The organism is Kitasatospora sp. NPDC001159 (assembly GCF_053598235.1).
Window position 1 is genome coordinate 1 of record NZ_JBSFJV010000004.1, and the last position, 57,671, is coordinate 57,671.

General features: G+C 72.1%; 42 protein-coding genes, 1 pseudogene and 1 riboswitch (1 of these 44 running past the window's edge). Of the genes and pseudogenes, 10 read left to right on the forward strand and 33 right to left on the reverse strand.

The genetic code is table 11. The annotated features are described in order from the left end of the window. Positions 1–75 precede the first annotated feature (75 nt). From cimA to ACWC9T_RS03405, 4 genes are all read right to left on the reverse strand, one after another. Positions 76–1,680 carry a citramalate synthase gene (cimA, locus tag ACWC9T_RS03390; RefSeq protein ID WP_449819352.1) on the reverse strand — a complete coding sequence of 535 codons (1,605 nt, stop codon included), beginning with the start codon at positions 1,678–1,680 and terminating at the stop codon, positions 76–78. Between the two features lie 408 nt (positions 1,681–2,088). Continuing rightward, entirely contained in the window at positions 2,089–3,201 is a 1,113-nt protein-coding gene (locus ACWC9T_RS03395; protein WP_449819353.1) for a branched-chain amino acid aminotransferase, read from the reverse strand. A 211-nt stretch (positions 3,202–3,412) separates the two neighbouring features. Beyond that, a complete protein-coding gene (locus tag ACWC9T_RS03400) occupies positions 3,413–4,450 on the reverse strand; it encodes a 3-isopropylmalate dehydrogenase (protein WP_449819354.1) in 1,038 nt (345 codons plus the stop codon). A gap of 59 nt (positions 4,451–4,509) precedes the next feature. Continuing rightward, positions 4,510–5,076, reverse strand: a complete 567-nt coding sequence (locus tag ACWC9T_RS03405) for a Uma2 family endonuclease (RefSeq protein WP_449819355.1) — start codon at positions 5,074–5,076, stop codon at positions 4,510–4,512. 158 nt (positions 5,077–5,234) lie between these two features. On the opposite strand from ACWC9T_RS03405, the gene ACWC9T_RS03410 reads away from it, so the two are divergent. Beyond that, complete coding sequence (locus ACWC9T_RS03410) at positions 5,235–7,721, forward strand: YfhO family protein (protein ID WP_449819356.1); 2,487 nt, start codon at positions 5,235–5,237, stop codon at positions 7,719–7,721. 61 nt (positions 7,722–7,782) lie between these two features. On the opposite strand, the gene ACWC9T_RS03415 is transcribed toward ACWC9T_RS03410, so the two are convergent. From ACWC9T_RS03415 to ACWC9T_RS03500, 18 genes and pseudogenes are all read right to left on the reverse strand, one after another. After that, positions 7,783–11,139 (reverse strand): S8 family serine peptidase, encoded by a 3,357-nt coding sequence (locus tag ACWC9T_RS03415; protein ID WP_449819357.1) that lies wholly within the window; start codon positions 11,137–11,139, stop codon positions 7,783–7,785. Between the two features lie 217 nt (positions 11,140–11,356). Further along, on the reverse strand, positions 11,357–11,518 hold the full coding sequence (locus ACWC9T_RS03420) for a hypothetical protein (protein ID WP_449819358.1): 162 nt from the start codon (positions 11,516–11,518) through the stop codon (positions 11,357–11,359). A gap of 287 nt (positions 11,519–11,805) precedes the next feature. Next, positions 11,806–13,386 carry a phosphoglycerate dehydrogenase gene (gene serA / locus ACWC9T_RS03425; RefSeq protein ID WP_449819482.1) on the reverse strand — a complete coding sequence of 527 codons (1,581 nt, stop codon included), beginning with the start codon at positions 13,384–13,386 and terminating at the stop codon, positions 11,806–11,808. 247 nt (positions 13,387–13,633) lie between these two features. Further along, positions 13,634–14,632, reverse strand: coding sequence for a ketol-acid reductoisomerase (gene ilvC, locus ACWC9T_RS03430; RefSeq protein ID WP_396247119.1), 999 nt, complete (start codon positions 14,630–14,632; stop codon positions 13,634–13,636). Positions 14,633–14,730: 98 nt separating this feature from the next. Next, entirely contained in the window at positions 14,731–15,255 is a 525-nt protein-coding gene (gene ilvN, locus ACWC9T_RS03435; protein WP_350744929.1) for an acetolactate synthase small subunit, read from the reverse strand. Positions 15,256–15,286: 31 nt separating this feature from the next. Then, positions 15,287–17,140, reverse strand: coding sequence for an acetolactate synthase large subunit (locus tag ACWC9T_RS03440; protein WP_449819359.1), 1,854 nt, complete (start codon positions 17,138–17,140; stop codon positions 15,287–15,289). A 331-nt stretch (positions 17,141–17,471) separates the two neighbouring features. Next, the gene (locus tag ACWC9T_RS03445; RefSeq protein WP_449819483.1) at positions 17,472–20,426 is read right to left on the reverse strand and encodes a putative bifunctional diguanylate cyclase/phosphodiesterase; all 2,955 of its coding nucleotides are present in this window, start codon (positions 20,424–20,426) and stop codon (positions 17,472–17,474) included. A gap of 533 nt (positions 20,427–20,959) precedes the next feature. After that, a complete protein-coding gene (locus ACWC9T_RS03450) occupies positions 20,960–24,007 on the reverse strand; it encodes a helix-turn-helix transcriptional regulator (RefSeq protein WP_449819360.1) in 3,048 nt (1,015 codons plus the stop codon). Positions 24,008–24,153: 146 nt separating this feature from the next. Then, positions 24,154–24,312 carry a hypothetical protein gene (locus ACWC9T_RS03455; RefSeq protein ID WP_449819361.1) on the reverse strand — a complete coding sequence of 53 codons (159 nt, stop codon included), beginning with the start codon at positions 24,310–24,312 and terminating at the stop codon, positions 24,154–24,156. A gap of 289 nt (positions 24,313–24,601) precedes the next feature. Next, complete coding sequence (gatB, locus tag ACWC9T_RS03460) at positions 24,602–26,113, reverse strand: Asp-tRNA(Asn)/Glu-tRNA(Gln) amidotransferase subunit GatB (protein WP_449819362.1); 1,512 nt, start codon at positions 26,111–26,113, stop codon at positions 24,602–24,604. 131 nt (positions 26,114–26,244) lie between these two features. Further along, entirely contained in the window at positions 26,245–26,484 is a 240-nt protein-coding gene (locus ACWC9T_RS03465) for a hypothetical protein (RefSeq protein ID WP_449819363.1), read from the reverse strand. Further along, positions 26,481–27,989, reverse strand: a complete 1,509-nt coding sequence (gene gatA / locus ACWC9T_RS03470; RefSeq protein WP_449819364.1) for an Asp-tRNA(Asn)/Glu-tRNA(Gln) amidotransferase subunit GatA — start codon at positions 27,987–27,989, stop codon at positions 26,481–26,483. The genes ACWC9T_RS03465 and gatA overlap by 4 nt, the downstream gene beginning before the upstream one ends. A 5-nt stretch (positions 27,990–27,994) precedes the next feature. Further along, complete coding sequence (gene gatC / locus ACWC9T_RS03475; protein WP_030057414.1) at positions 27,995–28,291, reverse strand: Asp-tRNA(Asn)/Glu-tRNA(Gln) amidotransferase subunit GatC; 297 nt, start codon at positions 28,289–28,291, stop codon at positions 27,995–27,997. A 197-nt stretch (positions 28,292–28,488) separates the two neighbouring features. Continuing rightward, a pseudogene (locus tag ACWC9T_RS03480) lies at positions 28,489–30,240 on the reverse strand (putative bifunctional diguanylate cyclase/phosphodiesterase); the annotation flags it as partial. A 387-nt stretch (positions 30,241–30,627) separates the two neighbouring features. After that, positions 30,628–32,913, reverse strand: coding sequence for an NAD-dependent DNA ligase LigA (gene ligA, locus ACWC9T_RS03485; RefSeq protein ID WP_449819365.1), 2,286 nt, complete (start codon positions 32,911–32,913; stop codon positions 30,628–30,630). Positions 32,914–32,932: 19 nt separating this feature from the next. Then, the gene (locus ACWC9T_RS03490; RefSeq protein ID WP_449819366.1) at positions 32,933–33,943 is read right to left on the reverse strand and encodes a methionine synthase; all 1,011 of its coding nucleotides are present in this window, start codon (positions 33,941–33,943) and stop codon (positions 32,933–32,935) included. Between the two features lie 261 nt (positions 33,944–34,204). Then, the gene (locus tag ACWC9T_RS03495) at positions 34,205–34,894 is read right to left on the reverse strand and encodes an SDR family oxidoreductase (RefSeq protein ID WP_449819367.1); all 690 of its coding nucleotides are present in this window, start codon (positions 34,892–34,894) and stop codon (positions 34,205–34,207) included. A 13-nt stretch (positions 34,895–34,907) separates the two neighbouring features. After that, positions 34,908–35,432 carry an LOG family protein gene (locus tag ACWC9T_RS03500; RefSeq protein WP_449819368.1) on the reverse strand — a complete coding sequence of 175 codons (525 nt, stop codon included), beginning with the start codon at positions 35,430–35,432 and terminating at the stop codon, positions 34,908–34,910. A 293-nt stretch (positions 35,433–35,725) separates the two neighbouring features. Here ACWC9T_RS03500 and ACWC9T_RS03505 point away from each other — a divergent pair, with 293 nt between their 5' ends. Then, positions 35,726–36,376 (forward strand): hypothetical protein, encoded by a 651-nt coding sequence (locus tag ACWC9T_RS03505; protein WP_449819369.1) that lies wholly within the window; start codon positions 35,726–35,728, stop codon positions 36,374–36,376. A 137-nt stretch (positions 36,377–36,513) separates the two neighbouring features. On the opposite strand, the gene mnmA is transcribed toward ACWC9T_RS03505, so the two are convergent. Together mnmA and ACWC9T_RS03515 are read right to left on the reverse strand one after the other, a co-directional pair. After that, positions 36,514–37,650, reverse strand: coding sequence for a tRNA 2-thiouridine(34) synthase MnmA (mnmA, locus tag ACWC9T_RS03510; protein WP_449819370.1), 1,137 nt, complete (start codon positions 37,648–37,650; stop codon positions 36,514–36,516). A 50-nt stretch (positions 37,651–37,700) separates the two neighbouring features. Next, the gene (locus tag ACWC9T_RS03515) at positions 37,701–38,882 is read right to left on the reverse strand and encodes a cysteine desulfurase family protein (protein WP_449819371.1); all 1,182 of its coding nucleotides are present in this window, start codon (positions 38,880–38,882) and stop codon (positions 37,701–37,703) included. A 169-nt stretch (positions 38,883–39,051) separates the two neighbouring features. On the opposite strand from ACWC9T_RS03515, the gene ACWC9T_RS03520 reads away from it, so the two are divergent. Continuing rightward, the gene (locus tag ACWC9T_RS03520; RefSeq protein WP_449819372.1) at positions 39,052–39,828 is read left to right on the forward strand and encodes an IclR family transcriptional regulator; all 777 of its coding nucleotides are present in this window, start codon (positions 39,052–39,054) and stop codon (positions 39,826–39,828) included. Here ACWC9T_RS03520 and ACWC9T_RS03525 read toward each other — a convergent pair. Continuing rightward, positions 39,734–40,393 (reverse strand): trimeric intracellular cation channel family protein, encoded by a 660-nt coding sequence (locus ACWC9T_RS03525; protein WP_449819373.1) that lies wholly within the window; start codon positions 40,391–40,393, stop codon positions 39,734–39,736. The two genes, ACWC9T_RS03520 and ACWC9T_RS03525, sit on opposite strands and share 95 nt — an antisense overlap. A gap of 210 nt (positions 40,394–40,603) precedes the next feature. On the opposite strand from ACWC9T_RS03525, the gene ACWC9T_RS03530 reads away from it, so the two are divergent. After that, positions 40,604–41,968 carry an acyltransferase family protein gene (locus tag ACWC9T_RS03530; RefSeq protein ID WP_449819374.1) on the forward strand — a complete coding sequence of 455 codons (1,365 nt, stop codon included), beginning with the start codon at positions 40,604–40,606 and terminating at the stop codon, positions 41,966–41,968. 104 nt (positions 41,969–42,072) lie between these two features. Here the strand turns inward: ACWC9T_RS03530 and ACWC9T_RS03535 are convergent, their stop codons facing one another. The 7 genes from ACWC9T_RS03535 to ACWC9T_RS03565 all read right to left on the reverse strand — a co-directional run bounded on the left by ACWC9T_RS03535 (position 42,073) and on the right by ACWC9T_RS03565 (position 50,477). Continuing rightward, positions 42,073–43,146 (reverse strand): ABC transporter ATP-binding protein, encoded by a 1,074-nt coding sequence (locus ACWC9T_RS03535; RefSeq protein ID WP_449819375.1) that lies wholly within the window; start codon positions 43,144–43,146, stop codon positions 42,073–42,075. A 34-nt stretch (positions 43,147–43,180) separates the two neighbouring features. Beyond that, positions 43,181–44,272, reverse strand: a complete 1,092-nt coding sequence (locus ACWC9T_RS03540; RefSeq protein WP_449819376.1) for an ABC transporter ATP-binding protein — start codon at positions 44,270–44,272, stop codon at positions 43,181–43,183. Next, positions 44,269–45,279, reverse strand: a complete 1,011-nt coding sequence (locus tag ACWC9T_RS03545) for an ABC transporter permease (RefSeq protein ID WP_449819377.1) — start codon at positions 45,277–45,279, stop codon at positions 44,269–44,271. The genes ACWC9T_RS03540 and ACWC9T_RS03545 overlap by 4 nt, the downstream gene beginning before the upstream one ends. Before the next feature lie 98 nt (positions 45,280–45,377). After that, positions 45,378–47,159: an ABC transporter substrate-binding protein gene (locus ACWC9T_RS03550; RefSeq protein WP_449819378.1), complete on the reverse strand. Its 1,782-nt coding sequence runs from the start codon at positions 47,157–47,159 to the stop codon at positions 45,378–45,380. 52 nt (positions 47,160–47,211) lie between these two features. Beyond that, positions 47,212–48,201 carry an ABC transporter permease gene (locus ACWC9T_RS03555; protein ID WP_449819379.1) on the reverse strand — a complete coding sequence of 330 codons (990 nt, stop codon included), beginning with the start codon at positions 48,199–48,201 and terminating at the stop codon, positions 47,212–47,214. A gap of 441 nt (positions 48,202–48,642) precedes the next feature. Then, entirely contained in the window at positions 48,643–49,575 is a 933-nt protein-coding gene (locus tag ACWC9T_RS03560) for an enhanced serine sensitivity protein SseB C-terminal domain-containing protein (protein WP_449819380.1), read from the reverse strand. Positions 49,576–49,691: 116 nt separating this feature from the next. Continuing rightward, positions 49,692–50,477, reverse strand: coding sequence for an enhanced serine sensitivity protein SseB C-terminal domain-containing protein (locus tag ACWC9T_RS03565; protein ID WP_449819381.1), 786 nt, complete (start codon positions 50,475–50,477; stop codon positions 49,692–49,694). Between the two features lie 212 nt (positions 50,478–50,689). Beyond that, positions 50,690–50,794, forward strand: a riboswitch (glycine riboswitch). Positions 50,795–51,026: 232 nt separating this feature from the next. Here ACWC9T_RS03565 and gcvT point away from each other — a divergent pair. From gcvT to ACWC9T_RS03595, 6 genes are all read left to right on the forward strand, one after another. Continuing rightward, positions 51,027–52,163 carry a glycine cleavage system aminomethyltransferase GcvT gene (gene gcvT / locus ACWC9T_RS03570; RefSeq protein ID WP_449819382.1) on the forward strand — a complete coding sequence of 379 codons (1,137 nt, stop codon included), beginning with the start codon at positions 51,027–51,029 and terminating at the stop codon, positions 52,161–52,163. Between the two features lie 89 nt (positions 52,164–52,252). Next, positions 52,253–52,630 carry a glycine cleavage system protein GcvH gene (gene gcvH / locus ACWC9T_RS03575; RefSeq protein WP_449819383.1) on the forward strand — a complete coding sequence of 126 codons (378 nt, stop codon included), beginning with the start codon at positions 52,253–52,255 and terminating at the stop codon, positions 52,628–52,630. 132 nt (positions 52,631–52,762) lie between these two features. Next, the gene (gene glyA, locus ACWC9T_RS03580) at positions 52,763–54,043 is read left to right on the forward strand and encodes a serine hydroxymethyltransferase (RefSeq protein WP_449819384.1); all 1,281 of its coding nucleotides are present in this window, start codon (positions 52,763–52,765) and stop codon (positions 54,041–54,043) included. Positions 54,044–54,246: 203 nt separating this feature from the next. Further along, entirely contained in the window at positions 54,247–55,614 is a 1,368-nt protein-coding gene (locus tag ACWC9T_RS03585) for an L-serine ammonia-lyase (protein ID WP_449819385.1), read from the forward strand. Between the two features lie 82 nt (positions 55,615–55,696). Then, positions 55,697–55,834, forward strand: coding sequence for a hypothetical protein (locus tag ACWC9T_RS03590; protein ID WP_449819386.1), 138 nt, complete (start codon positions 55,697–55,699; stop codon positions 55,832–55,834). A gap of 28 nt (positions 55,835–55,862) precedes the next feature. Continuing rightward, a complete protein-coding gene (locus tag ACWC9T_RS03595; protein ID WP_449819387.1) occupies positions 55,863–56,690 on the forward strand; it encodes a hypothetical protein in 828 nt (275 codons plus the stop codon). 26 nt (positions 56,691–56,716) lie between these two features. Here the strand turns inward: ACWC9T_RS03595 and ACWC9T_RS03600 are convergent, their stop codons facing one another. Next, positions 56,717–57,671, reverse strand: the 3' portion of a protein-coding gene (locus tag ACWC9T_RS03600) for an epoxide hydrolase family protein (protein ID WP_449819388.1). Its footprint extends 245 nt past the window's final position; 955 of the gene's 1,200 nt are visible here — the last part of the coding sequence; its start codon lies off the right edge, out of view; the stop codon is at positions 56,717–56,719.

Consider the following 57,671-nt stretch of genomic DNA (forward strand, 5'->3'; position numbering starts at 1 on the left):
GGCGGGCCGACCCCGGTCGCGGGGCGCCCTCGGCCTTTCGCGAAGTCCCGTGGGCCGTCGGCAGGTTCGGGGCGGCTACTCGGCCGGCTCCACCCCGGCGCGGATCAGGCCGTAGGTGTACGCGTCCTCAAGTGCCAGCCAGGAGGCGGCGACCACGTTGTCGGCGACCCCGACGGTGGACCAGGTGGCAGTACCGTCGGTGGACTCGATCAGCACCCGGGTCTTCGAGCCGGTGCCGTGCTGGCCCTCCAGGATGCGGACCTTGTAGTCCACCAACTCGAAGGCGGCCAGCGGCGGGTAGATGCCCTCCAGGGCCGTCCGCAGCGCCTGGTCCAGTGCGTTGACCGGGCCGTTGCCCTCACCGGTCGCGATCCTGCGCTCGCCCTTGGCCCACAGCTTGACGGTCGCCTCGTTGCCCGAAACCCCGTTCGGGCCCTGCTCGCTGATGGTCCGCCAGGACTCCAGGGTGTAGAAGCGCTCCCGGCTGCCGCGCACCTCGTCGCGCAGCAGCAGCTCGAAGGAGGCGTCGGCGGACTCGTAGGTGTAGCCGAGGTTCTCCTGCTCCTTGACCCTGGCCACCACCCGCCCGGCCAGGTCGCGGTCGGTGGAGAGGTCGTAGCCGAGTTCCTTGCCCTTGAGCTCGACCGAGGCCCGGCCGGCCATGTCGGAGACCAGCATCCGCATGGTGTTGCCGACCAGCTCGGGGTCGATGTGCTGGTACAGGTCCGGGTCGACCTTGATCGCGGAGGCGTGCAGGCCCGCCTTGTGGGCGAAGGCCGAGAAGCCGACGTACGGCTGGTGGGTGGACGGGGCCAGGTTGACCAGCTCGGCGATCGCGTGCGAGATCCGGGTCATCTCGCTCAGCCGGCCCTCGGGCAGCACCCGCCGGCCGTACTTGAGCTCCAGCGCACCGACCACCGGGAACAGGTTGGCGTTGCCGACCCGCTCGCCGTAGCCGTTGGCGGTGCACTGCACGTGGGTCGCGCCGGCGTCCACCGCGGCCAGGGTGTTGGCCACCGCGCAGCCGGTGTCGTCCTGGGCGTGCACGCCGATCCGGGCCCCGGTCGCGGCGATCACGTCGGCGACGGTCTCCCGAACGCCGGCCGGCAGCATCCCGCCGTTGGTGTCGCACAGCACCACCACGTCCGCCCCGGCCTGGTGCGCGGCGCGGACCACCGCGAGGGCGTACTCGCGGTTGGCCCGGTAGCCGTCGAAGAAGTGCTCGCAGTCGATGAAGACCCGTCGGCCTTGGGCGCGCAGGAACTCGACGCTGTCCCGGACCATCTCCAGGTTCTCGTCCAGCGTGGTGCGCAGCGCCAGCTCCACGTGCCGGTCGTGCGCCTTGGCGACCAGGGTCACCACGGGTGCTCCGGAGGCGACCAGCGCGGCCAGCTGCGGGTCGTCGGCCGCCTTGCCACCGGCCCGGCGGGTGGCGCCGAAGGCCACCAGCCGGGCGTTGCGCAGTTCCAGCTCGGCGGCGGCGCGGGCGAAGAACTCGGTGTCGCGCGGGTTGGCGCCGGGCCAGCCGCCCTCAATGAAGCCGACCCCGAACTCGTCCAGGTGCCGGGCGATGGCCAGCTTGTCCGCCACCGTCAGGTTGATGCCCTCGCGCTGCGCGCCGTCACGCAGCGTGGTGTCGAACACGTGGAAGCTGTCGTCGGTACGGGTGACCTCGGTCATGACCCTGGTTCTCCGTTCGGGGAGGTTCGTACTGCTCTGCCGGATTCTCGTCCCGGCTCCACTGTCCAGGATCCCGCGCGCGGCCCGGGTGTCCCCGAGCCCTTCGTGGGGGCTCTCGGCCGGTCCGGGTGCTGTGCTTGACGGGGCCGCGCCCACTGTGTTCGTGGGGCTGCGTCCGAAAAGCAAAAGACCCCTCGCGGGTGCGAGAGGTCTGCGCGCGGGTCTGGACGCTCGTGGTCGCTCCGCATCGGGTCCTGCGGAAGCGGTCACTGCGGACCGGCGCGCCTGCTGCTAATAATCAGCGAAAGCGAGGACACGCTCGCAGTCTGACACAGCTTCCGGGATCCGGCCCGCCCGTCTCGCGATGCGAAACGTGGCGGGCCGAAGGCGGTGCGAGCGCTCCTCGGATCAGACGATCTTGTGCAGCCAGCCGTGGGTGTCGGGAGCCTGGCCGCCCTGGATGGCGAGCAGGGCCCGGCGCAGCTCCATGGTGATCGGGCCGGGCTCGCCGGTGCCGACGGTCCAGTCCGCGACGGCGGACTTGACCGAGCCGACCGGGGTGATGACGGCGGCGGTGCCGCAGGCGAAGACCTCGGTGAGGGTGCCGTCGGCGTTGGCCTGCTGCCACTCCTCGGTGGAGATCTTCCGCTCCTCGACCGCGTAGCCGAGGTCGGAGGCCAGGCGCAGCAGCGAGTCACGGGTGATGCCGGGCAGCAGCGCGCCGGACAGCTCCGGGGTGACGATCCTGGCGTCCTTGCCCTCGCCGAAGACGAAGTACAGGTTCATGCCGCCCATCTCCTCGACCCACCGGTGCTCGGCGGCGTCGAGCCAGACCACCTGGTCGCAGCCCTTCTCGGCGGCCTGGGCCTGGGCGACCAGCGAGGCCGCGTAGTTGCCCGCGCACTTGGCCGCGCCGGTGCCGCCGGGCGCGGCCCGGACGTACTCCTTGGACAGCCAGACCGAGACCGGCTTGATGCCGCCCTGGAAGTAGGCGCCGGCCGGGGAGGCGATGATCATGAACAGGTAGGAGTTCGCCGGGCGGACACCCAGGCCAACCTCGGTGGCGAACATGAACGGACGCAGGTACAGGCTCTGCTCCGGCTCGTTCGGGACCCACTCCCGCTCCTGCTGGACCAGCAGCTCGACGGCCTCGACGAAGGCCTCGACCGGCAGCTCCGGCATCGCCAGGCGGCGCGCGGAGGCCTGGAAGCGCAGGGCGTTGGCCTCCGGGCGGAAGGTCGCGATCGAACCGTCGGCCTGGCGGTAGGCCTTCAGGCCCTCGAAGATCGCCTGGCCGTAGTGCAGCGTCATGTTCGCCGGGTCCATCTCCACCGGCGCGTACGGGACCAGCTGGGCGTCGTGCCAGCCGCGGCCCTCGGTCCAGCGGATGGTGACCATGTGGTCGGTGAAGACGCGGCCGAAGCCGGGGTTGGTCAGCCGGGCCTCGCGCTCCGCTGCGGACAGCGGGTGGGCGGAGGGCTTGAGGTCGAACGTGATGGGCGCCTGGGTGGGCGTGCTCATGGCTGTTTCCTTCACCGTGGGGTTGGTTCGGACCGCCCCGCCGAAGGAACGTCACGGCGATCCAACGCCGGAACGAACGCACAACGGCACGGCCCACTGTCGATACTCGCATCCAGAAGGCCGTGCCGAACAGCTGCCAGCTCCTTGGGGAGCTGCAAGCTGCGGTTATGCGGTCCGGCCCACCTGGCCGAACCTCTTTGGGTCCGGCCCGTCAGCCGGATACTCGGGCGGCGAGCGCGCCGCCGACCTCGGACGTGGAACGGGTGCCGGCGCGCTCGGCGAGGTCCGCCGCGACGGCGGCCTCCACCTTGGAGGCCTCGGCCGCGTAGCCGAGGTGCTCCAGCAGCATGGCGACCGACAGCACGGTGGCGGTCGGGTCGGCCTTGCCCTGGCCGGCGATGTCCGGCGCCGAGCCGTGCACCGGCTCAAACATGGCCGGGTACTCGCCGCTCGGGTTGATGTTGCCGCTCGCGGCGAGGCCGATACCACCGGTCACGGCGGCGGCCAGGTCGGTCAGGATGTCGCCGAACAGGTTGTCGGTGACGATGACGTCGAAGCGCTCCGGCTGGGTGACCAGGTGGATGGTGGCCGCGTCGACGTGCAGGTACTCGGTGGTGACCTCCGGGAACTCCGCGCCGACCTCGGCGAAGATCCGCGACCACAGGTGCCCGGCGTGCACCAGCACGTTGTTCTTGTGCACCAGGGTGAGCTTCTTGCGCGGCCGCGCCTGGGCCCGACGGTAGGCGTCGCGCACCACGCGCTCGATGCCGAACGCGGTGTTCAGGCTGACCTCGGTGGCCACCTCGTGCGGGGTACCGGTGCGCAGCGAGCCGCCGTTGCCGACGTACGGGCCCTCGGTCCCCTCGCGGACGACCACGAAGTCGATCCGGGGGTCGCCCGCCAGCGCGGACTTCACGCCGGGGAACAGTCGGCCCGGCCGCAGGTTGATGTGGTGGTCGAAGGCGAACCGCAGCTTGAGCAGCAGACCCCGCTCCAGCACCCCGGACGGCACGCTCGGGTCGCCGATGGCGCCCAGCAGGATCGCGTCGAAGGCCTTCAGCTCGGCCAGCACACTGTCCGGCAGCGTTTCCCCGGTCCGGTGGTAGCGCCGGGCGCCGAGGTCGTACTCGGTGGTCTCCAGCTTCACATCGGCGGGAAGCACGGCCTCCAGGACCTTCAGGCCTTCGGCCACCACCTCCTGGCCGATGCCGTCACCCGGGACAACTGCGAGACGAATGGTGCGAGACATGCTCGGACCCTACTCCGCCGTCCCAGGTGTTGACACCTCGCGTCCATCATTCGGACTCGTCAGGTCAGGTCGATCTCCACCGGGAACGGCTGATCGACCTTCAACTGCTTGTGGTAGATCCCAGTGACCACGTATGCCCGGGTCGCCGGTTCCAGCTCGTACACATAGACGATCGGCTTCCCGTCGTCATCGCTCTCTACTCGCCAGAAATGCTTGATGCCTGCTGCCGCGTACTTGCGGGGTTTGGTCTCCCGGTCGCGTTCCTCGGACTCCTCGGACACAACCTCAACGGCAAGCAGTACATCCCCTGCCTCGCAGAAGGTCTGCTTGGGGCCGTTCACCCCCTGTTCGTCGACGACGAGCAGATCCGGTTCAGGTCGGTTGCGCCGGTCCAACCGAACCGTCATCTCACGCCAGACGTCCCATCCCGCCGGTACGGCAGCCTCCAAGGCCCGCTCCAGCCTGCGAAGCGTGCGCATGTGGAACGTGGTCTGCGGACTCACGAAGATCAGGCTCCCGTCGATCAGCTCTGTGTGCGGCGGGAGATCAGGCAGCCGGTCAAGATCCTCTGCGGTGTAGCCACCAGCAGGAGGCCGAATCCAGTCGGGGTACGGCGCGATGCTCATGGTTCCTCCCATACGGGCATCCTGGCGGCCCTCCCAGGCTACTCGGCAAAGCCTCCTCAGGCGCCACCCCTTTGAGCGAGCGCATGTGGCCGAGGGTGCGCTGGGGGCGCGCTTAGGGTGGCGTGATCCGGGGTTCCTGGCAGAAACGGGGCGCGTGCGTGAGGACCGAGCGGCGGCGGGAGGTGCTGGTCTGCGGGGGCGCGGCCGGGCTGGCGATGAGCGGGTACGCGCTCGCTGCCGGGCTGCGCGGGCGGTGGCCGACCGGGGCGGGCGAGGTCGCCGTGCCGTACCACGCGCACCTGTGGGACCTGCTGCACGGACGGGCCGCCGGGGACGTGCTGTTCAACTGGAACAGCGGCTACGGCGTCCCCTTCCTGGCGGACTTCTTCGCCTACCTGATGAACCCCTTCTCCTGGCTGACCGCCCTGCTCCCCCGCGACCAGGGGCGGCTCGCCGTCTTCCTGGTCGCGCTGGCCACCATCGGCCTCGGCACCGCCCTGATGGCCCATCTGCTCGGTCGGCTGCACCGCGGCCCCCGCTGGCTGCGGGCGCTCGCCGCCGTCGGGTACGGGCTCTGCGCCTGGGTGCTGGACGTGGGCGGGGCAGCGCCCATGTGGCTCTGGGGGTTGGTCTCGCTGCCGCTGCTCGGCCTGGTCGGGGACTGGTGCCTGCGCGAGCGGCGCTGGGTGGCCGGCTCGCTGTGCGTGGCCCTCGCCTGGGCGGGCAACCTGTACACCGCCGCGCTGGCCACCCTGGTGGCCGGACTCCTGTTCGCCGTCCGCCTGTTCGCCACCCCGCGGCCGTTCCGGCACCGGGTCCGGACCACCGGCCGGGCCGTCACCGTGACCAGCACCGGGGTGCTGCTCGCCTCCCCCGTGCTGTTCGTCGCGATCCGCGCCGCGCGCGGCGCCCAGCCCGAGTCCCCGGTGCAGCCGCTCGGCCCGTCCGGGCTCGGCAACCACCTCGCCCGGCTGCTGCCCACCACCCAGGGCGGGCGGCCGCTGCCGGACCTGGCGATCGGGGTGCTCGGGCTACTGCTGGTGTGCGGGCTGCCGTTCAACCGGCGGGTGCGGATCCGCGAACGGGCGGTCTGGTGCGCGGCCCTGGTGCTGGTCGTCCTCAGCTTCGTCTGGACCCCGACCGTGCTGGTCTGGCACGGCCTGGCGATCCCGGCCGGCGGGCCGTACCGGGTCGCCTTCGTGCTCAGCGGTCTGCTGGTGCTGGCCGGCTGGGTGTCGCTGGCGCACCGGCCGGACGGACTCACCCTGCTGGGCGGCGCCGCCGTGGTCGCGGTGATCGCCGGGCTGGCGGCGAGCCGGAACTCGGTCCGCACCGCCACCTGGATGCTGCTGGGCGTCGGCGGCGTCGTCCTGCTGGCCGCGCTCTGGGTGCTGGACCGCCGGCACGCCGACCGCCGGGCGAACACCGTCGCCACCTGGGTGCTCGGCGGCGCGGTGCTCGGCAACGCCGTCTGGTCCGGGTACGCGGCGTTCGGCGCGGCCACCGCCGACACCGCCTCCCCGGCCGCCGTCCGCGCCGGGTACGCGGCCGTCCGCGGGACCGCCGACTGGCCCGCCGGACGCAGCGACCCCGGCCCGCACGCCTTCGGCACCAACGACCCGCTGCTGCTGGACGGCCAGGGCGGCAGCTACTTCAGCAGCTCCCTGCCGACCGTCGCGGCCCTGCTGCTGCACGACCTCGGTGCCGGCTGGACGGCTGGCGGACGGCAGACCACCAGCGTCACCGACCCGGTCGGGCAGGCGCTGTTCGCGGTCCGCGCCCACCTGGACGACGGCCCGCCCCCGCACGGCTTCACCCCCGGACGGGCCGCCGCGCCGCCGCTGGTCACCGTGCTGCCGCCGGGCGCCCGGCCGGACACCTCCTCGGTCTGGTCCCGGCAGGAGTCGCTGCTCGGCAGCCAGGTGTACGACGCCCCGCTGCCCGCCCCGGCCGGCGGCCCGGTACCCACCCTGCACGGCACCAGCGGCTGGTCAGTACCACCCGGTGCCGAGGGCACGGTGTTCACCGCGAACTGCACCCCGGGCGGAACGGCCTACTTCCACGGGGTCTGGTACCGGGGCACGGTCAGCGGCCTGGGCACCGGCTACCGCAGCGACGGCGAGCAGCCCACCACGGCGGTGGCGATCCACCGACTGGGGACCGTCCCGGCGGACGGGACGGTCCGGGTGACCCTGCGGTCGGACGTGGTCAGCCAGGTCCCGGCCCGCCCTATCGGCTGCCTGCGGGCCGGTGCCCTGGAGGCCGCCGTCGCCCGCCTCACCGCCACCGGCGCCACCCGGGTCTCGGCCGGCGGCCACACCCTCACCGCGACCCTCCCGGCCGGCTCGACCGGCACCGCCCTGCTCTCCGTTCCCGCCACCGAGGGCTGGAGCTGCGCCGTCGACGGCGGCCGTGCCGGCGCCCCCACCCCCGTCCTCGGCATGATCGGCGTCCCCCTCGGCGCCGGCGCCTCCCGGCTCACCTGCGCTTTCCGCCCACCCGGCCTCACCGCGGGCCTCACCCTCACCTCCGCCACCACCGCGGTGCTGGCCCTGGCCGCCGTCTTCTCCCGCCTCACCCGCCGCCCCACCCGCACCCCCCGGCGCGCCCGCCGCCTGGCCGCCCAGGCCTCCGACGGGACGTGACAAGGGGCGGCCCGCCGCGTTCGGCGGGCCGCCCCCTACCGACGGATCACGTCCTCACGGATCACGGCAGGGTGACCACCTGGGCCCTGCGGTCCGCGGGGCCCAGGTGGTACAGCAGCAGGAGCCGGGAGGCGCCGCCCTTCGTCCGGTGCACGTCGAGGACGGTGCCCGGGCCAGCCGGGGCCACCACGGCGGTGGGGCCGGTGAGACCGGCCTGGACGGCTAGGGCCGGGTGCAGGACGTCCATCGGGACGGTGGGGCGGGTGCCACGCAGGCCGATGGCGGAGTAGGAGTCGGCCGGGTCGGGCTTGCCCGGGGCGGCGACGCTGGTCCAGACCCCGTAGTGGACGGTGCTGTGGCCGGGCTTGACGCCCGGGAGGGCGCTCAGCCGGACCGGGAGGACCAGGACGTCGCTGTCCAGCAGCTCGGTGTCGGTGTCGCCCCAGTGGGCGTTGAGCGGCTGGACATCCAGCTCGTCGCCGGTGCGGGCGTCCAGGGCGCGGGAGACCAGGACGTCGCTGCCGTGCAGCCGGTCGGCCTTGAGGATCACGTCGGTGACGCCGTCCCCGTCGGTGTCCAGCGACACCCGCACCCCGTACAGCCCGACCGGCGTCGCCGCCGGGGCCCAGAGCCGCACGCCCACGTACAGCTGGTCGGCGTCGACGGCCGCCCCCGCCGCCCGCAGGTTGGCGGCCCGGTCGCCGGGGTGCTCGACACAGACGTCCTGCGGCTGCTCGGCCGACTCCGCAGCGCCCTCGGGCCGGATGCCCGAGCCGGGGCCGACCGCGTTGCCGCCGCCGGAGGGGCAGTCGGGCCAGCGGGCGGCCTCGCCGCCGAGCGCGACGGCGGTGACCAGTCCGGGCCGCCCGCCCGGCGCCGCGGTGCCGCCGAGCATGACCAGGGTGCCGTCCCGGGCGGTCCGGGCGGAGGCCGTCACCGTGAGGTCGCTCTCCGGACGCGGGGCGGCGAACACCGGGACCCGCAACTGCGGCAGCGCCGCATCGCCGACCGGGCTGAACAGCACCCGTCCGGAGAGTTCGCCGCGGTAGCTGCGCGCCTTGCCGCCCTGCAGGGTGTCGATGGTCGGGTCGGGCGCACGGCCCAACTCCCCCGGTACGGACAGCGTGACCTTCACCCGCGCGGTACCGCCCGCCGGTACGTCCACCCGGGCGGGCGTCACCTGGTAGGAAGCGCCCGGGAGTTCGGTCGCGGCCGCGTAGCCGGTACGGTAACTGAGCTTCGAGGCCGAGTAGTTGCGCAGTTCGATCTCCCGGCCGAGCGCGGTCGGCCCGCCGATCCCGACCGGCCCGAAGGAGACCCCGACGCTGCCCGCCTCGGCGCCCTCCCCCGCCGCGTAGGCGACCACCGGCGTCCGAACCGCCCGGTCGACCTGGGCCCGGCCGGCTCCGGTGCGCTCGGGTCCGTAGACCGGCCCGGTGCGGTCGTCGCCGAGCCAGGTGTCGGTGCTGGTGTTCATCAGTGCGGCCTTGACCTGCTCGACCGGCCAGTCCCGGTGCGCGGCGCGGACCAGCGCCGCCAGTCCGGCGACGTGCGGGGTGGCCATCGAGGTGCCGTTCTCGCGCTGGCCGCCGCTGCCGCTGCCGACCAGGGCGGACCAGATGGTCTCGCCGGGAGCGGCGAGGTCGGGCTTGACCACCCCGGGCACGCCGATGCCCCGGGAGCTGAAGTCGGTGAGGGTGTCGGCCCGGGACGGCTGGTTCTGGGAGACCGAGCCGTGCAGCCGGTTGCCGGGCGCGGCGAGCCGGACCTGGACGTCCCCGGCAGCCGCGGCCTTCAGCAGCCTGTCGCCGTCGGCGTGGGCGAGCAGCACGGCCGGGATCCGGTCGTCGCCCGAGATCTCGGCCAGGTGGTCGCTGTCGGCGGCGTAGAGCGCGCCGATCGCCCCTGCGTCGGCGGCGTGGTCGGCGCGCGGGCCGGAGTTGCAGGCCCGGTCGGCCTCGCCGGTGCGCCAGGTGAGCAGCGCGATCCTGCCCTTCAGCCGCTGCTTGTCCGCCTCGCTGAAGGCGGTGCAGCCGTCCGCCTGGTCGACGGGCAGGGCGAGCGCGCCGCTCACGTCGGCGGTGGACCAGCCCTGGTAGCGCTCGCTCCAGTGGCCGGGGACCACCCCGGCGAGCGCGGCGGGGGCGAGCACGGTGATGCCGTCCACGTCGGCGTGACCGTGCACGGAGGCGGCGACGGTGATGGCCCGGGCGGCGGTGCCGGGGCTGCCGCCGATGCCGTAGACGTCGCCCTCGTTGCCCGCGGCCGCGACCACCGCGGTGCCGAGCGCGGCGAGCCTGTCGACGGCCAGCGCGTCGGCGTCGTCGGGGCTGCCGAAGCGGCTGCCGAGCGAGAGGTTGACCACGTCGAGCCGGTCGCCGAGGTCGCCGTCGCCGTTGGGGTCGGCGGCCAGGTCGAGCGCCTGGGCGAGCCGGTCGGTGGCGCCGTCGCAGCCGAACACCCGGATGCCGTACAGCTGCGCGGCGGGTGCGGCGCCGGGGCCGATCTTGAAGGAGGCCGGGTCGAGCCCGGGCCGGTACGGGCCGTTGTACGGACGGCCGTCGGCGGTGACGCCGTACCCGGCCGCCGTCCCGGCGACGTGGGTGCCGTGTCCGTTGCGCACGCAGTCGATCGGGTTGTCGCTGGGGTGCGGGACCGGCTGGTACTGCGGGGAGGACGGGTCGGGGTTGTAGTCGTCGCCGACCAGGTCCTTGCCGCCGACCACCTTGGCGTTGGGGAACAGCGCTGCGGGTGCGGGCTTGCCGCGCTCGACCGAGCGGAACGCCTCCTCGGTGCCGGGGCCCCCGAAGTCGGCGTGGGTGTAGTCGATGCCGCTGTCGATGATCCCGATCCGGACGCCCTGACCGGTGTTCCCGGCAAGGGCCTGGTCGCCCTCCCAGACCTTCGGGGCGCCGGTCAGCGGCACGGAGTAGGCGTTGTCACGCTGCTTGTTCACGATCGGGTGGACGGCCTGGACGCCGGGCAGCGCCCGCAGCGCGGGCAGCCGCTCGGCGGGCGCGCTGACCGCGAGGCCGGTGAGCAGGGTGCGGGTGCGGTAGAGCTCACGGGCGGCGGGCGCGGCCCGGTGGACGGCGTCGGCGATCCGGTCGAGCGCGTCCCCGGCCCGGGCCCGCTGGGCGGCTCCGGCCCGGGCGGCCTCCTGGCGGACGGCCTCCGGCGAGCGCTGGGCCCGCCGGGCCGTCTCGGCGGCGCGCCGCCAGACGGGGCCGGCCGCCTCGGTGGTGAGTTCGAGCAGGACGGAGGCGGTACGGCCCTCGCCCGGCGGTCCGGCGGCGGACGGGCCGCCGACCGCCGGGGTGGCGGCGAGCGCGGCGCTGCTTGGAATGAACACAGCTGCCAGCAGGACCAGGGTGAGGCCGATCCGGGCGATCGGTCGGCGGACGGGTGGCAGACGCACTGGGCCCTCTCCCCCGGCAGGGGGACTGATCCGCACACCGTGCCGCTGACGCCCGCCCGCGCGGACGTCGATCACCCTTCCGGGGGCCCCAAATTAGGATGATCGCGCTGCGGGGGCGAGCAACTTCCCCCGGACGGACCTGAGTCGCACCCGACCGAGTGACTTGGCGTCAGCCCGACCGGCCTAGTAGGCCGATGAACGCCACCGGCGCCGACAGTCAGCTGTGGCCGGTCACGCCGCCGTTGTCGCGGCGGTCGAGCGAGCGCTGCAGGGCGGCAGCCGCGAAGGGGTTCCGCTCGGCGGCCCGGCGACGGCGCGGGGCGCGGACGGGGGTGGCGGCGGGGGCGGAGGTGGCGTGGCGGTCGGCGGTGGAGGGCATACCGGGCTCCTTGGAAGCGGCGCCGTGAAAGCAGGCGCGGAGGGGGAGATGGGTACACGCGGGAGCAGGGATCGCCTGCCCGTGATGGCGCACGCGCACACGGGCCGAACGCCCTGGCTACAGGGGCGGCACGCCGTGTGGCTCTTCCAAGGTAAGGCCCCGCCCCGGCCGTGTCTGCACGAATACTTGGATTTCCTAGCATCTGAGACGGGAACCGTCCGGGAGAACGCAGCAGGGCCCGGACCACCGTGCGAACGGCGGTCCGGGCCCTGCTCGGGCCGGGGGGATCAGCCCAGGTCGACCGAGCGCGCGAAGCGGGCGCCGATGTCGGCGGCGATCGCCGTCAGCACGTCCTGGGGGATCTCGCTGTCCACGGTGATGGAGGCGAGGGCGCTGCCACCGTCCCGGGCGACCTGCATGCCCGCGATGTTGACGCCCGCGTCGCCCAGGTGGCGGCCGAGCACGCCGACCACGCCGGGGCGGTCCTCGTACTTGAAGAAGGCCATGTGGTCGGTGAGCGCCACGTCCACGTCGAAGGCGTCCACGCCGACGATCTTCTGGGTCTGCTTCGGGCCGGACAGCGTGCCGGAGATCGCGATCTCCTCACCGTTCGCGAGGGTGCCGCGCACGGTGATCACGTTGCGGTGCTCGGGGCTCTCGCTGGAGGTGGTCAGGCGGACCTCGACGCCGCGCTCCTGGGCGAACAGCGGGGCGTTGACGTAGGACACCGTCTCCGCCACCACGTCCTCGAACACGCCCTTCAGCGCGGACAGTTCGAGCACCTTCACGTCGTGCTGGGTGATCTCGCCGCGGACCTCGACGTCCAGGCGGACGGCCACCTCGCCGGCCAGTGCCGTGAAGATCCGGCCGAGCTTCTCGGCCAGCGGCAGACCCGGGCGCACGTCCTCGGCGATCACACCGCCCTGGACGTTGACGGCGTCCGGTACCAGCTCGCCGGCCAGCGCGAGGCGCACCGACCGGGCGACCGCGATGCCGGCCTTCTCCTGCGCCTCGTCGGTGGAGGCGCCCAGGTGCGGGGTGGCGACCACGTTGTCGAAGGCGAACAGCGGGGAGTCGGTGCACGGCTCCTTGGCGTACACGTCCAGGCCCGCGCCGGCCACCCGGCCCTCGCTCAGGGCGCTGGCGAGCGCCTCCTCGTCCACGATGCCGCCGCGGGCGGCGTTGACGATGCGCACGGTCGGCTTGACCTTGTGCAGCGCCTCGTCACCGATCAGGCCGATGGTCTCGGGGGTCTTGGGGAGGTGGACGGTGATGAAGTCCGAGACCTCCAGCAGTTCCTCCAGCGAGACCAGCTTGACGCCCATCTGCGCGGCGCGGGCGGCCTGGATGTAGGGGTCGTACGCGACGATCTTCATCCCGAACGCGGACATCCGCTGGGCGACCAGGACGCCGATCCGGCCGAGGCCGACCACGCCGAGGATCTTCTCGCTCAGCTCGACGCCGGTGTACTTGTTGCGCTTCCACTCACCCTGCTTGAGCGCGGCGTTGGCCGGCGCGATGTTGCGGGCGACGGAGATCAGCAGGCCGCAGGCCAGCTCGGCGGCGGTGACGATGTTCGAGGTCGGCGCGTTGACGACCATCACGCCGGCCTTGGTGGCGGCGGCGACGTCCACGTTGTCCAGGCCGACGCCGGCCCGGGCGACCACCTTGAGCTTGCGGGCGGCGGCCAGCGCCTCGGCGTCGACCTTGGTGGCGGAGCGGATCAGGATCGCGTCCACGTCGGCGATCGCGGTGAGCAGCTCGGTGCGGTCGGCGCCGTTGCAGTGGCGGATCTCGAAGTCGGGGCCGAGGGCGTCGACGGTGGCGGGCGAAAGCTCTTCGGCGATCAGGACGACGCCAGTTTTCACAGTGGTCGCAGTGCTCACGACAGTGTGTCCTTAACTGTCCGGTTCCCCGGGCGCACGTAGGTGGCGTGGAGGGCGGGGAAGGTGGCATGCCGCGTAGGTAGACGCACGACGCTGTGGGCCTGACGCGCACTCGGAAGTGTATCGACGGGCTTGGTACCAGGCTGCTCCCGTCCGGCGAAATCACCCGGACGGGAGCAGCCTACTTGTACAAGGGCCCTGCGGAATCAGGGCTACGGGGCGAAGAGGCTCAGGCCTTCTCGTTGACCCAGCTCATCAGCGAGCGCAGCTTCTTGCCGGTGGTCTCCAGCAGGTGGTCCTCGTCGGCCTTCTTGTACTCGTTGTACTTGGGCAGGCCCGCCTTGTACTCGGCGATCCAGGTGTTGGCGAAGGTGCCGTCCTGGATCTCGGCGAGGACCTGCTTCATCGCGGCCTTGGTGTCGGCCGTGATGATGCGCGGACCGGTGACGTAGTCGCCCCACTCGGCGGTCTCGGAGACCGACCAGCGCATCTTCTCCAGGCCGCCCTCGTACATCAGGTCGACGATGAGCTTCAGCTCGTGCAGGCACTCGAAGTAGGCGATCTCCGGCTGGTAGCCGGCCTCGACCAGGGTCTCGAACCCGGCCTTCACCAGGGCCGCGGTGCCACCGCAGAGGACGGCCTGCTCGCCGAACAGGTCGGTCTCGGTCTCCTCGGTGAAGGTGGTCTTGATGACGCCGGCCTTGGTGGCGCCCAGGCCCTTGGCGTACGACAGCGCCAGGGCGAACGCGTTGCCCGAGGCGTCCTGCTCGACGGCGACGATCGCCGGGACGCCGCGGCCCTCCTCGTACTGGCGGCGGACCAGGTGGCCCGGGCCCTTCGGGGCGACCATGCAGACGTCGACGTCCGCCGGGGGCTTGATGAAGCCGAAGCGGATGTTCAGGCCGTGGCCGAAGAACAGGGCGTCGCCGGCCTTCAGGTGCGGGGCGATGTCGGCCTCGTAGACGTCGGCCTGGATCGGGTCCGGCACCAGGATCATGATGACGTCCGCCTCGGCCGCCGCCTCGGCCGGGGTGACCACGCGCAGGCCGGCCTCCTCGGCCTTGGCACGGGACTTGGACTCGGGCTTCAGGCCGACCCGGACGTCGGCGCCGGAGTCACGCAGGGACAGCGCGTGGGCGTGACCCTGACTGCCGTAGCCGATGACCGCGACCTTGCGGCCCTGGATGATGGACAGGTCGGCGTCGTCTTCGTAGAACAGCTCGGCCACGGGGGCACATCTCCTTGCGTGATGGGTGCCGGGAGTTCCTACCGTAGGTGCACCCGGCGGGGGGTGGGTCGTTGCTTCGAAAGGTGAGACGGCGCTGTTTACGCGCTGCGGTCGAGGGCGCGCAGCGACCGGTCCGTGATGGAACGGGCGCCGCGGCCGATGGCGACCAGGCCGGACTGGACCAACTCCTTGATGCCGTAAGGCTCCAGCATCCGGAGCATGGCCTCCAGCTTGTCCGAGCTGCCAGTGGCCTCGATCGTCACCGCTTCGGGTGACACATCGACGGTCTTGGCCCGGAACAGCTGGACGATCTCGACGATCTGCGACCGGGTCTCGTTGTCGGCGCGGACCTTCACCAGGACCAGTTCCCGCTGGATCGCAGCGGACTGGTCGAGTTCGACGATCTTTATCACGTTCACGAGCTTGTTGAGCTGCTTGGTGACCTGTTCCAGCGGGAGGTCCTCGACGTTGACCACGATCGTCATCCGGGACACGTCCGGGTGCTCGGTCGGGCCGACGGCGAGGGAGTCGATGTTGAAGCCCCGACGGGAGAACAGCGAGGCGATGCGGGCGAGCACGCCGGGCTTGTTCTCGACCAGGACGGAGAGGGTGTGCTTGGACATGGGATTCCTCAGTCGTTCTGGATGGGGGCCGTCAGTCGAGATCGTCGCCGAAGTCAGGGCGGACGCCCTTGGCGAACTGGATCTCGTCGTTGCTGGTACCGGCCGCGACCATCGGCCAGACCATGGCGTCCTGGTGGACGATGAAGTCGATGACGACCGGGCGGTCGTTGATCTCCATCGCCTGCCTGATGACCGCGTCCAGGTCCTCGGGGCGCTCGCAGCGCAGGCCGACGCAGCCCATCGCCTCGGACAGCAGGACGAAGTCGGGGATGCGGGTGCCCTGGGCCGGCGGCTCGATGCCGTCGTGGTCGGGGCCGGAGTGCAGCACGGTGTTGGAGTAGCGCTGGTTGTAGAACAGCGTCTGCCACTGCCGGACCATGCCCAGCGAGCCGTTGTTGATGACCGCGACCTTGATCGGGATGCCGTTCAGGGCGCAGGTGACCAGCTCCTGGTTGGTCATCTGGAAGCAGCCGTCACCGTCGATGGCCCAGACCGCGCTCTCCGGGCGGCCGGCCTTGGCGCCCATGGCCGCCGGGACGGCGTAGCCCATGGTGCCGGCGCCGCCGGAGTTGAGCCAGGTGCCGGGCTTCTCGAAGCGGATGTACTGCGAGCTCCACATCTGGTGCTGGCCCACGCCCGCGGCGTAGATGGCGTCCGGGCCGACGAGTTGGCCGATCCGCTCGATGACCTGCTGCGGGGAGAGCTGGCCGGCCGGGGCCGGCTCGTAGCCCAGCGGGTAGGTCTTCTTCCACTCGTTGAGCTTCTCCCACCACTCCGAGTAGTCGCCCTTGTGACCGGCGTCGAACTCGGCCTGGACAGCGACGATCAGGTCTGCCAGCACCTCGCGCGCGTCGCCGACGATCGGCACGTCCGCCGGGCGGTTCTTGCCGATCTCGGCCGGGTCGATGTCGGCGTGCACGACCTTGGCGTACGGGGCGAAGCTGTCCAGCTTGCCGGTGACCCGGTCGTCGAAGCGGGCGCCGAGGGTGAACAGCAGGTCCGACTTCTGCAGCGCGGTGACCGCCGGGACGGAGCCGTGCATGCCGGGCATGCCCAGGTGCTGCGGGTGGCTGTCCGGGAAGGCGCCGAGCGCCATCAGGGTGGTGACGACCGGGGCGCCGGTCAGCTCGGCGAGGATCCGCAGCTCGGCGGTGGCCTGCGCCTTGATCACGCCGCCGCCGACGTAGAGCACCGGGCGCTTGGCGCTGACCAGCATCTTCGCGGCCTCGCGGATCTGCTTGGCGTGCGGCTTGGTGACCGGGCGGTAGCCGGGCAGCGCGGCCTCGACCGGCCACCGGAAGGTGGTGGTGGCCTGCAGGGCGTCCTTGGCGATGTCGACCAGGACCGGGCCGGGGCGGCCGGTCGCGGCGATGTGGAAGGCCTCGGCGATCACCCGGGGGATCTCGGCCGGGTCGGTGACCAGGTAGTTGTGCTTGGTGATCGGCATCGTGATGCCGCAGATGTCCGCCTCCTGGAAGGCGTCGGTGCCGATCGCCTTGGAGGCGACCTGACCGGTGATCGCGACCATCGGCACGGAGTCCATGTACGCGTCGGCGATCGGGGTGACCAGGTTGGTCGCGCCGGGGCCGGAGGTGGCCATGCAGACCCCGACCCGGCCGGTGGCCTGGGCGTAGCCGGTGGCGGCGTGGCCGGCGCCCTGCTCGTGCCGGACCAGGATGTGGCGCACCTTGGCGGAGTCCATCAGCGGGTCGTACGCGGGAAGGATGGCCCCGCCCGGAATGCCGAAGACGGTGTCCGCGCCCACGGCCTCAAGCGAGCGGATGAGCGACTGGGCTCCGGTCATGGTCTCGGCGACGTGCTGGGGCGCGGGAGCGTGGGCGGCCGGGTTGTCCCCGCGGCGGGGGGATGCGGCGTGCTCAGTCATCTGCCTGTCTCTTCTCGGGTTTTGCCGGTCCGGTGCTGCGGTCCCCGGTACCGCGAGGGTGGGGTCCCGGTCCGGGCCGATCGCCGGCTCTGCCTCAATCGTCCCGCGCAAATCCGACGAATCAGACTTCTTGCGGCGATCGGGCCAGGGGTCTTGCGGGGGTGGAACAGCGTCAGTGCAACAAAAAACCCCTCGTGCCCAAGGGCATGCGAGGGGTGGCGCGTCGGTCTGTCACGAGCGGGGCGTGTGAACCCACTCAGCCGACGCGCCCGCCAAGTACGAGAATTCGGGTGCGCATGGCAACGACCATCCTCCTGTCCAGGGTGGCGTGTCAAGCAGGTGGGATCACCGTCTCGCCATGCGGACTCACTCCTGGACCGGCGGCGGCGCGGCGTTCGGGCAGGTCGGAGGCCCCTCGGTGCGGCTGCGAGGTTCCTTGGTGATCTCCGACACGGCTTCCCTGGGCATCCGTACGGCCACTCGTCCGGGTGTCCCCGGTCAGGTGGCCACGACGGGCGGAGAGCGAGCCGAGCGGCTTGGGCAGCGGGTAGCCGCGGCGAGCCAGCGCCCGGCGCAGCCGGATCTCGTCCAGCGGCGGGGCGAAGGCCGAGCCCTCGGCCCGGCGGCAGCCCAGCTCCTGCAGCACGGCGACCTGGCGGGGCAGGTCCACCCCCTCGGCGGCGGTGGCCATCCCCAGGTCGTGGCCGAGCCGCAGGGCGTGCTCGGCCAGGGTTCTGCTGAGCGCGGACTCACCGAGGTCCTGGACCAGCGTGCGGTCCAGCTTGAGCCCGTCGAAGGGCAACCGGGCGAGGGCTCCCAGCGAGCCGTTCCCGGCGCCGTAGCCGGCCAGCCAGGTGGAGACGCCTAGCCGGCGCAGCGCGGCCAGCCTGCGGCCGAGTTCGTCGGCGAGCGAGTCCGGGCCCATCCGGGCCACCTCGATCACCAGCTCGCCGGCCGGCAGGCCGCTGTCGCGCAGCGCCGCGGCCACCGTCTCGTACAGGCCGGGCGAGCAGAGCCGCTCGGCGGAGAGCCGTACCGCCACCGGGACGGGCGCCGGCCCGCTGCGGCCCCGGGCGCCCAGGGCGCGCCGGTCGGCGGCGGCCGCGACCGCCTCGCGGAGCAGCCAGCGGGAGAACCGGGTGGCCGCGTCGCCGTGCTCGGCGGAGCGCAGGAACTCGGCCGGGGTGAGCAGCAGGCCGCCCGCCGAGCACCACCGGGCCTGGGCCTCGACGCCGACCACCGCGCCGCTGCCGAGGTCCACCACGGGCTGGTGGAGCAGGGCGAAGCCGCCTTCCCGGACGGCCACCCGCAGCCGCTCCTCCAGCTCGGTGCGGCGCTCCAGGTCGGCCCGCATCGCGGGGGTGTAGAGCACCACCCGGCCCTTGCCCTCGGACTTGGCCCGGTACATCGCGAGGTCGGCGTTGCGCATCAGCTCGTCGGCGGCGGCCCTGGGATCGGCGGCCGGGCCCCGCTCGGGGGTGCCGAAGGCGATGCCGATGCTGGCGGCGACGCCGAGTTCGGCGCCGCCGATCCAGTACGGCTCGGAGAGCGCGACCCGCAGCCGTTCGGCCAGCTCCTGGACCTGCAGCCGGCCGAGCGGGCCGCAGACCAGCGCGGCGAACTCGTCGCCACCGAACCGGGCGACGGTGTCCCCGCAGCGCACCGCGCCCTGCAGCCGGCGGGCGGCCTGCACCAGCAGCTCGTCGCCGACCTGGTGGCCGACGGAGTCGTTGACCGCTTTGAAGCCGTCCAGGTCGAGGAAGAGCACCGCGATCCCGGCGCCCGTCCCGCTCTGTTGGCCGCGGGTGCCGAGGGCGCCGCGCAGCCGCTGGGTGAACAGTGCCCGGTTGGGCAGGTCGGTGAGCGGGTCGTGGAAGGCGTTGTGCTGCAACTGGGCCTGGAGCATGACGCGTTCGGTGACGTCCCGACTGTTGAGCAGCAGGCCGTCGCGGTGCCGGCTGACCGTCGACTCGACGTGCAGCCACTCCCCGGCGCCGGAGCTGATCCGGCACTCCACCCGGGCCGAGAGCTCGGCGGTGCCCGGGGTGCGGTGGGCGGTGAGCCGCACCCGCGCGAGGTAGCGGCGGACCTCGGAGAGCACCCGGTCCACGTCCTCGGGGTGGACCAGGTCCAGCAGGTTGCCGCCGACCAGCTCCTCCGGGTCCCGCCCGTAGACGCCGAGCGCGGCCGGGGAGACGTACGAGAGCACACCGCTGGCCCCGGCGATCATGATGACGTCGCTGGAGCCCTGCACCAGGGAACGGAAGTGCGCCTCCTTGTGGCCGAGTTCCTGGGCCAGCGACAGGTTGTCGAGCAGCATCACGCCTTGCCTGAGGATCAGTGCCAGCCCGACGGTGCAGGCGGCCGCGGCCACCACCCGGTCCAACGGGCGTCCGCCGAGGGCGTTGTAGAGGATTCCGGCGATGCACACGGCGGCGGCCGCGTACGGGGTGAGCGCGCTGAAGGTGGTGGCCACCCGACGGCGCGGCAGGCCCCCGGCCGAGGGGTGCTCGCGCAGCGGACGGCGCCAGCGCGGGGACCACGGCGCCCATGCCAGCAGCAGGCTGCCGGAGAACCAGCCGGCGTCCAGCAGTTCGCCGGAGTGGTAGTGGCTGCGCAGCTCCGGGGAGGTGAACAGGGCGTCGCACGACACGGTGATGGCGAGTGCCAGCATCGCGGTGTGCACGGCCGCCCGGTTGCCGTCCCGGCCGCCGAAGCGCAGCCCCACCACCAGGCTGACCAGCAGGATGTCCAGCACCGGGTAGGCCAGGTGGAGGGCGATGCACAGCGGGGAGCCGTCCTCGCCGGCCGCGATCCGGCCGAGCGCCAGGCTCCAGCTGAGGGTGAACAGCGAGCCGGCGATCAGCCAGCCATCCAGCAGCAGGCAGAGCCAGCCGGCCGCCGAGCGGGGGCGCTGGGCGAGCACCAGGACGCCGGTGATGGCGAGCGGGGCGAACAGCAGGAAGGCGTACTCGGCGAGCGATTCGCGCGGCAGCGGGGTGCGCACGACCAGCTCGTACCAGCCCCAGGTTCCGTTGCCGAAGGCGACCATGAGCGAGGAGAGGCCGAACAGCAGCCAGGCCGGGCGGGCGTGCCCGCCGACCGTGCAGCCGTAGACCAGGCAGGACAGCGCGGCCGCGAGAGCGGCTGCTGCCAGGCCGAAGTCGCCCATGAAGATGGAGAGTTGACCTGACCCCCAGCCGGCGGCGGCGCCCGACGCATAGGCCAGGCAGAGCCCGCCCAGGGCGAGGCCGGGCAGCGCGCGGCTCTCCAGCAGCCGGCGCATCGGGCCGCGCCGGGCGGGCGCCGGCAGGTCGACGGCGGACGTGTCGGCGGGTGGCACCTCCGGCCGTCCAGCTCCGGGCAGCACCGTATCGGTGGAGCTCACTCGACCTCTCCCCCTCCGGCCCGGGGCCTGGCGCCCCGGCCACGGGCCACCGGCCGCGCACCTCTCGGCCGTACGCGGTGGCCTGGCGCCCCGTCAGAACGGCGACCCAGGAGGTGGGCGGCCTTCCGGTCGCCGCACCGCACCGATGCTCCCGATCGGGACCCTACACCAATTTCGTCACTCAATGACACGCACACTCAACTTAGAGTAATGGCCGAAGGGTGGGTGAATGCACCCGGTTCCGACGGATCGGCCCGGTTGGCGGCGGCGCGCGGGCAGGGGCTCACGCGGCGCGCACGGGAGCACGCGACGGCGCCCACCCGCCGTACCCAGCCAGCGGGCCTGTCTCTCGGGTCCTTGCCGGGTCCGCCAGGACCCAAGGGACAGGCCCAGGTCGCCGACCGTCCGGGAACGGTCGGCGACCTGGGGTTTCAGCGGCCCACGGGGGCCAGGTCCTCGGGGAACAGCCGCAGTCGGTGGGCCAGCGCGGCGGCCTCGCCGCGACCGCCGACCCCGAGCTTGCCCAGGATGTTGGACACGTGCACGCTTGCGGTCTTCGGAGAGATGTACAGCTCCTCGGCGATCTGACGATTGGTCCAGCCGCGCGCGAGCAACCGGAGCACGTCCCGCTCACGGGGGGTGAGGCCGAAGGAGTCCCCCGGGGCCCCGGTCGGCGCGGCCTCGGCGGCCGGGCGGCCGGCCGGGGCCAGGTTCAGCCCGGCCCGCTCGGCCAGGGCGCCGATCTGCGCCCCCAGCAGCCGGTCACCCCGGGCGGCCGCCAGTTCGGACGCCTCGCGCAGCAGTTCGGTCGCCGCCTCGCGCCGGCCTGCCTGCACCTCGGCCTCGCCGCCGCGCAGCAGGGCGAGCGCCAGCGGGTACGGCAGGCCGACCGCCCGCAGCGCGGTGACCGCTTCGGCCCACTGTCCGGGTGTGTCGGCGGCTTGGGCGCGGGCCAGTTCGGCCTCCAGCAGCCGGGCCCAGCCCAGGTGCAGCGGTGCCCGGGGGCGCAGTTCGGCGGCCGCCGCGGCGATCGCGGCCAGCGCCTCGGCCCGGCCCGCCTCGGCCTCCGGCAGCCCGCGGGTGTCCGCCTCCATCCCGGCGGCCTCCACCAGCAGCGGGTAGACGTCGGACTCGTGGCCGATCCGGCCGTCCTCGGCGAGCGCGGCGAGCAGTTCGGCCCGGGCCTCCAGCGGCCGCCCGCCGCACGCCGCGACGCGCATCGCCAGTCGGCTGATCGGCACGCTGTGCTGGATCTGGCCGATCCGGTTGGCCGCCCGGGCCTGCGCCAGCATGGTCGCGGCAGTGGGCAGGTCCCCCGCCAGCAGGGCGAGTTCGCCGCGCATCCGGTCCAGGAACTCGGCGTGGGTGCCGCTCAGGCTGGTCAGCTCGCAGGCCGCGAGCACCTCGTCGGCCTCCTGGATCCGCCCGAGGTCGAGCAGCGCCTCGACCAGGTTGCCGGTCAGGATGGTGCCGATGTTGCGCAGCAGGCCGTTGCCGTCGGCGAAGTCCAGGCCCTCCCGGGCCAGCCGGACGGCCTCCTCGGCCCGACCCAGCCCGCGCTGCACGCTGGCCAGGTTGTTGATGCCGCGCAGCAGCAGGTCCGGCACGCCCAGCCGGCGGGCCGCGTCGACCGCCCCGACCAGCTCGGCCAGCCCGCCGTCGGCGTCGCCCTGCACGTCGTGGCGCAGGCCGCCGAGGGTCATCCGGGCGTGCACCTCGACCGAGTGGGCACCGACCTGCTGGGCGATCCGGATCGCCCGCTCGGCCAGCTCGATGTGCTCGGGGCCGGCCTGCTTGAGCATCGCCGTCCCGGCGGCCAGCGCGAACACCTCGGCCTGCACGGCGGACGGCGGCAGGTGGTCGACCAGCGCGTACGCGCGGGCGATCTCCTCGTCGTCCCCGGAGCGGCGCAGATTGCCCAGCATCCGGGCCCGGTTGATCCGGAACCAGGCCGAGCGCACCGGGTGCTCGGTCTCGTCGACCAGCCGGATGCCGCGCTTGGCCAGGCTCAGGCCGCGCTCGCGGTCGCCGCAGCGCCGGGCCGCGACCACCGCCTCGGCCAGCACGTCCTCCAGCTGGATCCGGTCGCAGTCCGCGTCGGCGGGGCTGTGGTCGCAGGCGCCGGGCGGGTAGGTCTCGGCCCAGTCGTAGGGGCGCAGGGTGTGCGCCAGCACCTCCTCGGAGACCATGTCCCACAGCTCCAGGGCCCGTTCCAGCAGGCCGAGCTGCTCGGCGAAGGCGTTGCGGCGGCGGGCGGCGCGGGCGGCGTCCAGGGCGGTCGGCAGGGCGCGGGCCGGGTCGTGCGCCTGGTACCAGTAGTTGGCCAGCCGGGCGGGCAGCGCGTCAGCGGGGACGAGGTGCGGCTGGGCCTCCACGGCGAGCGCGAACTTGCGGTTGATCCGGTGCCGTTCGCCGGGCAGCAGGTCGTCCGAGACCGCCTCGCGGACCAGCGCGTGCCGGAAGCGGTAGCCCTCGCCCTCGGTGTCGGGGCGCAGGATGTTGGCGCCGACGGCCGCCCGCAGCGCCTCGATCAGCGCCTCCTCGTCGTCGTCCAGGACGGCGGCCAGCAGGGCGTGTTCGACGTGCGAGCCGCCCTCGGCGGCGATCCGCACCACCCGCTGGGCCTCCTCGTCCAGGCCCTCGACCCGGACCAGCAGCATGTCCCGCAGCGAGTCGGTCAGCCCGGCGCCGCAACCGTCCTGGAAGGCGGTGGCCAACTCCTCGACGAAGAACGGGTTCCCCTCCGAACGGCGGTGGATGCGGTCCACCAGCTGGCGGTCGGGGGCGGCGGTGCCGAGGATGCCGGCCAGCTGGGCGGCGACCTCCCGGCGGCCGAACCGGGCCAGCTCCAGCCGCTGGACGGTGCGCAGCCGTTCGAGCTCGGCCAGGAAGGGGCGCAGCGGGTGCCGGCGGTGCAGGTCGTCGGTGCGGTAGGTGGCGACCAGCAGCACCCGGGAGCGGTGCAGGGTGCGCACCAGGAAGGCCAGCAGTTCGCGGGTGGAGCGGTCGGACCAGTGCAGGTCCTCGACGGCGAGGACGAGGGTACGCTCCGCGCCGAGCCGCTCGAACAGCCTCGCGGTGTGCTCGAACAGCCGGGCCCGGCCGTACTCGTCGTTGGGTTCGCCGTCCACCTCGCCGAACTCGGAGAGCAGCCGGGCGAGGTGCCCCTCGCTGCCGGCCGCGGCGGCCTCCAGCTCGGCACCCAGCGAGCGGTGCAGCCGGCGCAGCGCGGCGGCCAGCGGGGCGTACGGCAGGCCCTCGGCACCGACTTCCAGACAGCTGCCGAGCGTGATGACCGCTCCCCGGTCGCCGGCCCGCTGCAGGAACTCCTCCAGCAGCCGCGTCTTGCCGACGCCGGCCTCGCCGCCGACCAGGACGGCTTGCGGGCTGCCGGTGCCCGCACGGCGCAGCGCGTCGGTCAGTTCGGTGATCTCGCTGCCGCGGCCGACGAAGACGGGACTGACCGATATCTGCTGCATGGAGGCGAGCATGCCATAGCCGGTGGTGGCGGGAGGAGGGGTTATCTCCCCCGGCGAACGCCCGGCCGAACGCCCGGAGGGGGAGGCGCTCTCCTGCGGCGCCTCCCCCTCCGGGACTCCCTCGGCACCGTCGTGGTGCCGGACCGTCAGCATTCGGGCTGACGCACGGGGCGCCGCTGGAAGCGGGCGGCGACCGGACGGCGGCGCAGACGTCGCGCCTCCTTGGCCTCGCGCACCAGGCGCTCGTGCTCGGCGCGGACCTCAAGCTCGTGGGCCTGCTGCTGGATGAGCTCGTACTCGATCACTTCGGGTTCCCCTTCTGGGTTTCACTGCGTTTCCCTGACGAGTAAGAGCTTCCTCTCCCAGGCGGGGGTGCCACATCGGGAGCGTGCCCGATGTTTTGGGACGGGGATGCCTTAGATCGGGCTCCGAAAAAGGTTTAAGGCCCCGTCTCACCTAGATACATAGGTGAGACGGGGCCTTAGGCCTTACTTAGAGAGCCTTAGACGCCTTAGAGGCCTTAGGAAGGTGGGGTTGACAGCCTAGGTCTCCAAGGCTTCTCAGGCGGAGACGCCCAGCTTCTCCAGGCTGGTCCTACTGTCCTTCGACGGCAAGCCGCTCCAGGATCAAGTCCTTCACGCGGGCGGCGTCCGCCTGGCCGCGGGTGGCCTTCATGACCGCGCCGACCAGCGCGCCCACGGCCTGGACCTTGCCGTCGCGGATCTTGGCGGCGATCGCCTCGTTCTCGGCGATGGCCTGGTCCACGGCGGCGCCCAGCGCGGAGTCGTCCGAGACCACGGCCAGGCCTCGCTTCTCGACGACCTCGTCCGGCTCGCCCTCGCCGGCCAGCACGGCCTCGATGACCTGGCGGGCCAGCTTGTCGTTCAGCTTGCCCTCGGCGACCAGCGCGGCGACCCGGGCGACCTGCGCCGGGGTGATCGGCTGCTCGGTCAGCTCGGTGCCGGTCTCGTTGGCGCGGCGGGCCAGCTCGCCCATCCACCACTTGCGGGCCTGGTCGGCCGGCGCACCGGCCGCGATGGTCTCCTGGATCGGCTCCACCGCACCGGCGTTGAGCACCGACTGCATGTCCTTGTCGGACAGGCCCCACTCGGCCTGCAGCCGGGCGCGGCGCACCCGCGGCAGCTCGGGCAGGGCGGCCCGCAGCTCCTCGACCCACTCGCGGGAGGGGGCCACCGGCACCAGGTCCGGCTCGGGGAAGTAGCGGTAGTCCTCGGCGTTGTCCTTGATCCGGCCCGAGGTGGTGGTGCCGTTGTCCTCGTGGAAGTGGCGGGTCTCCTGGATGATGGTGCCGCCGTCGGTCAGCACGGTCGCGTGCCGCTGGATCTCGAACCGGGCGGCCCGCTCCACGCTGCGCAGCGAGTTGACGTTCTTGGTCTCCGAGCGGGTGCCGAACGTCTCGGTGCCGTTCGGGCGCAGCGACAGGTTGACGTCGCAGCGCATCTGGCCCTTGTCCATCCGGGCCTCGGAGACGCCCAGGGAGCGGATGACCTCGCGCAGCTCGGCGACGTACGCCTTGGCGACCTCGGGGGCGCGCTCACCCGCGCCGGTGATCGGCTTGGTGACGATCTCGATCAGCGGGATGCCGGCGCGGTTGTAGTCGAGCAGCGAGTGGGTGGCGCCGTGGATGCGGCCGGTCGCGCCACCGACGTGGCTGGACTTGCCGGTGTCCTCCTCCATGTGGGCGCGCTCGATCTCCACGCGGAAGGTCGAACCGTCCTCCAGCTGTACGTCGAGGTAGCCGTTGAAGGCGATCGGCTCGTCGTACTGCGAGGTCTGGAAGTTCTTGGGCATGTCCGGGTAGAAGTAGTTCTTCCGCGCGAACCGGCACCACTCGGCGATCTCGCAGTTCAGCGCCAGGCCGATCTTGACGGCCGACTCCACGCCCACCGCGTTGACCACCGGCAGCGAGCCCGGCAGGCCCAGGCAGGTCGGACAGGTCTGGCTGTTCGGCTCGGCGCCCAGCTCGGTCGAGCAACCGCAGAACATCTTGGTCTTGGTGCCGAGCTCGACGTGGACCTCAAGGCCCATCACCGGGTCGTACGACGCGAGAGCGTCCTCGTAGGAGACCAGGTTCATGACGCTCACAGCGTCCCTTCTCACTTGAAGCTTGGGAGGTACGGGCCCGGCCGCCGCGTGGCGCGGGGCCGGGCTAGGGCGTGTCCCGCGGGTCCTCGCCGGGTCCGCCGAACCCACAGGACACGCCCTGAGCGCTCAGCTCAGCCCAGCAGCACGTCGTCGGAGCCCAGCTGACGCAGCTCGCGCACCAGCAGGGCGGTGCCGGTGACCAGCGCGGCGGCGCCGATCAGGGCGTTGACCAGCTTGAGGGTGTCGCTCTCCTCGCGGGCCTTGCGGACGTCCTTGACCACGGAGATCGCACCGAACGCGCTGGTGCCGATGGACAGCCAAAGGCCGGGCTTGCTGTGCTTGAAGCCCTTGGCCTTCTCGATCTTGCTCACAGTGCCGGTACCTCCTCCAGCAGGGTGTGCCCCCACTTGTCGTTGAGTGCGGCCTCAACGGCGCCGCCCACGCGGTACAGGCGGTCGTCCGCCATCGCGGGTGCGATGATCTGCAGGCCGACCGGGAGATTGTCCTCCGAGGCCAGGCCGACCGGCAGCGACATCGCCGCGTTGCCCGCCAGGTTCGACGGAATCGTGCACAGGTCGGCCAGGTACATCGCCATCGGGTCGTCGGCGCGCTCGCCGATCGGGAAGGCGGTGGTCGGCGTGGTCGGCGAGACCAGCACGTCCACCCCGGCGAAGGCCGCGTCGAAGTCCCGCGAGATGAGCGTGCGGACCTTCTGGGCCGAGCCGTAGTAGGCGTCGTAGTAGCCCGAGGAGAGGGCGTAGGTGCCCAGGATGATGCGGCGCTTGACCTCGTCGCCGAAGCCGGCCTCGCGGGTCAGCGCGGTGACGTCCTCGGCGGAGCGCGAGCCGTCGTCGCCGACCCGCAGGCCGTAGCGCATCGCGTCGAAGCGGGCCAGGTTGGAGGAGCACTCCGACGGCGCGATCAGGTAGTAGGCCGGCAGCGCCAGGGTGAAGGACGGGCAGGAGACCTCGACGACCTCGGCGCCCAGCTCGCGCAGCAGCTCCACCGACTCGTTGAAGCGCTGCATGACGCCGGCCTGGTAGCCCTCGCCGGCGAACTCCTTGACCACGCCGATCCGCATGCCGCGGACGTCGCGCATCTTCGCGGCCTCGACCACGGCCGGGACCGGCGCGTCGATCGAGGTGGAGTCCAGCGGGTCGTGCCCGGCGATGGCCTCGTGCAGCAGGGCCGCGTCCAGCACGGTGCGGGCGCACGGACCGCCCTGGTCCAGGCTGCTGGAGAAGGCGACCAGGCCGTAGCGGGACACCGAGCCGTAGGTCGGCTTGACGCCGACGGTGCCGGTGACGGCGCCGGGCTGGCGGATCGAGCCGCCGGTGTCGGTGCCGATCGCCAGCGGGGCCTCGAAGGCGGCCAGCGCGGCGGCCGAACCGCCGCCGGAGCCACCGGGGATGCGGGTGAGGTCCCACGGGTTGCCGGTCGGGCCGTAGGCGGAGTTCTCGGTGGAGGAGCCCATCGCGAACTCGTCCATGTTGGTCTTGCCCAGGATGACGACGCCGGCGTCCTTGAGGCGGCTGGTCAGGGTGGCGTCGTACGGCGGGATCCAGCCCTCGAGCATCTTCGAGCCGCAGGTGGTCGGGATGCCCTTGGTGGTGAAGACGTCCTTCAGCGCCAGCGGGACACCGGCCAGCGGGCCCAGCTCCTCGCCCTTGGCGCGCTTCTCGTCGACGGCCTTGGCGGCGTTCAGCGCGCCCTCGGTGTCGACGTGCAGGAAGGCGTTGACCTTCTTGTCGACGGCCTCGATGCGGTCCAGGTGCGCCTGGGCGACCTCGACGGCGGAGACCTCGCCCTTGGCGATGGCGGCCGCGGTCTCGGCGGCGTCCCACTTGATGATGGGAGTACGGATCAGGTCGGTCATCTCGGTCAGTCCTCCCCGAGGATCTGCGGCACACGGAAACGCTGCTCCTCGGCGGCGGGGGCGCCGGACAGCGCCTGCTCCGGGGTGAGCGACGGCCGCACCTCGTCCGCGCGCATGACGTTGGTCAGCGGCAGCGGGTGGGAGGTCGGCGGGACGTCCTGTCCGGCGACCTCGGAAACGCGGGCGACCGCGCCGATGATCACGTCGAGCTGCTCGGCGAAGTGGTCCAGCTCTTCGGGCTTCAGCTCAAGACGCGACAGCCGGGCGAGGTGGGCGACCTCCTCGCGCGTGATGCCAGGCATGCAGCGATCCTCAGGGTGAGTTCTGGTGAGACCCGGCGATGCCTGCGGCGGCGCCGGGCCCGGGCAGGAGCAGCCGGGTTCGGCGCTCCGTCCTCGTGGTCTTTGGACCCCATCCTATGGGGCCCGGCCCGGCCACCGGCCAACGAGTAGAGGCGTCCCCCCCGTTACTGCGGGCAGCGCGCCGCCCCGGGGAACTCCTACTGGGGCCTGGTGCGGGCCCAACTCTGGTTGCCGGGCGCCTTGATCTCCAGCTGCGCGGCCTGCATCGGCTGGCTGCACGGCACGGCCCGGACGGCCGGGGGCAGCACGGGCGGGGGCAGCACGGGCGGGAGCGCCGGCGGCAGCACCGGGGGGAGCGCGGTGGGCTGGGAGAGCGGCTGGGAGAGCGGCTTGATGATCGACGGGAGCTGCGGCGGGGCGCCCAGCCGCTCCACCGTCGGGGCGGAGGTGGTGCGGTGCACCCGCAGCCAGGCGGTGGCCTGCTCGGCGGGCAGCGCGGCCGACACCAGCCAGCCCTGGACGGCGTCCACGCCCATGCGGTGCAGCCGCTCCCAGGTCTCGTCGTCCTCGACGCCCTCGGCCACCACGGTCAGACCGAGCGAGTGGGCGAGCTCCACCGAGCAGCGCACCACCGCCGCGTCGTGGTCGTCGGCGACCATCCGGGAGACGAAGGAGCGGTCGATCTTCAGCTCGCCGACCGGCAGGCTGCGCAGCCGCACCAGCGAGGAGTGGCCGGTGCCGAAGTCGTCCAGGGACATCCCGACGCCGTAGCCGCGCAGCTCGGCCAGGGTTTCGGCGGCCCGCCGGGAGTCGTCCAGCAGCAGTCGCTCGGTGATCTCCAGCTGGAGCGCGTGGGCCGGCACCTGGTGGCGGACCAGGTGCCCGGCGACACGCTGGGCGAAGCCGGGGTTGAGCACGTCGCGCGGCGAGACGTTGACCGCGACCTGCACCTGCAGGCCCAGGTCGCGCCAGTAGGCGAGCTGGCCGACCGCCGCCTCCAGCACGTAGTCGGTGAGCCGGGGCATCAGGCCGCTGGACTCGGCGAGCCCGACGAACTCGTCCGGCGAGACCCTCCCCTGCCCGGGCCGCTCCCAGCGCAGCAGCGCCTCCAGGCCGACCACCCGGCCGTCGAAGGCCACCTTCGGCTGGTAGTGCAGCTGCACCTCACCGGCCTCCAGGGCCCGGCGCAGGTCCCCGAGCAGGCCGATCCGGTACGGGGTGTCGGCGTCCTGGGTCTCGTCGTACTGGGCGACGCCGCTGCACTCGCGCTGGGCGTGGCCCATCGCCACGTCGGCGCGGCGCAGCAGCGACTCGGCGTCCTGGGCGTTCTGCGGGTAGACGCAGACGCCGGCGCTGGCCTCCAGCACCAGCAGCAGCCCGTCGAGCCGGATCGGCGCGGCGAGTTCGGCGATCAGCGCCTTGGCGACCCGCTCCAGGCTGTCCGGACAGTTGATGCCGGGCAGCAGCACGGCGAACTCGTCGCCGCCCATCCGGGCCACCATCGGGCGGCCGCGCCGGTAGTGCCGGGGCAGGCCGACGAAGACGTCGTCGATGGACTCCCGGGTGGCGCTGCCGGCCGTGCCGCCGGAGCGCAGCGCCCGGTGGAGTCGACGGGCGATGTGAACCAGCAGCCGGTCACCGGCCGTATGTCCTAGTGTGTCGTTGAGTGATCGGAATCGATCGAGATCAAGCAGGATGAGACCGACGCTGTAGCCCTCCTCGCGTTCGGCGATCGCCTCCTGGGCGGCCAGCAGCAGGGCCTGACGGTTGGGCAGGTCCGTCAGCGGGTCGGTCAGCTGGTCGCGGGCGCGGTCCCGGGCGATCCGCCAGGCGGCCACCAGCACCGCCAGCGGCACCGCGAACAGCGGCAGCAGTTCGGGTTCGTACCGGTAGACCAGGACGGCCAGCGGGATGAGCGGCGCGGCTCCGGCCAGCAGCACGCCGAGCAGCAGGACCGCACCCGCCACCCCCTGCGGCGGGCGTGTGGGCGCGCCGCCGGTCGTACGATCCATAAGCCCTGTCCTCCGTCGGGCCCGCCCCCGTCAGGCCGCCTTACGGTGAGGCACCGTGCCGGTACCGACAGCTGCCGGGCATGGAGCGACCCCGAGGAGCACCGGCTCAGCCGGTGCCCCCACCCCTGCTGACACTCTGTTGCGCTCCAGGGTATGCCGGGGCCCACCCGGTGGGCAGACTTTCGGACAACCGGAAACGCGCCACCGCGCCCGGGTGTCGCACAAGTGACACAATGCCCGCTGTCACTGAACGACACCCGGTGACGCCGCATCAGGACGATAACAACACGGATCACGGCACCAGCCGCTCGGGGCGGCCTCGAATCAGCCCTCGGCGGGCGCCTCCTGCGGCTCGGCGGCCTCCTCCGCCTCCGGAAGTCCCAGGTGGGCGCGGGCGGCCGACGGACCGTCGGCGAGCAGCACGGCGAAGCCCGCGTCGTCCAGGACCGGCAGGCCGAACTGAACGGCTTTGTCGTACTTGGACCCCGGGTTGTCACCGGCCACCACAAAATCGGTCTTCTTCGAAACCGAGCCGGTTACCTTCGCTCCGCGTGAGGTCAGCGCCTCCTTGGCGCCGTCCCGGGTGTGCCCGGCCAGGGTGCCGGTGACGACCACCGTCAGGCCCTCCAGCGGGCGCTCGCCGACCTCCTCCGCGGCCTCCTCGGCGAAGCGGACCCCGTCCCGCTTCCAGTTCTCCAGGATCCGCTGGTGCCACTCCTCCCCGTACCACTCCTTGATCGAGCGGGCGATGGTCGGACCGACGCCCTCGACGGCCGCCAGCTGCTCCTCGGTCGCCTCGAAGATCTTCTCCAGATCGCGGAACTCCCGGGCGAGCGCCTGCGCGGCGACCGGGCCGACGTGCCGGATCGAGAGGCCGTTGACGAACCGCCAGAGCGGACGCTCCTTCGCCGACTCCAGGTTGTCGATCAGGGTCTGCAGCGACTTCTTCGGCTCGCCCTTGGTGGTGGCGAAGAAGAAGACCTCCTTCTCCTTCCCGGTCCTGTCGTCGAGCTTCGGCATGCCCGTTTTCGGGTCCCGGACCAGCACCTTGATCGGCAGCAGCTTCTCCGGCGTCAGGCGGAAGATGTCCGCCTCGTTCCGCACCGGTGCCTCGGCCGGTTCCAGCGGCTGGGTCAGCGCGGTGGCCGCGACGTAGCCGAGCCCTTCGATGTCCAGGCACTGCCGCCCGCCGAGGAAGGCGATCCGCTCACGGATCTGGGCCGGGCAGAACTCGGCGTTGGGGCAGCGCAGATCGATGTCCCCCTCGGACATCGGACGCAGCTCGCTGTCGCACTCCGGGCAGTGCGAGGGCATCACGAAGGCCTGCTCGGTGCCGTCCCGCAGGTCGTAGACCGGGCCGAGGATCTCCGGGATGACGTCACCGGCCTTGCGCAGCACGACGGTGTCGCCGAGCAGCACGTCCTTGGCCTTGACGATCTCCTGGTTGTGCAGCGTCGCGTACTGCACCATCGAGCCGGCCACCTTCACCGGTTCGGCCAGCACCGCGAACGGGGTGGCCCGGCCGGTACGGCCGATGCCCACGCGGATCTCGGCCAGCTTGCCGGTGACCTCCTCCGGCGGGTACTTCCAGGCGATCGCCCAGCGCGGGGACTTGGAGGTGGCACCGAGCCGGCCCTGCAGGGCGATCTCGTCCACCTTGACGACCACGCCGTCGATCTCGTGCTCGACCGAGTGCCGCTGCTCACCGAAGTGCTTGATGAAGGCCCGCACTTCGGCGAGGGTCCCGACCACCTTGTTGTGCCGGGCGGTCGGCAGACCCCAGTCGTGCAGCAGCTGGTACGCGTGCGACTGGTTGTCGATGTCGAAGCCGACCCGGGCGCCGATGCCGTGCACCACCATGTGCAGCGGGCGGGAGGCGGTGATGTGCGGGTCCTTCTGGCGCAGCGAACCGGCGGCGGCGTTGCGGGGGTTCATGAACAGCCGGATCATCGCGCGGGGCCGCTTGCCCTCCTTGGCGCGCTCCTCGTTCTCCTGCCGGCGGCGCTCGTTCTCCTCCGCGAAGGAGGCGTTGAGCGCCTCGAAGGCCTCGGTCGGGAAGTAGACCTCGCCGCGGATCTCGACCAGCTCGGGGATGTCGTCGCCCTTGAGCCGGTGCGGGATCTCCTTGATGGTGCGGACGTTGGCGGTGATATCCTCGCCGACCCGGCCGTCGCCGCGGGTCGCCGCCTGCACCAACTGGCCTTTCTCGTAGGTGAGGTTGACGGCCAGGCCGTCCACCTTGAGCTCGCACAGGTAGTGGTAATCGATGCCGTGCAGCTCGGTGGCGACCCGCTCGGCCCAGGCCGCGAGCTCCGCGTCGTCCATCGCGTTGTCCAGGCTGAGCAGCCGCTCGCGGTGCTCGACCTCGGCGAACAGCCCGACGGCCGCGCCGCCGACCTTCTGCGTCGGCGAGTCCGGGGTGATCAGGGCCGGGTGCTCGGCCTCGATCCCCTCCAGCTCGCGCATCAGCCCGTCGAACTCGGCGTCACTGACGATCGGCGCGTCCTGCTCGTAGTACCGGGCGCGGTGGTCGGTGATCTCCCCCGCCAGCTCGGCGTGCCGCCTGCGCACCTCCGCCGGGACGTCCTCCCAGCCCTCGACAGCCGTCACCGCAAGCCCTCCTACGTTCTCATTCCGGGTTGTCCACCAGGCTCCGCGCCGCCCGCTCGGCGAGCGACAGCGCCTTGCGCGCGTACCCCGGGGAGGCCCCGGCCAGCCCGCAGGTCGGCGTCACCAGCACGCGACGGCCCAGCAGCTCCGGGGCGAACCCGAGCCTGCGCCACAAGGTCCTGACACCCTGGACACTACCGGCCGGGTCCGACACCGCCTGGTCAGTGGAGGGGACGACACCCGCGAGGATCATCGTGCCCTCCTCGACGGCCTCGCCGAGGTCGTCGTCCGAGCGCTCGGTCAGCAGCGAGAAGTCCAGCGAGATGCCGGCGACTCCGGCGCGGCGCAGCAGCGGGATCGGGACGTCCGGGGCGCAGCTGTGCACGACCACGGGCGCGTCCAGGCCGCGGATCAGCTCCCGCAGCACCTCCTCGGCGATCTGCCGGTCGACGGCACGCAGCCGCTGGAAGCCGCTGGCGGTCTTCACCTCGCCCGCGAGGACGGCGGGCAGTGAGGGCTCGTCAAGCTGGAGGACCAGTTGTGCGCCGGGGACGCGCTTGCGGACCTCCGCGAGGTGGCGGCGCAGTCCCTCGGTGAGCGAGCCGGCGATGTCCCGGCAGGCGCCGTGGTCCGAGAGCGCCTTCTCGCCGTGCTTGAGCTCGATGCTCGCCGCCAGCGTCCACGGGCCGACGGCCTGGACCTTGAGCGCACCCCGGTAGCCCTGGGTGAACTCCTCCAGCGCGTCCAGGTCCTCGCGGAGCCAGGAGTGGGCGCGCCGGGTGTCCCGGCCGGGGCGGTCGGCGAAGCGCCAGCCGCTGGGCTCGGTCTGCGCGAACAGCTCGACCAGCAGGCCGGCGCTGCGGCCGATCATGTCGGCGCCCGGGCCGCGCGCGGGCAGCTCGGGCAGGAACGGCAGCTGCTCCAGCGCCCCGGTGGAGGTCTTGGCGGCCTCGCGGGCGTCGGTGCCGGGCAGCGAGCCGACGCCGGTGGCGGCGCCGCGCAGGTCGGGGAAGGGGTGTGGGGTGCTCACCCGTCCGAGCCTACTCATGCAAACGGCCCCGGTACCGAGCACGGGGCTCGGGACCGGGGCCGTCGGCTGGGGACCGGGGTCAGTACCCCTGGTAGCCGAACTCGTCGACCACGAGGTGCAGCGGGGCGCCGCTCGCGTTGTAGAGCGAGACCTTGCCGTCCTTCACCGGGACCACGACCTGGTTCGGGATGGTCTCCAGGAGTGTGTTCGAACTCCGTGGTGCGGGCGGTCGGCCCGGCCGACTGCCCGCACCACGGTGGCCTACTGCCCCGGGCGGACGCTGATGTCGGTGATCTCGGCGTCCCGGGAGGCGTCCAGGGCGGCGAGGATCGCCTTGGCCACGGACTCCGGCTCGATCCAGCGGCCGGCGTCGTAGTCCTTGCCCTCCTGCTGGTGCACCTTGGCCTGCATCGGGGTGGCGGTGCGGCCGGGGTAGACCGAGGTGACCCGGACGCCGCCTGCGTGCTCCTCCTGGCGCAGCGCGTCGGCGAGCGCCTTGAGGCCGTGCTTGCTGGCCGCGTACGCCGACCACTCGGCGTGGGCGTTGAGGCCCGCACCGGAGTTGACGAAGACCACGTGGCCCTTGGCCTGCCGGAGCGAGGGCAGCATCAGCCGGGTCAGCTCGGCGGGGCCGACCAGGTTGACGTTGAGCGTCTCCTGCCAGGCCTTCACCGGCAGATCGCCGACCGGCCCGAGCTCGACCACGCCCGCGACGTGCAGCAGCGAGTCCAGCGTGACGGGCAGCTGCTGGTGCCCGAAGGCCCAGGACAGCTTCGCCGGGTCACCCAGGTCGCCGACCAGGGTCCTCGCCCCGGGGAAGCGCTCCCGCAGCTCGGCGGCACGACGGGCGTCGCGGGCCAGCAGCCAGAGCTCATCGCCCCGCTCGGCGAGCTTCTCGGTCAGGACGGCGCCGATGCCGGAACCGGCGCCGGTGATCAGATGTGCAGCCATGCCCCCGATCCTCTCAGGCCTTGAGCTGCACGAACACCTCGGCGGGCGTGTCGGCGAAGCTGATCAGCTCGGAGAGCGGCCGCGGCAGGAAGCCCTCGGCGTCCATCCGCTCCAGCTGGGTGCGCAGGCCCGAGTAGAAGCCCTCGGTGTCCAGGACGACGACCGGCTTCTCGAACATCCCGTGCTTCTTGAGCTCCAGCACCTCGGCGACCTCGTCCAGGGTCCCCAGCCCGCCCACCAGCACCACGACGGCGTCCGCGCGGGTCGCCAACTCGGCCTTCCGCTCGGCCAGATCGGCGGTCATGACGAGCTCGTCCGCGCCGACGTAGCCCTTGTGCTTCAGCATCTCGACCAGCACGCCGACCAGTCGGCCGCCGGCCGCCTTCACCTCGTCGGCCAGCAGCCCCATCAGCCCGGCGTTCGAGCCGCCCCACACCAGGGTGTGCCCGCCCTCCCCGAGGAGCCGGGCGAACTCGGCGGCGGGGGCGGAGTAGCGGTCGTCGAGCGAGTGGGCGGAGCAGAAGACGCAGATATTCATAGTGCCCTTGGTCTATCACGCCCCACCGCCCTCACTCACCCGGTTTGGCCGCCACCCGTCGTACGTACTTGCGACAGGTGGCATCCGGACCGTGACGTCGCTCAATCCCCCAGGTCAGACGCACCGGGCCGGGCTCCGGGAAGTCCTCCGGCCGGGTGAGCGGAGCGGCGAACGCTCAATGGCGGGCTCCCCCGCGGCGGACTAGTCATGTCCTTGACGCCCTGTCGGGTCACCCTGCGGAAACGGTGCCCCCGGGCTTCCCCTGTCGGCTTCACTGAAAGGACATGCACGACATGGCTGGTATCACGATGCGTCGGCGGATTCCCGTTCTCCTCGCGGCAACCGGGTTGGCCGTTCTGGTCACCGCGGGCGCGGCTCAGGCGGGCACTCCGGTGGACCATGCGGCATCCGGTGGATTCCCCTGCAAATCGATCGAGCAGAGCGCCACGGCTTCCGGTCCGGCCGCCGACCCCTCCGGGCCGGACGGGAAGGAACACTGCAGGCCGGTCGACGTCGGCGCGAAGATCGTCGCCACCAGCCCGCAGATCATCCCGACGAACACCCAAACCAAGATCACCTTCGCCCAGGCCGAGTTCGACACGGACGCGATGTTCAACCCGGCGAACTCGACCCTCGTGGTCCACACCCCCGGGCGCTACTACCTCCAGGGGAAGCTCTTCTGGAGCTTCCTCCCGAACGCGAGCGCCGTACGCGACCTGTCCATCCTGGTCAACGGCGCCCTCGTCTCCCAGGACGAGGCGGGCGCCGCGGACCCCAACAACGCCTCACAGGACACCTCGACGATCGTCGACCTGAACGTCGGTGACGTGATCGAGCTCGACGCCCTCCAGAACACCGGAAGCAACGCCAACTCGGTGCTCTTCACCAACGGCGCCGGGAAGACCATCTTCCCGCAGCTCATGGCCGAGCGGCTCGCCCCGTAACCGCCCCGCGCCGAACCGCCCCAGGGATGCCGGGAACGAGCGTCCCTCCAGCTTGTCCGTCGGAATCGGCGGCCAGACTGGCGCAACGTGCCGTTCGTGCCGCCGGAGCGGCGGCACGAACGGAAAACCGAACTCGGTCAGGCGTGGATCGCCGGGCGCTCGGTGGTGGCGATGGTGGCGGAGCCGATGACGCGGGTGCCGTCGTACAGCACGACCGCCTGGCCGGGGGCGATGCCGCGGGCCGGGGTGTCGAGGCGGACGTGGAGGGTGTCGTCGACCACCGAGGCGGAGACGGGCACCTCCTCGCCGTGGGCGCGGAGCTGGGCGGTGTAGCGGCCCTCGGTCAGGGGCTCGGTGCCGCACCAGCGGGGGCGGATGGCGGTCAGCGCCGTGACGTCGAGGCCCTCGACCGGGCCGACGGTGACGGTGTTGTCCACCGGCGAGATGTCCAGCACGTACCGCGGCTTGCCGTCGGCGGCCGGGCGGCCGATGCGCAGGCCCTTGCGCTGGCCGATGGTGAAGCCGTAGGCGCCGTCGTGCTCGCCGAGCTTGGTGCCGTCGACGTCGAGGATGTCGCCGGTGGCGGTGCCGAGGTGCTTGGCCAGGAAGCCCTGGGTGTCGCCGTCGGCGATGAAGCAGATGTCGTGGCTGTCGGGCTTCTTGGCCACGGCCAGGCCCCGGCGCTCCGCCTCCGCCCGGATCTCCTCCTTGGTGGTGTCACCGAGCGGGAAGAGGGAGTGGGCGAGTTGGTCAGCATCGAGCACGCCCAGCACGTACGACTGGTCCTTGGCGCCGTCCACCGCCCGGTGCAGCTCGCGCGAACCGTCCGGCAGGTCGACGATGCGGGCGTAGTGGCCGGTGCAGACGGCGTCGAAGCCCAGCGCGATCGCCTTGTCCAGCAACGCGGCGAACTTGATCTTCTCGTTGCAGCGCAGGCACGGGTTCGGCGTCCGCCCGGCCGCGTACTCGGCGACGAAGTCGTCGATCACGTCCTCGCGGAAGCGCTCGGCGAGGTCCCAGACGTAGAAGGGGATGCCGATCACATCGGCGGCCCGCCAGGCGTCCCGGGAGTCCTCGATGGTGCAGCAGCCGCGCGCGCCCGTACGGAAGGACTGCGGGTTCGCCGACAGCGCCAGGTGGACGCCGGTCACCTCGTGGCCCGCTTCGACGGCGCGGGCGGCGGCGACGGCGGAGTCGACTCCACCGGACATCGCCGCGAGTACGCGCAGGCGGCCGGTGGACGGAGCGGTCGGGGCACCCGGGAAGTCAGTCATGGTGAATACAAGAGTACGGGGCCGTCGAACATGCCCGGCCCCGCACAGGACTACCGCCGGACCGACGCCAGGCCCGCGTTCCGCGCCCGCTGGACGGCCGGGGCGATCGCCGCGACCAGCGCCGCGACGTCCTCCCGCACCGAGGTGTGGCCGAGCGAGAACCGCAGCGAGGCGCGCGCCAGCAGCGGGTCCACGCCCATCGCCAGCAGCACGTGGCTGGGCTGCGGCACCCCGGCCGAGCAGGCCGAGCCGGTGGAGCACTCGATGCCCTGGGCGTCCAGCAGCATCAGCAGCGCGTCGCCCTCGCAGCCGGGGAAGGAGAAGTGGGCGTTGGCGGGCAGTCGGCCCTCGGCGGACGGGTCGCCGTTGAGTACCGCGTCCGGCACGGCGGCCAGCACCCCGGCCACCAGCTCGTCGCGCAGCGCGCCCAGGGTGACCGCGTGCTCGGCCCGGTGCTCGACGGCCCAGGCCGCGGCGGCCGCGAAGCCGGCGGCGGCGGGAGCGTCCAGGGTGCCGGAGCGCACGTCGCGCTCCTGCCCGCCGCCGTGCAGCAGCGGGACGGGCGTGGCGCCGCGGGAGAGCAGCAGCGCGCCGATGCCGAACGGGCCGCCGATCTTGTGCCCGGTGACGGTGAGCGCGGTGAGCCCCGACTCGGCGAAGGAGACCGGGACCTGACCGAGCGCCTGCACCGCGTCGGCGTGCATCGGGATGCCGTACTCGGCGGCCACGGCGGCGAGTTCGCGCACCGGCTGGACGGTGCCGACCTCGTTGTTGGCCCACATCACGGTGACCAGCGCGACCGAGGCCGGGTCCCGCTCGATCGCCGCGCGCAGCGCCTCCGGGTGCACCCGGCCCAGCGGGTCGACCGGCAGGTACTCGACGTCGGCGCCCTCGTGCTCGGAGAGCCAGTGCACCGCGTCCAGCACCGCGTGGTGCTCGACCGGGCTGCACAGCACCCGGGTGCGGGCCGGCTCGGCGTCCCGGCGGGCCCAGTACAGGCCCTTGACGGCCAGGTTGTCGGACTCGGTGCCGCCGCCGGTGAGCACGATCTCACTCGGGCGGGCACCCAGCGACTCGGCCAGCGACTCGCGGGCCTCCTCGACCACCCGGCGGGCCCGGCGGCCGGCCGCGTGCAGGGACGAGGCGTTGCCGACCACCCCCAGGTGCGCCGACATCGCGGCGATCGCCTCGGGCAGCATCGGCGTGGTCGCCGCATGGTCCAGGTATGGCATAACCATCAGATTGTAGAGGGCACCCCGGTGCCGTGATCCAGGCCTGCGCACCGATCCGGCCACCGGACGGCGCGTCGGCCGGACCGCGGTGTCCGGGACTGGTTTGTACCACTGCGCCGCCCAGCGGTTAGCCTGACGAACACTTCTCAAGCGGGTTCCAGGGGGCGTCATGTCGCAGTCGGTCGACCGCGCGCTGACCCTGCTCGGCTCGCTCGGCGACGGACCGCTCTCGCTGGAGCAGGCCGCCGCCAGCCTCGGGGTGCACAAGTCCACCGCGCTGCGGCTGCTTCGCACCCTGGAGGAGCACGGTTTCGTCCGGCGCCAGCCCGACCGGCACTACCGGATCGGCGGCCGGGTGCTCTCGCTGGCCCACCGCGCGCTGGAGGACTTCGACGTCCGGCAGGTGGCCGCGCCCTACCTGGCCGCGCTCAACGCGCGCTGCGGCTACACCGTCCAACTGGCCGTGCTGCACGACGGCGAGGTGCTCTACCTGGACGAGGTGGCCGGGCCCTGGTCGGCTCGCCCGCCCCGGATCGGACGCCGTGCCCCGGTCACCGGGACGGCGGTCGGCCGGGTGCTGCTCGCCGGACTGCCCGAGGACGGCGCCCGCGAGGAGGAACTGCCGCCCGACCTGGCGGCGGTGCGCCTGCGCGGCTGGGCGGCCGAGTCGGCCGAGCACCGGGAGCCGGTGACCTGCGTGGCCGCGCCGGTCGCGGGCAGCGGCGGCCGGACGGTCGCGGCCTGCGCGCTGAGCGCCCCGGCCAGCCGGGTACCGCCGGCCGAACTGGCCCGGATGCTGCCGGAGTTGCTCTGCACGGCCGAGGCGATCTCGCTCGCGTACGGCGGCTCGCCTACTCCTCGCTGGTGCGAGAACCGTTGCGGTGCCAGGCCCGCGGGGCGCGCCAGCCGTACTTCAGGGCGAGCATCCGCAGCCCGAAGGCGGTGAGCGCGGCGGCGGTGCCGGTGACTCCGGTGAGCCGGTTCGCGCCGATCAGCACGGCCACCAGGGCGGCGCCGGCCAGGGCCGGGACGGCGTAGATCTCCCGGTCCCAACGCAGCAGCGAGGGGATCTCCCCGGCCAGTACGTCGCGGATCACGCCGCCGCCGGCCGCGGTCACCATGCCGAGCGCGATGGCCGCGACCGCGCCCAGCCCGTAGTCGTGCGCCTTGGCCGTACCGGTGACGCAGAACAGCCCGAGGCCGAGGGCGTCCAGGGCCTGTACCGCCCGGTTGATCCGCTCGACCTCCGGGTGCAGGAAGAACACCACCAGCCCGGCGGCCAGCGGGGTGAGGAAGTAGCCGAGGTTGGTGAAGGCGGCCACCGGCGTCGCGCCGATCACCAGGTCGCGCATCACCCCGCCGCCGAGGGCCGTGACCTCGGCCAGCACACAGATCCCGAAGATGTCCATGTTCTTGCGGACGGCGAGCAGCGCTCCGGAGAGCGCGAAGACGAATATGCCGACGAGGTCCAGCGACTGCTGCACGTCGGAGGGGAAGATCTGCGAACTCACCGTCCATGTGTACCCGATGCGCCCCGCCCGCCGGGAATATGGTCACAATAATGTCTCGCGGGCAGGGCTCCCCAGGGCTTCCGTGCTCTCCCGCGAACGAGCCACGTGGCGACGATCGCAAGATCATCAAGTCGTTCGACCGCCCTCCCCCGCGTCCTCCCCGGCGCCCACTCCGGAACCGTGCCCGCGCGTTCCGCTAGCCTCCTGCCTGTGAAGCTCATCGAACGTGCAACCAAGCGCAGCTCGGGCGCCCCAGTGACCGGAGCCAAGGCCGCTGCCGTCCCGTCGAGGCTCGGCTGGCTCGACGCCTTGCGCGGCATAGCCGCCCTCTCGGTGGCGATCTACCACTTCGCGCTGCCGTTCTACTGGCTCCACATCGACAAGGGTCCTCGAAACTTCGGGGACCCGGGCATCTTCGGCGTCATGCTGTTCTTCCTGGTCAGCGGGTACATCATCCCGGCATCGCTGGAGCGGCGCGGGGATGTGCGATCGTTCTGGGCGGGCCGGTACTTCCGGATCTACCCGGTGGTGATCGTCACCGTGGTGCTGAGCCTGGTGCTCCTGCCCCGCAACCACTCAGTGATCCAGGGCTTCGCGTTCGACCACCCGCTGCTCTCGCTGGCGGGCAACGGCCTGATGTTCCAGGACCTGATGGGCATCCCCAACGTCATCGGGGTCATGTGGACGCTCTCCTACGAGATGCTCTTCTACTTCTTCGTGACGGCCCTGTTCGTCACCGGCCGGCACCGGCAGAGCGCCCCGATCGCGATGGGCTTCGCGGCCGCCGCGCTGGTGCTGGGCGCTTGGCTGCCGCTCGGAACGCTCACGGCCGGCGGCCTGCCCGCCACCCGGCACCTGGTGCTGGCCGCCGCGATCATCGTGGTCACCGCGATGGTGTGCATCTTCACCGGCAGGGCGGATCTCGCCCGTCGGGGCGGTGTGATGCTGGGTGGCCTCGGTCTGGTGCTGGTCCTGCTGAACAGCCGGTCCACCGCCTTCGAGACCCTGATGATCTTCGCCACGATGTTCGCCGGCACGGTGCTGTACCGGCTGGAGCACGGACAGATCGAGCGACTCCCGGCGCTCCTGTGCTGCGCCTTCGTGCTCACGGCGGGTGTCGCGTCCGGCTACATGTACAACCGTGACCAGGCCCTGTGGCGGACCTGGACCGAGACCTGGAAGTCGTTCTCCTTCGCCTACCTGGCCGCCTGGGTCGTCTTCGCGATCGGCATGCTGCTGCGCCACCGCCGTTTCCCGCGCTGGCTGACCTGGACGGGATCGATCAGCTACTCGGTGTACCTGCTGCACAACCCGCTCATCCACTTCATGAACTGGAAGCTGGAGGGCCACCAGCCCTTCACCTCGTGGCAGGACCGCAGCCTGCAGTTCTTCGGTCTCATGGCCGCCCTGTTCGTGCTCAGCTACCTCAGCTACCGCCTGATCGAGATCCCGTTCCAGAACCTCGGCCGCAAGGTGATCAGGGCGCTGAACCGTCGCTTCCCGGCTGACCCGCTGCCCGCCCGTCCGATCGCCCCAGCCCGGGAGGCGGAGCCCGTCCCGACCGGCCGCAGCTGACGCCCACGACGAAAGGCCGCCCGCCCCCGGAAGGGGGCGGGCGGCCTTTTCGCACGTCCTACGAGGCGTCGTCGCGGTTCTCCGGGCTGTGCTCGGGGCCGTGCCTAATCGTTCCCCTCGCTCCGCTCGGGGAAGTGGCACGCCACCTGGTGCCCGGTCTTCAGCGCCGTCAGCGGCGGCTCCTGGGTGGCGCACACCTCCTGCGCCTTCCAGCAGCGGGTCCGGAACCGGCAGCCGCTGGGCGGGTTGATCGGCGAGGGCACGTCGCCCTTGAGCAGGATCCGCTCGCGCCCGGCCCGCTGGCGCCGGCGCGGGTCCGGCACCGGAACCGCCGACATCAGGGCGTTGGTGTACGGGTGCATCGGGCTGCGGTAGAGCGAGTCCCGGTCGGCGATCTCGACGATCTTGCCGAGGTACATCACCGCCACCCGGTCCGAGACGTGCCGGACCACCGAGAGGTCGTGCGCGATGATCAGGTAGGTCAGGCCGAGCTCCTGCTGCAGGTCGTCCAGCAGGTTGACCACCTGCGCCTGGATCGACACGTCCAGCGCCGAGACCGGCTCGTCCGCGACGATCATCTTCGGCTTGAGCGCGAGCGCCCGGGCGATGCCGATGCGCTGGCGCTGGCCGCCGGAGAACTCGTGCGGGTAGCGGTTGTAGTGCTCGGGGCTGAGCCCGCAGAGCTCCAGCAGGTCCTGGACGGCCTTCTTGACCCCGCCCTCGGGCTGCACGCCCTGGAGCTTGAACGGCGCGCTGACGATGGTGCCGACGGTGTGCCGCGGGTTGAGCGAGGAGTACGGGTCCTGGAAGATCATCTGGATGTCGCGGCGCAACGGCCGCATCGCGCCGACGCCCAGGTGGGTGATGTCGGTGCCCTCGAACTCGACCGTCCCGCCGGTGGGTTCGTCGAGCCGGGTGACCAGCCGCCCCATGGTCGACTTGCCGCAGCCGGACTCGCCGACGACGCCCAGCGTCTCACCGGCGTTGACCGTGAAGTCGATGCCGTCGACGGCCCGCACCGCGCCGGTCTGGCGCCGCAGCAGTCCGCCGTGGATCGGGAAGTGCCGGGTCAGGCCGGTCACCTTCAGCAGCGGCTCGCGGTCGGAGGCGGGCGCCGGCGACGCCCCGTCCATCAGCGTGCGGGGCGCCGCCGCCCGAGTCGCCTGAGTGTCCGTCATCGGTTCTCTCCAGAAAGGTGGTACGAGGCCGGGCTCACAGCCGGGGCGCGATCTCTTCGGCGAAGATGCGGTGCCGCTCGTCGGCTGGCAGGTGGCAGGCGGCGTAGTGGCCGGGCGCGGCCTCGGTCAGCACCGGGAGCTCGCTCGTGGAGCGCCCGCCGGTCAGGGCGGCGTACGGGCAGCGCGGGTGGAAGGCGCAGCCCGACGGCACGTTGATCAGGCTCGGCGGGGTGCCCTTGACCGGGACGAGCCGCTCCTGCAGCTCCCGGTCCAGGCGCGGCATCGACCCCAACAGACCCCAGGTGTAGGGGTGTTCGGGTGCGTCGAAGAGGGTCTCGGCGGGGCCGCGCTCGATGCACTTGCCGCCGTACATGACCAGGATGTCGTCGGCGAGCTCGGCGACCACCCCGAGGTCGTGGGTGATGATGATGACGGCGGAGCCGAACTCCTCCTGGAGGTCGCGGATGAGGTCCAGGATCTGCGCCTGGACGGTGACGTCCAGGGCGGTGGTGGGCTCGTCGGCGATCAGCAGCGAGGGGTCGTTGACCAGGGCCATGGCGATCATCGCGCGCTGGCGCATGCCGCCGGAGAACTGGTGCGGGTAGTCGTCCACCCGGCGGTCCGGCTGCGGGATGCCGACCCGGTCGAGCATCTCGATCGCGCGGGCCCGGGCCTGCTTCTTGGACGCCTGCGGGTGGTGCACCCGGAACGCCTCGACGATCTGCGCCCCGACCGTGTAGTAGGGGTGCATCGCGGTCAGCGGGTCCTGGAAGATCATCGCCAGTTCGCGGCCGCGCAGTTGGCGCACCCGGTCCGGTCCGGCCGCGATCAGGTCCTCGCCGTTGAGGCGGATCTCGCCGCTGATCCGGGCCCGCTTGGAGCGGTGCAGGCCCATGATGCCCAGCGAGGTGACGGACTTCCCGGAGCCGGACTCGCCGACGATGCCCAGGGTGCGGCCCTTGTGCAGGTCGAAGCTGACCCCGTCCACCGAGCGGACCAGGCCGTCGTCGGTGTCGAAGTGGATCCGCAGGTCGCGGACGGACAGGAAGGGGTCGCCCAGTGGCGTCGGCGCGGCGTCCGCCGGAGCGGAACCGGCGTCCGCCGGGGTCTTCTGGAGCTCGGTCACGAGAGCCTCACGCGGGGGTCGACGAGGGCGTACAGGAGGTCGACCACGAGGTTGCAGACGACGATGAAGAAGGCGGCCAGCAGGGTGACGCCGAGGATCTTGGGCAGGTCGTTGTCGGTGATCGCCTGGACGGCGAACTGGCCGACGCCCTTGAGCGAGAAGACCTGCTCGGTGATCAGCGCACCGCCGAGCAGCAGACCGAGGTCCATGCCGAAGATGGTGACGATCGGGGTGAGCGCGGAGCGCAGCCCGTGCTTGACGACCACCTTGCGCTCGACCAGGCCCTTGGCCCGGGCGGTGCGGATGTAGTCCTCGCTCATCGTCTCCAGCATCCCGGCGCGGGTGAGCCGGGCGTAGAGCGCGGAGTAGAGGAAGGCCAGCGAGATCCACGGCAGGATCAGGTTGCGGGCCCACATCAGCGGGTCGGCGGTGAAGTCGACGTACTCCAGGTTGTCCAGGATCGGCCACTCGTAGCTGAACAGCGTCAGCAGCAGTGCACCGGTGAAGAAGACCGGCAGCGAGACGCCGGCCAGGGCGATGCCCATGGAGAGCCGGTCGAAGATCGACCGCGGCTTGAGCGCCGAGATGACGCCGGTGGTGACACCGGAGATCAGCCAGAGCACCGCCGCGCCGATGGCGAGCGAGATGGTGACCGGGATGCGGCTGGTCATCTCCGGCCAGACCTCAAGGTGGTTCTTGAAGGAGTAGCCGAAGCAGGGCACGTGGCAGGTGGCCGGTTCCGGCCCGAACTTGTACTCGGCGCCGCTGACCAGCGCCTTCAGGAAGTGCCAGTACTGGGTGTACAGCGGCTGGTCGAGACCGAGGTTCTGCTTGACCGCCGCGATCGCCTCGGGCGACGGGTTCTTCCCGATGTACTGCGCGGCCAGCTGGTCGGTGGTCTCGCCGGCGAAGCGCGGGAGCAGGAAGAAGATCGCGAAGGTGACCGCGCTGACGACCAGCAGCAGCACCGCGGCCGCGAAGATCCTGCGGATGATGTAGGCAAACACAGTTGGGCGGCTCCGGCGGCCCGCCGCCGTCCGGGGTCTTCCGGACGGCGGCGGGCGCCGCTGCCTTCACCTGCCTTCAGGGATGCGGAGCCAGGCTCTTACTTGGTGGTGCCGATGTTCAGGTAGTCGTACTCACCCGACCAGGCCGGGTTCGACGCGAGGTTGGTGGCGCTGTCCGGGCGGTACAGGAAGACCTTGAAGTCGGTCAGCGGCACGTAGACCGCGGACTCCATGACCTTCTTGTCGATGTCGCCGTAGATCTTCTCGCGGGCGGCCCGGTCGGGGTTGACCGCGGCGTCGTCGATCATCTTGTTGACCGCGGGGTCGTTCAGCTGGGCGAGGTTGCTGTTGCCGGAGGGCTTGATCGCCCGGCCGTCGACGATCTGCTGCAGGAAGCCGTAGCCGGTCGGCCAGTCGGCGCCCCACTGCATCATCATCAGACCGATGTTGTGGTCCTGGGTGAACTGCGGCGCACCGGCCGAGTCGGTCAGGTACTTGCCCTGCGGGTACTGCTGGATCTCGACGTTGATGCCGATCTTCTTCAGCTGCGCCTGGATGGCGGTGGCCGCGGCGACCTCGGTCGCGCGCTCGGTGCGGGCGGACAGGACGGTGCTGAAGCCGCCGTCCTTGCCACAGGCCTTCAGGGAGTCCTTGGCCTTGGCCTCGTCACCCTTGTTGCCGTCGGTGGCGTACAGGTTGAAGTCCTGGTGGCCCGGGATGTCCGGCGGGAGCACGGTGTTGGCCACCTGGCCGCGGATCGGGCCGCCGAGCGCGGTCTGCACCGAGACCTTGTCGATCGCGTACTGGACGGCCTTGCGGCAGTCGAGGTTGTCGAACGGCGCGACCTTGGAGTTGATCGCCATGTAGACCAGGCGGCCGCCGTAGGCGTTGTCGGTCTTGGCCTTGAGCTTCGGGTCGCGCAGGATCTGCGCCTGGGTCTGCGGGTCGACGCCGCCGCCCACCAGGTCGACCTGGGCGTTGCCGGCCAGCAAGTCCTTGTCGATGGTGGCCTGGTCGATGTTCATCTTGAGCACGATCTTGTCCGCGAGCTGCTTGCGGATCGAGTCGGTGCTCTTGTCCCAGTTGGTGTTCGGCACCAAGACGGCCTGCTTGCCGTCCTCGTAGGACTCGAACTTGTAGGCGCCCGAGGCCACGATGTGCTTCACGTAGTCGGCGCCGGTGTCCTTGGCCTGCGGGACCGGCACGGTCTGCGGGGCGCTGACCAGGTAGTCGAAGTCGGCGAAGGGGTGCTGGAGGTGGAAGACGATCGTGGTGTCGTCCGGCGTCTCGATCGACTTCAGGTCGCCGGTCTTGTCCTTGTACGGACCCTGGTACGGCGTCGGATTGTCGACCAGCAGGTCGTGGAAGTACGTCGGGCCGTTGGAGTTCACCTCGGGCGCGAAGTTCGAGCGCTCCACAGCGTACTTGACGTCCTTGGAGGTGATCGGGGTGCCGTCGTCGTACTTCAGGCCCGCGCGCAGCTTGTACGTCCAGGTCAGCCCGTCCGCGCTGGGCTGGCCCAGCGACTCGGCCAGGTCCGGGACCAGCTTGTTGCCGTCCGCGCCGGGCGCCGGGTTGAAGGTGGTCAGCGGACGACCGTACAGGCGCGAGAAGTTGTAGATGTACGCGTAGTAGGTGTTGCCCGGGTCGAGGGAGTCCGGGGTGCCCTTCATCTCGTAGGTGACCGTCCCGCCCTTCTTGTCCGAGGCGTTGACGATCTGCTTGGTGGCGGCGTCGGCGCCGCCGCCGCTCGTGTCGTTGGAGCCGGCCGAGGAGGAGGACTTGCTGTCGCCGCTCTTGGAACTGGACGAGCAGCCGGTGACGACCATGACCACGGCGGCGGCCGCGGCGGTCAGCGCGACGGTACGGGACCTACGCATGGGTGAGATCAACCCCTTGAGGATGTGGAGGAGGGAAGGTCCTGACGCAGGGTCAGTTGCTCTTGGGATCGAGGGCGTCACGCAGCCCGTCGCCGAGCAGGTTGAACGCGAGCACGGTGATGAAGATCGCCAGGCCGGGAACCACCATGTACTGGGGGTCCACCTGGTAGTAGTTCTTCGCGTCGGCGAGCATGCCGCCCCAGGAGGACTGCGGGGGCTGGATGCCGACGCCGAGGAAGCTCAGACCGGCCTCGAAGAGGATGTTGGTCGGGATCAGCAGGGTCGAGTAGACCAGGATCGGGCCGACCAGGTTCGGCAGCAGTTCCTTGAACAGGATGAACGGGCCTCTGGCGCCGAGACTGCGGGCGGCGTGGACGAACTCCCGCTCGCGCAGCGACAGGGTCTGTCCGCGCACGATCCGGCCCATGTAGGGCCAGTTGAAGAAGCCGATCACGAAGATCAGCACCATGATGTGCAGCGGGAGGCCGTGCAGGCCGAAGGCGCCGCCCTGGAGCGAGGCGGAGATCGCGATGGCGAAGAGCAGCAGCGGGAACGCCAGGAAGACGTCCATCAGCCGGCTGATCACGGTGTCCACCCAGCCGCCGTAGTAACCGGCCATCACGCCGAGCACGGTGCCGAGGGTGTTGGACAGGACGGTCGCGCCGAATGCGACCAGCAGGGAGACCCAGGAGCCGTCGACCACGCGGGCGAGCAGGTCGCGCCCCTGCAGGGGGTCGATGCCGAGCGGGTGGTCCGCGCTCATCCCGCCCCAGTCCCCGAGCGGCAGACCGCCGAGGTCGGCGTCCAGCAGGTCCGGGTTCGGGTTGTCGGGGTCGAGCCCGAACAGGGCCTCGATCGGCCCGGACAGCACGGCGAGCAGGATCAGCAGGATCACCACGATGCCGCCGGCGACGGCGGCCTTGTCCCGCTTGAAGCGGGTCCAGGCGATCCGACCGAGGGAACGGCCCTCGATCGTCTTGGCCGGGCTCGCGGTGGCTGGCGCCTCCGGTTCGTTCCCGGCGGTTGTCACGGATGCGGTCATGGTCAGTTGGGTCCCCTCGCCGACGGTGGCCGGCCCACGGGTGCCGGGCGCCGGCTTCGGCGGTGCGGCTGCGGACGTGCGGAGGTGCTAGGAGCGTTGTTCGCGGCAGTACGGCGTGCACAGGTACTGCCACCACGCGGGATTGGCGTCGCGTGGCAGAGCGGTCGGCGTGCGCGTTCACCTTCGTGGGGTTTCCAGTACGCGCGGTGCGTTGCGCAGAACTCTCCGACATACGAACTGGCTTGCGCCAGCCCTGACAACCGACAGATGCCCAACTGTGATCTGCGCGCATGCACCTCCCTGGTCTTCGGCATATCCCTCTTCACACGGCTGTAACAGCCATGCCAAGATGTGCGGACTCCAGGGAGGGAAATTCGTCCGGAAAGCACCGAAGCCGACCTGATGATGAATCAAGTCGGCTTGGTTGAAAATGTTTTGGAATCAGCGACCGGGGTATCCGGGCCACGCTGGCGGCTGCTGACCCCAGCCCGGCGCGGGCGGTTGCGTGCCGTAGGCCCACCCCGGCGTCTGCTGCCCCGGCGTCGACTGCCCCGGGTACGGCGGCGCCACCGACGGGTACGGACCGGTCGGCGGGCGGCCGGCCTCCCGGTCGAAGAACGGCCGTGCGTTGGCACGCATCCACAGCGCCACCGGGTCGTACTCGTCCGCCATCGCCACCGTGGACACCGCGAGCCCCTCCGGGGCCACCGCGATCGCCCGCTGCATCAGCGCCCGCACCGCCTCCACGGCCGGCGGCGAACTCTCGTACAGGTCCAGCCCGATCGCCAGGTACGGCTCCCCCACCGCCGGCTGCACCCAGGCCCGGCGCAGCGCCCGGACCGCACGCACCTCACCGGCCTGCCGCTCCAGCAGCGCGAAGAACTGCTGGGCGTTCACCTGCGGCTCGCTCAGCTTCAACGGACCGGCCGGCAGCCGGTCCAGGCCCGCGGCGATCCGCCGCAGGTCCGCCCAGGGCACGCCGACCCCGCCGCCGGGGGCGTGCGGGTTGAGCCACAGGCCCCAGCGGGTGCGGTACAGCGAGGCGGCGATCTCCCGCCCGGAGATGACCTCGTGGGCCCGGGCCCAGCCGGAGGCCGTCAGCTGCTCGGGCGAGGTCACGGCCGGCGCGTAGCCGTGGCCGCTGATCTCCATGTTCCCGTACTGCGCGTCCGGACTGCCCGGCGTGCCGTGCCAGAGCAGCATCCAGACCTGACCGTCGGCCAGCGCGTGCAGCAGCCGCTCGTACGCGTCGAAGCGCTCCGGCGCGACCTCGCGCAGGGCGTGCTCCAACGCGCCCGGATCCGCCGCCGGGCGCCCGGCCGGCGCCTGGCCCCAGGGCCCCGGCACACCGCCCGTTCCCGCTCCCGCACTCATGCGCCCACCTCGCCGCGCCTCTTTCCTCAAACCAGCCGGCCCGTCGGCCGTCTGCACGCACCCTATGGCGCGGCACCGGCCACCGCCACGGCGACGTGCCTGTTAGCGGACCCCACTCACACCCGTGTGTAGAAAGGCAGTACCCGGGTGAGCAGCCACTCGACCACCGGGTCCTCGGCGAGGTCGAGAAGTACCAGGTGGACGCCGCCGGGCAGCGGCGCGGTTCCCAGCGCCCGGCCGAGCGCCTCGTTCACCGCGCCCGGGTCGGCCGGGGCGGCCGGGTCCAGCTGGACGCCCACGAACATCACGGTCGGTTCGCCCTCGATGCTGGCCAGCGCCCGGCGCGCGGTCAGCACCCCGGGCAGGGCCGACAGTTCCGCCCGGCAGGCGGCCAGGAAGTGCTCCGGGTCCTCGCCCGGCACCGGCTCGCGCAGCGCCACCCGGCCGCCGGTCGGCGCCTGAGGGTGCTGCTCCCAACGGTCTTCACGCGGCCCGCGGCGCAGCTCGGCCACGCCCTGCGGCGGCACCGGGATGCCCACCGCCGCCTCGGGGTTGACCGCGATGCCCACGCCCAGCGGCAGGCCGCGGGCGAACTCCCAGGCGGGCGCGATCGCGAAGGCCATCCCCGGCGCCTGCTGGAGGAACAGTTCCTGCGAGGAGAACACCGGCACGTACGGGTCGCCGGCCAGCTCGATGGTCGGCAGGTCCAGCGCCTGCCCGCTCGGGTCGCCCCCGGCCGGCAGCGGGATCCACACCTGGCTGCGGGCCAGCACCTCGATCACCCGCGGCGTCGCGCCCGGGTCGCCCAGCGCGGCCGTCAGCACCTGCTCCAGCTCGTTGGCCGGCCAGGCGCCGCCCGACGGCGCCGGCTCCGGCCCGCCCCACCCCTGCTGCTGCTCCACCGGGTACTCCATGCGCGCCTGAACCGCCCTCTGCCGGTCGGCTGCCCACTGCTGTGCCGACGCGGAGAAGTTTAGGGCTCGTGTTCGCCTCTGTGTCGTGTGACCGGTATGTCGTGTGACCGGGTCCCCCTCCCCTCCTCCGCGCGGACGTGCCATGATGTGCGCGTCCGTCGGCATGCGCCGCGGGCCCCCACAACTCCACACCGGCCGCTCGAACCCGCGCGGGAGAGCCCGGAGTGCCGCTCAGGCGGTACGGCCGGCGCCGAAGGAGCAAGTCCTCCCCGGAATCTCTCAGGCCCCCCTACCGCACGGGTTAGGCACATCTGGAAAGCGGCGCGCGGCCCTGTCGCGCGCCCACCCACGGTGCAAGCCGCCATGCTGTCCCCCAAGCTGGAAACAGCTGCGGGCAGGTGGGCGGTGAAGCTCTCAGGTTCGACGACAGATGGGGAGACCCACGCCGCCGCATGCCCGCGCGCAGGGTCGGGCCCCCGAGCGGGTCCGGTTCCGGCGCGTGCACCCCTGAGTGCCCCGACCGAGGAGTTCCTGGCCATGTCGTCCCTCCGCCTGACCGCGCTCGACGCGCTGCACCGCGCCCTCGGCGCGACCATGACCGACTTCGCCGGCTGGGACATGCCGCTGCGCTACGGCAGCGAGCGCGAGGAGCACCTCGCGGTCCGTACCAAGGCCGGTCTGTTCGACCTCTCGCACATGGGCGAGATCACCGTCACCGGCCCGCAGGCCGGCGAGATGCTGGACCACGCGCTGGTCGGCTTCGTCTCCGCGCTCGGTGAGCTGCGCGCCCGCTACACCATGATCTGCGCCGAGGACGGCGGCATCCTGGACGACCTGATCGTCTACCGCCTGCGCGAGGACGCCTTCCTGGTCGTCGCCAACGCCTCCAACGCCCAGCTGGTCCTGGACGAGCTGATCGCCCGCGCCAAGGGCTTCGACGCCGTCGTCACCGACGACCGCGACACCTACGCGCTGATCGCCGTCCAGGGTCCGGAGTCCACCGGGATCCTGGCCGGGACCACCGAGGCCGACCTGCCCGGCCTGAAGTACTACGCGATCCTCCCGGCCCAGGTCGCCGGCCGCAAGGTGCTGCTGGCCCGCACCGGCTACACCGGCGAGGACGGCTTCGAGATCTTCTGCCGCCCGGTCGACGCCGAGGCGATCTGGCAGGCGCTGACCGTCGCCGGCGAGGGCCACGGCCTGGTCCCGTGCGGCCTGTCCTGCCGCGACACCCTGCGCCTGGAGGCGGGCATGCCGCTGTACGGGCACGAGCTGTCCACCGACCTCACCCCGTTCGACGCGGGCCTGGGCCGGGTCGTCCGCTTCGACAAGACCACCAACGAGGGCGCCTTCGTCGGCCGCAAGGCGCTGGAGCAGGCCGCCGCCGCGGCCGAGACGCTGCGTGCTCAGGGCGGGGCACCGAAGGTGCTGGTCGGCCTGGTCTCCGAGGGCAAGCGGGTGCCGCGCGCCGAGTACACCGTGGTCTCCACCGAGGGCGCCCCGATCGGCCGGATCACCTCGGGCGCGCCGTCCCCGACCCTGGGCCGGCCGATCGCGATGGCCTACGTGGACGCGGCCCACGCGGCTCCCGGCACCACCGTCGCGGTGGACGTGCGCGGCAAGCACGAGCCGGTCCAGGTCGTGGCGCTGCCGTTCTACAAGCGCGCCCGCTGACACCCGCCTTTCCCCGTACCCGCACGTCGAAGCCGTCCGCGCGGCGGCCCGCTTCGTCGTACCCGCTTCCCATCCTGGAGAATGACGCCATGAGCAACCCCCAGCACCTGCAGTACACCAAGGAGCACGAGTGGCTGACGGCCGCCGAGGACGGTGTCTCCACGGTCGGTATCACCAAGCACGCCGCCGACGCGCTCGGTGACATCGTCTACGTGCAGCTGCCCGAGGTCGGCGACGCCGTGACCGCCGGCGAGACCTGCGGCGAGCTGGAGTCCACCAAGTCGGTCAGCGACCTGTACTCCCCGGTGACCGGCGAGGTCACCGAGGTCAACCAGGACGTCCTGGACGACAACGCCCTGGTCAACAGCGCCCCCTTCGAGGGCGGCTGGCTGTTCAAGGTCCGCGTGGAGTCCACGGACGAGCTGCTCAGCGCCGACGAGTACGACGCGCTCACCCACAGCGCCTGACCCGTTCGTGACGGGGCGGGCCCGTGCACGCGTCGGCCCGCCCCCACCGCCCACCCGTCGCCCGCCGCCACCCTTCCAAGGGCGCGCTTCGCACGGCACCCCTGATCCTCCTCCTCCCGGGAAGACCACACCATGACGGTTCTCAACCAGTCCCTGCACGCCCTCGACCCGGAGATCGCCGCCGCGGTCGACGCCGAGCTGCACCGCCAGCAGACCACCCTGGAGATGATCGCCTCCGAGAACTTCGCCCCGGTGGCGGTCATGGAGGCCCAGGGCTCGGTGCTCACCAACAAGTACGCCGAGGGCTACCCCGGCCGCCGCTACTACGGCGGCTGCGAGCACGTCGACGTGGTCGAGCAGATCGCGATCGACCGCATCAAGGCCCTGTTCGGCGCCGAGCACGCCAACGTCCAGCCGCACTCCGGCGCGCAGGCCAACGCCGCCGCGATGTTCGCGCTGATCCAGCCGGGCGACACCATCCTGGGCCTGAGCCTGGCCCACGGCGGTCACCTGACCCACGGCATGAAGATCAACTTCTCCGGCAAGCTCTACAACGTGGCCGCGTACCACGTGGACGAGAAGACCGGCCGCGTCGACATGGCCGAGGTCGAGCGCCTGGCCAAGGAGCACCAGCCGAAGCTGATCATCGCCGGCTGGTCCGCCTACCCGCGCCAGCTGGACTTCGCCGAGTTCCGCCGGATCGCCGACGAGGTCGGCGCCCTGCTCATGGTGGACATGGCGCACTTCGCCGGCCTGGTGGCCGCCGGTCTGCACCCGAACCCGGTGCCCTACGCGGACGTGGTCACCACCACCACCCACAAGACCCTGGGCGGCCCGCGCGGCGGCGTCATCCTGTCCAAGGCCGAGTACGCCAAGAAGATCAACTCCGCGGTCTTCCCCGGCCAGCAGGGCGGTCCGCTGGAGCACGTGATCGCGGGCAAGGCCGTCGCCTTCAAGGTCGCCGCCTCGGAGGAGTTCAAGGAGCGCCAGCAGCGCACCCTGGAGGGCGCCCGCATCCTCGCCGAGCGCCTGCTGCAGGACGACGTCGCCGAGGCCGGTGCCACCGTGCTGTCCGGCGGCACCGACGTCCACCTGGTCCTGGTCGACCTGCGCAACAGCCAGCTCGACGGCCAGCAGGCCGAGGACCGCCTGCACGAGGTCGGCATCACGGTCAACCGCAACGCCGTCCCGAACGACCCGCGCCCGCCGATGGTCACCTCGGGCCTGCGCATCGGCACCCCGGCCCTGGCCACCCGCGGCTTCCAGGCCGAGGACTTCCACGAGGTCGCCGACATCATCGCCGAGGCGCTCAAGCCCGCCTTCGACGAGACCGTCGCCGCCGCGCTGAAGGCCCGCGTCACCGCGCTGGCCGAGAAGTACCCGCTCTACCCCACCCTCGCCAACCAGGAGTGACCCGGCCCGGTCCGGTTCACCACCTTCGTCGGGCCGATCGGGCCCATCGGGCTTAGGTGACCGGCGTCACCCCGCCCGTGTACCTGGGACCTCGGGGCACCGCGCACACTTGAGAGTGCGCGCGGTGCCCCGTCCCATGTCAGTCCCGCCCCGCCCCGCTCTGCCCGCAAGTCCTTCCACGAGACCAGACAAGGACGTCCCCCGTGGCCATCAGCGTCTTCGACCTCTTCTCCATCGGCATCGGCCCGTCGAGCTCCCACACCGTCGGCCCGATGCGCGCCGCCCGGATGTTCGCCCGCCGGCTGCGGTCCGAAGGCCTGCTGCCCCAGGTGACGGCCGTACGCGCCGAGCTGTACGGCTCGCTCGGCGCCACCGGCCACGGCCACGGCACGCCGAAGGCCGTCCTGCTCGGACTGGAGAACAACTCGCCCCGCACCGTCGACGTCGACCAGGCCGACAAGGACGTGGAGCGGATCACCGCCGAGAAGCGGATCAACCTGCTCGGCGAGCACCCCATCGACTTCGACCCGGACAGCCAGCTGGTCCTGCACCGGCGCCGTTCGCTGCCCTACCACGCCAACGGCATGACCCTCTGGGCGTACGCGGCGGACGGCTCCACGCTGCTGGAGAAGACCTACTACTCGGTCGGCGGCGGTTTCGTCGTGGACGAGGACGCGATCGGCGCGGACCGAGTGGTCCCCGATGACACCCAGCTGCGCTACCCCTTCCGCACCGGCGAGGAGCTGCTGCGCCTCACCCGGGAGACCGGGCTGTCGATCTCCGGCCTGATGCTGGAGAACGAGAAGGCCTGGCGCAGCGAGGAGGAGATCCGCACCGGGTTGCTGGAGATCTGGTCCGTGATGCAGGAGTGCGTTCGGGCCGGTATGTCCCGTGAGGGCATCCTGCCGGGCGGCCTGAAGGTCCGCCGCCGGGCCGCGTCCGGCGCCCGCGCGCTGCGCGCCGAGGGCATCGGGCCGGCCAACGCGATGGAGTGGGTGACCCTCTACGCGATGGCGGTCAACGAGGAGAACGCCTCCGGGCGCCGGGTGGTCACCGCGCCCACCAACGGCGCCGCCGGGATCATCCCCGCCGTCCTGCACTACTACCTGAACTTCATCCCGGGCGCCGACGACGAGGGCATCGTCCGCTTCCTGCTCGCGGCCGGCGCCATCGGCATGCTCTTCAAGGAGAACGCCTCCATCTCCGGCGCCGAGGTCGGCTGCCAGGGCGAGGTCGGCTCCGCCTGCTCGATGGCCGCGGGCGGCCTCGCCGAGGTCCTCGGCGGCACCCCCGAGCAGGTCGAGAACGCCGCCGAGATCGGCATCGAGCACAACCTCGGCCTCACCTGCGACCCGGTCGGCGGCCTGGTCCAGATCCCCTGCATCGAGCGCAACGGCATGGCCTCGGTCAAGGCCGTCACCGCGGCCCGGATGGCGCTGCGCGGCGACGGGCGGCACCACGTCTCGCTGGACAAGGCGATCAAGACGATGAAGGAGACCGGCGCCGACATGAAGATCAAGTACAAGGAGACCTCGCGCGGCGGCCTCGCCGTGAACGTCATCGAGTGCTGATCGCGGCCACGGTTCGCTGAGCCCCCGGACGGTCGCCGTCCGGGGGCTCCCGCGTGTCCGTGGCGGGCGATACGGTACGGGCGTGAAATTCATCGTCCGTGCGGGGCTTCGGGGGGTCTGGACGGCCCTGTTCGACGGCGATCGCCTGTGGCCGGCGATCATGTTCCTGCTGCTCTCGTTCGTGATCGCGACTGTCGGGTTCAGGTTGCGCCGCCGGTGACGCAACCGGGCGGGGACGAGGGGGAGCGATGACGAACTACTGGGATCCGCAGCGGCAGCAGTGGGTGGAGCAGGCGCCGCCGGGGACGGGCGGCATGCCGCCCGCCGTGCCCCCACCGCTGACGGCTCCGCTGCTCACCGGGCGACCGGCGGGCCGGTCGGGGACGCCGGGGAACCGGTCGCACCGGCGGGTGCTGCTGGCGGCGGTCGCCGGGGCGCTGGTCGGCGTGCTCGCGGGTGGCGGCTGGTACCTGCTGAACCGGCACGCCGACGGCAAGGCGATCACCGCCGCCACGGGCACGGCCGCACCGACGGCCACCACGGCGCCCTCCCCCACCCTGACGACCGGCTTCCCGTCCCCGACGCCGACGCCAACGCCGACACCCACACCGACGCCGACAGCGACCGGGCCGCGGCTGAGCCTCGTCCAGGACCCGGCGGGCTTCAGCCTCCTGGTGCCGGACGGCTGGCGACGCCGCCCGGACGGTCCGCCGGTGTTCTACGACTCCCCCGACGGCGAGAGCCTGATCCAGGTGTTCTCGATGGGCGGCGACGCCCCGTACGACCAGGCCGTCGCCACCGACGCCGGCCTGGCCTCGAACCCGGCCAGGTTCCCGGGCTACCACCGGATCCGCCTGGAGCAGACCCCCGGCGGCGGCGCCGAGCTGGAGTACGCCTACGACCTGGCCGGCCACGGGGTGCGCCGGGTGGTCGACCACATCCTGGTCGCCCCGGACGGCCAGGCCTGGGCCGTCCTGGTGGCCGGCCCCGAAGCGAGCTGGCCCACCCCCTCCGGGGACCTGCTGCACTCCGCGGTCGGCTCCTTCTGCCTCGCCGGGCGCTGCCCGACGGGCTGACCGGGCACGCGGACCGGGTCGTCCCGCTACGCCTCCGCCGCGCGCAGCTGCCCGAAGAACGCCCTGATGTCGGCGGTCAGCAGGTCCGGCTCCTCCATCGCGGCGAAGTGGCCGCCCCGGTCCAGCTCCGTCCAGCGGACGATGTTGTCGGACCGCTCCGCGATGTGCCGCAGGACCAGGAAGTTCTCCGCCGGGAACAGCGCCACCGCGGTGGGGGCGGTCGACGGCTCGGCCGGCTGGCCCCAGTAGTCGGCGTGGGCGCGCTCGTAGTAGAGCCGGGCCGAGGAGCCGGCCGTCCCGGTGAGCCAGTAGAGCATCACGTTGGTGAGCAGTTGGTCGCGGCCGACGGCGTCCTCGGGGCGCTCCGCGGAGTCCGTCCACTCCTTGAACTTCTCGGCGATCCAGGCCAGTTGGCCGACCGGCGAGTCGGTCAGGCCGTACGCCAGGGTCTGCGGCCGGGTAGTCTGGATGTCCGCGTAGCCCTTGCGCTCCCGGTTCCACTCGCGCATCCGCTCCCAGGAGGCCAGCGCCCGCGCCCGCTCCGGCGCGGAGAGCCCGGCGAGCTCCTCCTCGCTGGGCTCGCTCTCCGCCGCGCCCCCGGGGATCAGGTTCAGGTGCACCCCGATCACCCGCTCGGGGTGCACCCGGCCGAGCTCCCGCGAGATCGCCGAACCCCAGTCGCCGCCCTGCACCCCGTACGAGTCGTAGCCCAGCCGCCGCATCACTTCGGCGAAGGCCGCCGCCACCCGCCGGTACTCCCAGCCGGTCTCCCGGGTCGGGCCGGAGAAGCCGAAGCCGGGCAGGCTCGGGATCACCAGGTGGAAGGCGGGCGACCCGTCCGCCCCGTGCGCCCGGGGGTCGGTGAGCGGCCCGATCAGCTCGGCGAACTCGACGATCGACCCGGGCCAGCCGTGCGACAGCAGCAGCGGCATCGCGTCCGGCTCCGGCGAACGGACGCGCAGGAAGTGGATGTTCGCGCCG

What these genes read in the sequence shown, in the direction of transcription:
- ACWC9T_RS03395 (WP_449819353.1), bottom strand. Translation starts at nt 3,201, where the DNA reads ATGAGCACGCCCACCCAGGCGCCCATCACGTTCGACCTCAAGCCCTCC.
- gatA (WP_449819364.1), bottom strand. Translation starts at nt 27,989, where the DNA reads ATGACCGACCTGATCCGTACTCCCATCATCAAGTGGGACGCCGCCGAG.
- gatC (WP_030057414.1), bottom strand. Translation starts at nt 28,291, where the DNA reads ATGCCTGGCATCACGCGCGAGGAGGTCGCCCACCTCGCCCGGCTGTCG.
- glyA (WP_449819384.1), top strand. Translation starts at nt 52,763, where the DNA reads ATGACGGTTCTCAACCAGTCCCTGCACGCCCTCGACCCGGAGATCGCC.
- gcvT (WP_449819382.1), top strand. Translation starts at nt 51,027, where the DNA reads ATGTCGTCCCTCCGCCTGACCGCGCTCGACGCGCTGCACCGCGCCCTC.
- ACWC9T_RS03500 (WP_449819368.1), bottom strand. Translation starts at nt 35,432, where the DNA reads ATGAATATCTGCGTCTTCTGCTCCGCCCACTCGCTCGACGACCGCTAC.
- ACWC9T_RS03505 (WP_449819369.1), top strand. Translation starts at nt 35,726, where the DNA reads ATGGCTGGTATCACGATGCGTCGGCGGATTCCCGTTCTCCTCGCGGCA.
- ACWC9T_RS03515 (WP_449819371.1), bottom strand. Translation starts at nt 38,882, where the DNA reads ATGCCATACCTGGACCATGCGGCGACCACGCCGATGCTGCCCGAGGCG.
- ACWC9T_RS03550 (WP_449819378.1), bottom strand. Translation starts at nt 47,159, where the DNA reads ATGCGTAGGTCCCGTACCGTCGCGCTGACCGCCGCGGCCGCCGCCGTG.
- cimA (WP_449819352.1), bottom strand. Translation starts at nt 1,680, where the DNA reads ATGACCGAGGTCACCCGTACCGACGACAGCTTCCACGTGTTCGACACC.
- ACWC9T_RS03440 (WP_449819359.1), bottom strand. Translation starts at nt 17,140, where the DNA reads ATGACTGAGCACGCCGCATCCCCCCGCCGCGGGGACAACCCGGCCGCC.
- ACWC9T_RS03595 (WP_449819387.1), top strand. Translation starts at nt 55,863, where the DNA reads ATGACGAACTACTGGGATCCGCAGCGGCAGCAGTGGGTGGAGCAGGCG.
- gcvH (WP_449819383.1), top strand. Translation starts at nt 52,253, where the DNA reads ATGAGCAACCCCCAGCACCTGCAGTACACCAAGGAGCACGAGTGGCTG.
- ACWC9T_RS03450 (WP_449819360.1), bottom strand. Translation starts at nt 24,007, where the DNA reads ATGCAGCAGATATCGGTCAGTCCCGTCTTCGTCGGCCGCGGCAGCGAG.
- ACWC9T_RS03535 (WP_449819375.1), bottom strand. Translation starts at nt 43,146, where the DNA reads ATGACGGACACTCAGGCGACTCGGGCGGCGGCGCCCCGCACGCTGATG.
- ACWC9T_RS03555 (WP_449819379.1), bottom strand. Translation starts at nt 48,201, where the DNA reads ATGACCGCATCCGTGACAACCGCCGGGAACGAACCGGAGGCGCCAGCC.
- ACWC9T_RS03420 (WP_449819358.1), bottom strand. Translation starts at nt 11,518, where the DNA reads ATGCCCTCCACCGCCGACCGCCACGCCACCTCCGCCCCCGCCGCCACC.
- ACWC9T_RS03400 (WP_449819354.1), bottom strand. Translation starts at nt 4,450, where the DNA reads ATGTCTCGCACCATTCGTCTCGCAGTTGTCCCGGGTGACGGCATCGGC.
- mnmA (WP_449819370.1), bottom strand. Translation starts at nt 37,650, where the DNA reads ATGACTGACTTCCCGGGTGCCCCGACCGCTCCGTCCACCGGCCGCCTG.
- ACWC9T_RS03445 (WP_449819483.1), bottom strand. Translation starts at nt 20,426, where the DNA reads ATGCGCCGGCTGCTGGAGAGCCGCGCGCTGCCCGGCCTCGCCCTGGGC.
- ACWC9T_RS03560 (WP_449819380.1), bottom strand. Translation starts at nt 49,575, where the DNA reads ATGAGTGCGGGAGCGGGAACGGGCGGTGTGCCGGGGCCCTGGGGCCAG.
- ACWC9T_RS03520 (WP_449819372.1), top strand. Translation starts at nt 39,052, where the DNA reads ATGTCGCAGTCGGTCGACCGCGCGCTGACCCTGCTCGGCTCGCTCGGC.
- ACWC9T_RS03405 (WP_449819355.1), bottom strand. Translation starts at nt 5,076, where the DNA reads ATGAGCATCGCGCCGTACCCCGACTGGATTCGGCCTCCTGCTGGTGGC.
- ACWC9T_RS03495 (WP_449819367.1), bottom strand. Translation starts at nt 34,894, where the DNA reads ATGGCTGCACATCTGATCACCGGCGCCGGTTCCGGCATCGGCGCCGTC.
- ilvN (WP_350744929.1), bottom strand. Translation starts at nt 15,255, where the DNA reads ATGTCCAAGCACACCCTCTCCGTCCTGGTCGAGAACAAGCCCGGCGTG.